50 protein-coding genes and 2 pseudogenes (1 of these 52 only partly in view) are annotated in these 56964 nt (G+C 65.2%); 25 read left to right on the plus strand and 27 right to left on the minus strand.

The window, feature by feature from the left end:
• The 3 genes from BLR75_RS12680 to BLR75_RS12690 all read right to left on the minus strand — a co-directional run.
• Positions 1-1039, minus strand: a 1039-nt coding sequence (locus BLR75_RS12680) for a biotin/lipoyl-containing protein (RefSeq protein ID WP_175469374.1), incomplete at its 3' end; no start/stop codon positions are given.
• 11 nt (positions 1040-1050) lie between these two features.
• Positions 1051-3696 carry a pyruvate dehydrogenase (acetyl-transferring), homodimeric type gene (gene aceE, locus BLR75_RS12685; RefSeq protein WP_090416069.1) on the minus strand — a complete coding sequence of 882 codons (2646 nt, stop codon included), beginning with the start codon at positions 3694-3696 and terminating at the stop codon, positions 1051-1053.
• Between the two features lie 127 nt (positions 3697-3823).
• Positions 3824-4438 (minus strand): TetR/AcrR family transcriptional regulator, encoded by a 615-nt coding sequence (locus BLR75_RS12690; RefSeq protein ID WP_245726142.1) that lies wholly within the window; start codon positions 4436-4438, stop codon positions 3824-3826.
• A 247-nt stretch (positions 4439-4685) separates the two neighbouring features.
• On the opposite strand from BLR75_RS12690, the gene BLR75_RS12695 reads away from it, so the two are divergent.
• The 6 genes from BLR75_RS12695 to BLR75_RS12720 all read left to right on the plus strand — a co-directional run bounded on the left by BLR75_RS12695 (position 4686) and on the right by BLR75_RS12720 (position 11282).
• Positions 4686-5552 carry a fumarylacetoacetate hydrolase family protein gene (locus BLR75_RS12695; protein WP_084309765.1) on the plus strand — a complete coding sequence of 289 codons (867 nt, stop codon included), beginning with the start codon at positions 4686-4688 and terminating at the stop codon, positions 5550-5552.
• Positions 5553-5751: 199 nt separating this feature from the next.
• Entirely contained in the window at positions 5752-6753 is a 1002-nt protein-coding gene (locus BLR75_RS12700) for a 2,4,5-trihydroxytoluene oxygenase (RefSeq protein WP_084309764.1), read from the plus strand.
• Between the two features lie 18 nt (positions 6754-6771).
• Entirely contained in the window at positions 6772-7383 is a 612-nt protein-coding gene (locus tag BLR75_RS12705) for a malonic semialdehyde reductase (protein WP_084309763.1), read from the plus strand.
• Positions 7384-7513: 130 nt separating this feature from the next.
• On the plus strand, positions 7514-8752 hold the full coding sequence (locus BLR75_RS12710; RefSeq protein WP_084309762.1) for an MFS transporter: 1239 nt from the start codon (positions 7514-7516) through the stop codon (positions 8750-8752).
• 81 nt (positions 8753-8833) lie between these two features.
• Positions 8834-10339 (plus strand): CoA-acylating methylmalonate-semialdehyde dehydrogenase, encoded by a 1506-nt coding sequence (locus BLR75_RS12715; protein ID WP_084309761.1) that lies wholly within the window; start codon positions 8834-8836, stop codon positions 10337-10339.
• Positions 10340-10427: 88 nt separating this feature from the next.
• Positions 10428-11282 carry a hypothetical protein gene (locus BLR75_RS12720; RefSeq protein ID WP_084309760.1) on the plus strand — a complete coding sequence of 285 codons (855 nt, stop codon included), beginning with the start codon at positions 10428-10430 and terminating at the stop codon, positions 11280-11282.
• A 7-nt stretch (positions 11283-11289) separates the two neighbouring features.
• On the opposite strand, the gene BLR75_RS12725 is transcribed toward BLR75_RS12720, so the two are convergent.
• From BLR75_RS12725 to BLR75_RS12755, 7 genes and pseudogenes are all read right to left on the minus strand, one after another.
• Positions 11290-12183 (minus strand): polysaccharide deacetylase family protein, encoded by an 894-nt coding sequence (locus tag BLR75_RS12725; protein WP_084309759.1) that lies wholly within the window; start codon positions 12181-12183, stop codon positions 11290-11292.
• A complete protein-coding gene (locus BLR75_RS12730; RefSeq protein ID WP_084309758.1) occupies positions 12183-13055 on the minus strand; it encodes a GNAT family N-acetyltransferase in 873 nt (290 codons plus the stop codon). The genes BLR75_RS12725 and BLR75_RS12730 overlap by 1 nt, the downstream gene beginning before the upstream one ends.
• Before the next feature lie 297 nt (positions 13056-13352).
• Positions 13353-14867, minus strand: a complete 1515-nt coding sequence (locus tag BLR75_RS12735; RefSeq protein WP_084309757.1) for a 3-hydroxyacyl-CoA dehydrogenase — start codon at positions 14865-14867, stop codon at positions 13353-13355.
• Between the two features lie 13 nt (positions 14868-14880).
• Positions 14881-16023, minus strand: coding sequence for an acyl-CoA dehydrogenase family protein (locus tag BLR75_RS12740; protein WP_084309756.1), 1143 nt, complete (start codon positions 16021-16023; stop codon positions 14881-14883).
• Between the two features lie 12 nt (positions 16024-16035).
• Positions 16036-17232, minus strand: a complete 1197-nt coding sequence (locus BLR75_RS12745) for an acyl-CoA dehydrogenase family protein (RefSeq protein ID WP_084309755.1) — start codon at positions 17230-17232, stop codon at positions 16036-16038.
• 41 nt (positions 17233-17273) lie between these two features.
• Positions 17274-18110 (minus strand): annotated as a pseudogene (locus BLR75_RS12750) (enoyl-CoA hydratase/isomerase family protein); the annotation flags it as partial.
• Positions 18107-18883 carry an enoyl-CoA hydratase gene (locus tag BLR75_RS12755; RefSeq protein WP_084309753.1) on the minus strand — a complete coding sequence of 259 codons (777 nt, stop codon included), beginning with the start codon at positions 18881-18883 and terminating at the stop codon, positions 18107-18109. The gene BLR75_RS12755 and the pseudogene BLR75_RS12750, both read right to left, overlap by 4 nt.
• Positions 18884-19055: 172 nt before the next feature.
• On the opposite strand from BLR75_RS12755, the gene BLR75_RS12760 reads away from it, so the two are divergent.
• The 5 genes from BLR75_RS12760 (at position 19056) to BLR75_RS12780 (ending at position 24055) form a co-directional block, all read left to right on the plus strand.
• The gene (locus tag BLR75_RS12760) at positions 19056-20714 is read left to right on the plus strand and encodes a cyclohexanecarboxylate-CoA ligase (protein ID WP_084309752.1); all 1659 of its coding nucleotides are present in this window, start codon (positions 19056-19058) and stop codon (positions 20712-20714) included.
• A gap of 31 nt (positions 20715-20745) precedes the next feature.
• Positions 20746-21513, plus strand: a complete 768-nt coding sequence (locus BLR75_RS12765; protein WP_084309751.1) for an SDR family NAD(P)-dependent oxidoreductase — start codon at positions 20746-20748, stop codon at positions 21511-21513.
• Between the two features lie 17 nt (positions 21514-21530).
• Positions 21531-22313, plus strand: coding sequence for a 2-ketocyclohexanecarboxyl-CoA hydrolase (gene badI / locus BLR75_RS12770; protein WP_084309750.1), 783 nt, complete (start codon positions 21531-21533; stop codon positions 22311-22313).
• Between the two features lie 54 nt (positions 22314-22367).
• On the plus strand, positions 22368-23507 hold the full coding sequence (gene aliB, locus BLR75_RS12775; protein ID WP_084309749.1) for a cyclohexanecarboxyl-CoA dehydrogenase: 1140 nt from the start codon (positions 22368-22370) through the stop codon (positions 23505-23507).
• Between the two features lie 68 nt (positions 23508-23575).
• The gene (locus tag BLR75_RS12780) at positions 23576-24055 is read left to right on the plus strand and encodes a MarR family winged helix-turn-helix transcriptional regulator (protein WP_084309748.1); all 480 of its coding nucleotides are present in this window, start codon (positions 23576-23578) and stop codon (positions 24053-24055) included.
• 106 nt (positions 24056-24161) lie between these two features.
• Here BLR75_RS12780 and BLR75_RS12785 read toward each other — a convergent pair whose 3' ends face one another.
• A complete protein-coding gene (locus tag BLR75_RS12785) occupies positions 24162-24695 on the minus strand; it encodes an REP-associated tyrosine transposase (RefSeq protein ID WP_084309747.1) in 534 nt (177 codons plus the stop codon).
• Between the two features lie 433 nt (positions 24696-25128).
• Between BLR75_RS12785 and BLR75_RS12790 the strand changes: the two genes are divergently transcribed.
• The 9 genes from BLR75_RS12790 to BLR75_RS12830 all read left to right on the plus strand — a co-directional run bounded on the left by BLR75_RS12790 (position 25129) and on the right by BLR75_RS12830 (position 32859).
• Positions 25129-26406 (plus strand): OprD family porin, encoded by a 1278-nt coding sequence (locus BLR75_RS12790; RefSeq protein WP_084309746.1) that lies wholly within the window; start codon positions 25129-25131, stop codon positions 26404-26406.
• A 46-nt stretch (positions 26407-26452) separates the two neighbouring features.
• Positions 26453-27157, plus strand: coding sequence for a nitroreductase (locus BLR75_RS12795; protein WP_084309745.1), 705 nt, complete (start codon positions 26453-26455; stop codon positions 27155-27157).
• Between the two features lie 5 nt (positions 27158-27162).
• On the plus strand, positions 27163-27771 hold the full coding sequence (locus BLR75_RS12800; RefSeq protein ID WP_084309744.1) for a TetR/AcrR family transcriptional regulator: 609 nt from the start codon (positions 27163-27165) through the stop codon (positions 27769-27771).
• A 363-nt stretch (positions 27772-28134) separates the two neighbouring features.
• Positions 28135-29286, plus strand: a complete 1152-nt coding sequence (locus tag BLR75_RS12805; protein WP_084309743.1) for an amine dehydrogenase large subunit — start codon at positions 28135-28137, stop codon at positions 29284-29286.
• 11 nt (positions 29287-29297) lie between these two features.
• The gene (locus tag BLR75_RS12810; protein WP_084309742.1) at positions 29298-29837 is read left to right on the plus strand and encodes a MauE/DoxX family redox-associated membrane protein; all 540 of its coding nucleotides are present in this window, start codon (positions 29298-29300) and stop codon (positions 29835-29837) included.
• 3 nt (positions 29838-29840) lie between these two features.
• A complete protein-coding gene (gene mauD, locus BLR75_RS12815) occupies positions 29841-30449 on the plus strand; it encodes a methylamine dehydrogenase accessory protein MauD (RefSeq protein WP_084309741.1) in 609 nt (202 codons plus the stop codon).
• Between the two features lie 15 nt (positions 30450-30464).
• A complete protein-coding gene (locus BLR75_RS12820; protein ID WP_084309740.1) occupies positions 30465-30986 on the plus strand; it encodes a methylamine dehydrogenase light chain in 522 nt (173 codons plus the stop codon).
• A gap of 16 nt (positions 30987-31002) precedes the next feature.
• Positions 31003-31527 carry a cytochrome c family protein gene (locus BLR75_RS12825; RefSeq protein WP_084309739.1) on the plus strand — a complete coding sequence of 175 codons (525 nt, stop codon included), beginning with the start codon at positions 31003-31005 and terminating at the stop codon, positions 31525-31527.
• Between the two features lie 109 nt (positions 31528-31636).
• A protein-coding gene (locus BLR75_RS12830; RefSeq protein WP_090416070.1) for an IS3 family transposase occupies positions 31637-32859 on the plus strand; the annotation gives its coding sequence in 2 pieces (ribosomal slippage) (positions 31637-31988 and positions 31988-32859; 1224 coding nt in all).
• 192 nt (positions 32860-33051) lie between these two features.
• Here the strand turns inward: BLR75_RS12830 and BLR75_RS26530 are convergent.
• The 3 genes from BLR75_RS26530 to BLR75_RS12840 are packed head-to-tail and all read right to left on the minus strand — an operon-like array spanning position 33052 to position 38054.
• On the minus strand, positions 33052-33444 hold the full coding sequence (locus BLR75_RS26530) for a hypothetical protein (protein ID WP_139207022.1): 393 nt from the start codon (positions 33442-33444) through the stop codon (positions 33052-33054).
• A gap of 10 nt (positions 33445-33454) precedes the next feature.
• Entirely contained in the window at positions 33455-34381 is a 927-nt protein-coding gene (locus BLR75_RS12835; RefSeq protein WP_084309738.1) for an RHS repeat domain-containing protein, read from the minus strand.
• 19 nt (positions 34382-34400) lie between these two features.
• Entirely contained in the window at positions 34401-38054 is a 3654-nt protein-coding gene (locus BLR75_RS12840) for an RHS repeat domain-containing protein (RefSeq protein ID WP_084309737.1), read from the minus strand.
• Positions 38055-38579: 525 nt separating this feature from the next.
• Between BLR75_RS12840 and BLR75_RS12845 the strand changes: the two genes are divergently transcribed.
• The 3 genes and pseudogenes from BLR75_RS12845 to BLR75_RS27350 all read left to right on the plus strand — a co-directional run bounded on the left by BLR75_RS12845 (position 38580) and on the right by BLR75_RS27350 (position 42125).
• Complete coding sequence (locus BLR75_RS12845) at positions 38580-39902, plus strand: alginate export family protein (RefSeq protein ID WP_084309736.1); 1323 nt, start codon at positions 38580-38582, stop codon at positions 39900-39902.
• A gap of 222 nt (positions 39903-40124) precedes the next feature.
• Positions 40125-41267: pseudogene (locus tag BLR75_RS27345) on the plus strand (methyl-accepting chemotaxis protein); the annotation flags it as partial.
• Positions 41268-41369: 102 nt separating this feature from the next.
• Positions 41370-42125 (plus strand): methyl-accepting chemotaxis protein, encoded by a 756-nt coding sequence (locus BLR75_RS27350; RefSeq protein ID WP_371858100.1) that lies wholly within the window; start codon positions 41370-41372, stop codon positions 42123-42125.
• 134 nt (positions 42126-42259) lie between these two features.
• Here the strand turns inward: BLR75_RS27350 and hpaC are convergent, their stop codons facing one another.
• Entirely contained in the window at positions 42260-42784 is a 525-nt protein-coding gene (hpaC, locus tag BLR75_RS12855; protein ID WP_084309734.1) for a 4-hydroxyphenylacetate 3-monooxygenase, reductase component, read from the minus strand.
• Between the two features lie 231 nt (positions 42785-43015).
• Here hpaC and BLR75_RS12860 point away from each other — a divergent pair, with 231 nt between their 5' ends.
• The gene (locus tag BLR75_RS12860; RefSeq protein ID WP_084309733.1) at positions 43016-43657 is read left to right on the plus strand and encodes a response regulator transcription factor; all 642 of its coding nucleotides are present in this window, start codon (positions 43016-43018) and stop codon (positions 43655-43657) included.
• Between the two features lie 233 nt (positions 43658-43890).
• Here the strand turns inward: BLR75_RS12860 and BLR75_RS12865 are convergent, their stop codons facing one another.
• The 8 genes from BLR75_RS12865 to BLR75_RS12900 form a co-directional block, all read right to left on the minus strand.
• Positions 43891-44844 carry a PDR/VanB family oxidoreductase gene (locus BLR75_RS12865; RefSeq protein ID WP_084309732.1) on the minus strand — a complete coding sequence of 318 codons (954 nt, stop codon included), beginning with the start codon at positions 44842-44844 and terminating at the stop codon, positions 43891-43893.
• A 148-nt stretch (positions 44845-44992) separates the two neighbouring features.
• Positions 44993-45733 (minus strand): SDR family NAD(P)-dependent oxidoreductase, encoded by a 741-nt coding sequence (locus BLR75_RS12870; protein ID WP_084309731.1) that lies wholly within the window; start codon positions 45731-45733, stop codon positions 44993-44995.
• 10 nt (positions 45734-45743) lie between these two features.
• Positions 45744-46244 carry an aromatic-ring-hydroxylating dioxygenase subunit beta gene (locus BLR75_RS12875; RefSeq protein WP_084309730.1) on the minus strand — a complete coding sequence of 167 codons (501 nt, stop codon included), beginning with the start codon at positions 46242-46244 and terminating at the stop codon, positions 45744-45746.
• Positions 46241-47509, minus strand: a complete 1269-nt coding sequence (locus tag BLR75_RS12880; protein WP_084309729.1) for an aromatic ring-hydroxylating oxygenase subunit alpha — start codon at positions 47507-47509, stop codon at positions 46241-46243. Before BLR75_RS12880 ends, BLR75_RS12875 begins: the two co-directional genes overlap by 4 nt.
• Positions 47510-47519: 10 nt before the next feature.
• Positions 47520-48668, minus strand: coding sequence for an amidase (locus BLR75_RS12885; RefSeq protein WP_084309728.1), 1149 nt, complete (start codon positions 48666-48668; stop codon positions 47520-47522).
• Positions 48665-49165 carry a nuclear transport factor 2 family protein gene (locus tag BLR75_RS12890; protein ID WP_084309727.1) on the minus strand — a complete coding sequence of 167 codons (501 nt, stop codon included), beginning with the start codon at positions 49163-49165 and terminating at the stop codon, positions 48665-48667. The genes BLR75_RS12885 and BLR75_RS12890 overlap by 4 nt, the downstream gene beginning before the upstream one ends.
• A 3-nt stretch (positions 49166-49168) precedes the next feature.
• Positions 49169-49540, minus strand: a complete 372-nt coding sequence (locus tag BLR75_RS12895; protein WP_084309726.1) for a hypothetical protein — start codon at positions 49538-49540, stop codon at positions 49169-49171.
• 23 nt (positions 49541-49563) lie between these two features.
• A complete protein-coding gene (locus BLR75_RS12900; RefSeq protein ID WP_084309725.1) occupies positions 49564-50715 on the minus strand; it encodes an acyl-CoA dehydrogenase family protein in 1152 nt (383 codons plus the stop codon).
• A gap of 214 nt (positions 50716-50929) precedes the next feature.
• Between BLR75_RS12900 and BLR75_RS12905 the strand changes: the two genes are divergently transcribed.
• The gene (locus tag BLR75_RS12905; RefSeq protein WP_084309724.1) at positions 50930-52399 is read left to right on the plus strand and encodes a PAS domain S-box protein; all 1470 of its coding nucleotides are present in this window, start codon (positions 50930-50932) and stop codon (positions 52397-52399) included.
• Positions 52400-52628: 229 nt separating this feature from the next.
• Here the strand turns inward: BLR75_RS12905 and BLR75_RS12910 are convergent, their stop codons facing one another.
• The 4 genes from BLR75_RS12910 to paaX all read right to left on the minus strand — a co-directional run.
• On the minus strand, positions 52629-54119 hold the full coding sequence (locus BLR75_RS12910) for an aldehyde dehydrogenase family protein (RefSeq protein WP_084309723.1): 1491 nt from the start codon (positions 54117-54119) through the stop codon (positions 52629-52631).
• A gap of 21 nt (positions 54120-54140) precedes the next feature.
• Complete coding sequence (locus BLR75_RS12915; protein ID WP_084309722.1) at positions 54141-54548, minus strand: c-type cytochrome; 408 nt, start codon at positions 54546-54548, stop codon at positions 54141-54143.
• A 673-nt stretch (positions 54549-55221) separates the two neighbouring features.
• Entirely contained in the window at positions 55222-56136 is a 915-nt protein-coding gene (feaR, locus tag BLR75_RS12920; protein WP_084309721.1) for a transcriptional regulator FeaR, read from the minus strand.
• Between the two features lie 118 nt (positions 56137-56254).
• Positions 56255-56964: the 3' portion of a phenylacetic acid degradation operon negative regulatory protein PaaX gene (gene paaX / locus BLR75_RS12925; protein WP_084309785.1), read on the minus strand. It continues 214 nt past the right edge of the window; 710 of the gene's 924 nt are visible here — the last part of the coding sequence; its start codon lies beyond the right edge, outside the window — the gene reads right to left on this strand; it ends in the stop codon at positions 56255-56257.

Raw genomic sequence — 56964 nt, forward strand, 5'->3', positions numbered from 1 at the left:
TCACGTGCGGCACGTTCAGCCAGCTGCGGTGCAGGTTGGCGGCGCCGACCTGCATCAGGCGGGTCATCGCCACTTCTTCCACTTCGCCGAACTTGCTGAAGTCGACTTCCGGAATCGGCGGGATGCCGGCACCGCCGGTCGCGCCGGCCGGCGCTTCCTTGGCCTTCTGCATCATCGCCTTGACGTAGACCTGCACGTCTTCCTTGAGGATGCGGCCCTTCGGACCGGTCCCCGGAACGACGGCCAGCTCGACGCCGAACTCGCGGGCCAGCATGCGCACGGCCGGGCCGGCATGCACCTTGGCGCCGTCGCGGCTCGGTGCGCCGACCGGCGGAGCGGCGGGCGCCTCCGGAGCAGCGGCTTGCGGCGCAGGCGCAGCGGCAGCCGGTGCCGGAGCGGGCGCCGCAGCCGGGGCTGCGGCAGGTTGTTCGGCGGCGGCCGGAGCAGCAGCGCCAGCCACCTTGAGCTTGAGGATCAGGTCGCCGGTGCCGACTTCGTCACCGACCTTGACCGTCACGCTTTCCACCACGCCGGCGGCCGGCGAGGGGATTTCCATGCTGGCCTTGTCCGACTCCAGGGTGATCAGCGACTGGTCGGCTTCCACCGTGTCGCCGGCCTGGACCATCACCTCGATGACGCTGGCCTTGCCGGCCGAGCCGATGTCCGGAACCTGGATGTCCTGCACGCTGGCCGCTGCCGCGGAAGCGGGTGCAGCAGCCTGCGGGGCCGGAGCGGCGGCCTGCGGCGCCGGTGCTGCAGCAGGTTCTTCAGTTTTGGCCGCAGGCGCTTCGGCGGCCGCGGCACCACCCTCGACTTCCAGCTCGAGAATCTCGTCGCCTTCCTTCAGGGTGTCGCCCAGCTTGACCTTGATGCTCTTCACCACCCCGGCCCTCGGGCTGGGGATTTCCATGCTGGCCTTGTCCGACTCCAGGGTCAGCAGGCTCTGGTCGGCCTCGACGCCGTCGCCGACCTTGACCAGCAGTTCGATGACTTCCCCTTCGCCGCTGCCGATGTCGGGTACGCGAATCAACTCACTCATCGTGCCTCTCCTCAGCAGTCCAGCGGGTTGCGTTTTTCAGGATCGATGCCGAGCTTGACGATGGCCTCGGCCACCACCTTCGGCTCGATCTCGCCACGGTCGGCCAGCGCTTCCAGCGCGGCCAGCACCACCCAGTTGCGGTCCACCTCGAAGAAGTGACGCAGCTTGCGGCGGGTGTCGCTGCGGCCGAAGCCGTCGGTGCCGAGGACCTTGTACTCCTTGCCCGGGACCCACTGGCGGATCTGCTCGGCGAAGAGCTTCATGTAGTCGGTGGAGGCGATCACCGGGCCCTTGCGGCCGGTGAGGCACTGCTCGACGTAGCTCTGCTTCGGCTTCTGCTCCGGATGCAGGCGGTTCCAGCGCTCGATGGCCAGGCCGTCGCGGCGCAGTTCGTTGAAGCTCGGCACGCTCCACACGTCGGCGCCGATGCCGAACTGCTCGCGGAGGATCTTCGCGGCTTCCTCGACTTCGCGCAGGATGGTGCCGGAACCCAGCAGCTGCACGTGGTGCGCGGCTTCCTTCCTGTCTTCCTTGAGCAGGTACATGCCCCTGATGATGCCTTCCTCGACGCCCTGCGGCATGGCCGGCTGCGGGTAGGCCTCGTTCATCACGGTGACGTAGTAGAAGACGTTCTGCCGCTCCTCGATCATCTGCCGCGCGCCTTCGCGGACGATCACCGCCAGCTCGTAGGCATAGGTCGGGTCATAGGTGCGGCAGTTGGGAATCACCGAGGCGAGGATATGGCTGTGCCCGTCCTCGTGCTGCAGGCCCTCGCCGTTCAGCGTGGTGCGCCCGGAAGTGCCGCCGACCAGGAAGCCGCGGGTCCGGCTGTCGCCGGCCGCCCAGGCGAGGTCGCCGACGCGCTGCAGGCCGAACATCGAGTAGAAGATGTAGAACGGCAGCATCGGCTGGTTGTGGTTGCTGTAGGAAGTGCCGGCGGCGATGAACGACGACATGGCGCCGGCCTCGTTGATGCCCTCTTCGAGAATCTGGCCCTTCTTGTCCTCGCGGTAGAACATCACCTGGTCCTTGTCGACGGGCTCGTACAGCTGGCCGACCGAGGAATAGATGCCGAGCTGGCGGAACATGCCCTCCATGCCGAAGGTGCGCGCCTCGTCGGGAATGATCGGCACGATGCGCGGGCCGAGCTCCTTGTCCTTGACCAGCTGCGAGAGGATGCGCACGAAGGCCATGGTGGTGGAAATCTCGCGGTCGCCGGTGCCGTCGAGGATCGCCTTGAGGGTTTCCAGCGGCGGAGTCGGCACGCTGAAGCTGTCCGGCCGCCGCTTCGGCATGAAGCCGCCCAGCGCATCGCGGCGCTCCTGCAGGTACTTGTATTCCGGGCTGTCCAGGTCCAGGCGGCAGTACGGCAGGCTTTCCAGCTGGTCGTCGCGCACCGGGATGTCGAAGCGGTCGCGGAACAGCCTGAGGCTCTCGATATCCACCTTCTTCACGTTGTGCGCGATGTTCTTCGCCTCGCCGGCGCCGGTGCCATAGCCCTTCACCGTCTTGGCCAGGATCACGGTGGGCTCGCCCTTGTGGTTCACCGCCCGGTGGTAGGCCGCATAGACCTTGTACGGGTCGTGGCCGCCACGGTTGAGCTTCCAGATTTCCTCGTCGGAGAGGTCCTTGACCATCTCCTTGAGTTCGGGGCTGTCGAAGAAATGCTCGCGGACGAAGGCGCCGTCGTTGGCCTTGTAGTTCTGGTATTCGCCGTCGACCACCTCGTCCATGCGCCGCTGCAGCAGGCCGGCGGTGTCCTTGGCGAACAGCGGGTCCCATAAGCGGCCCCAGATGACCTTGAGGACGCTCCAGCCGGCGCCACGGAACACGCCTTCCAGTTCCTGGATGATCTTGCCGTTGCCGCGTACCGGGCCGTCCAGGCGCTGCAGGTTGCAGTTGACCACGAAGATCAGGTTGTCCAGTTTCTCGCGGCCGGCCAGGGAAATGGCGCCCAACGCCTCCGGTTCGTCGCACTCGCCGTCGCCAAGGAAGCACCAGACCTTCTGCTTGCCGGCGGGGATGAAGCCGCGGCTTTCCAGGTACTTCATGAAGCGCGCCTGGTAGATGGCCTGGATCGGGCCGAGGCCCATGGACACGGTGGGGAACTGCCAGAAGTCCGGCATCAGCCACGGGTGCGGGTAGGAGGACAGGCCGTTGCCGTCCACCTCCTGGCGGAAGTTGTCCAGCTGCTCCTCGCTGATCCGCCCTTCGAGGAAGGCGCGGGCGTACACCCCCGGCGCGGTCGGACCCTGGATGAACAGCAGGTCGCCGCCATGCTCCTCGGTGGGTGCCTGGAAGAAGTAGTTGAAGCCGATGTCGTAGAGGGTCGCCGAGGAGGCGAAGGTGGAGATGTGCCCGCCCAGGTCCGGGTCCAGCCGGTTGGCGCGCATCACCATGGCCACCGCGTTCCAGCGGATCAGCGAACGGATGCGCCGCTCCATGAACAGGTCGCCCGGCATGCGCGCCTCGTGGGTCACCGGAATGGTGTTGCGGTAGGGCGTGGTGATCGCATAGGGCAGCTGGGTCCCGGTGCGGGTCGCCAGTTCGCCCATGCGCGTCAGCAGGTAGTGGGCGCGCTCCTCGCCTTCGTGTTCGAGAACGGACTCCAGCGAGTCCAGCCATTCTTGCGTTTCAGTGGGGTCGATGTCCTGCATTCTGCACTCCGGTGTCAGGGCCTGGAACTGCGGGGAGGCCGGCGCGAGAATCGCCGTCGGCCGCCATACAAAACGGTAACGAACCGCACCACAAATTGAAACGCCCGCCGATGCGCGATCGCTCCGGCTATTCCCTGGCGATGGACAAACCCTCCGTGAATACCTCGATCGCCTCGTCGATGAGCCGCTGTTTCTGCGCCCGGGTGGGCGACTCCAGCAGCCCCAGCAGACAGCGCAGCTGCAGGTCGCCGGTCAGCGCATCGAGGAAGATCACCGCCCGCGTGCGCGCATCCCCCGGGCGCACCAGCCCGGCGCCATCGGCCCAGGTGAAGTACTCGGCCAGGCAGCGGTAGGCCGCCCCCGGCGCCGCCTCGAAGAACGAGCGGGCGGCCTCCGGAGCGCGCGGCGCCTCGGCCACCACCAGCCGGTGCATGGCGATGGTGCGCGGTGCCAGGATCACCTCGAGGAAGGTCCCGGCGATCTCGCGCAGCGCGTCCTGCAAGGGCTTGCGCTTGAGGTCCATGTGCGTGAGCGGATTGACGATCTCCTCGCAGAGGCGCGCGATGATCGCCGCGAACAGCCCGTCCTTGTCGCCGAAATAGGCGTACAGGGTGCGCTTGGAGCCACCGATGCGCGCGATGATCGCGTCCACGCTGACCCCGGCGTAGCCCTCCTCCAGGAACATTTCCGTCGCCGCCGCGAGGATGCCCTCGCGCTTCTCGACCTGCCTCTGACTTTCCACCCGCTCGTTCAACGAACCTTCCCTCCCACGTCCAGCGAATCTGTCCGAACAACCGTACATAGCCTACCCGCGGCCTGCAGGGGGCTCCAGGCATGTAATGAAATCGAATCGAAGCCCGGCGGCATATTCGCAAAACTTCTTGGCTCCGAGTTGACAGAAGACATTGCGCATGGGAATCTCGACAAAACGGTACGGTACGTTACCGTTTACTGAAACCTTGAAAAAGAATAACAGCGAGGTACAGATCATGCGTTTCGTGCACTTTGCCGAAGGCTCCGCCAAGGGCCTTGCCGTGGAAACCGACGCCGGCCTGCGCGGCCTCAGCGAAAACCAGCCAGGCTATCCGGGCTCGCTGCAGCAACTGCTGGAAGCCGGCCCTGAAGCGCTGCAGCTGGCGCACCGCAAGCTCGGCGAAGCCCCTCTCCTGGATGCCTCCAGCATCCGCCATCTGCCACCCATCGAGCGCCCCGGCAAGATCGTCTGCGTCGGCCTGAACTATGCCGACCACACCAGGGAAAGCCCTTACGAGCAGCCCTCCTACCCCACCTTCTTCCCGCGCTTCGCCACCACCCTGATCGGTCACGGCGACGCCATCGTCCGTCCGCAGGCGTCCGAGCAGCTGGACTACGAAGGCGAACTGGCGGTGATCATCGGCAGCCGCGGCCGCCACATCCCGCGTGAACGCGCGCTGGAATATGTCGCCGGCTATTCCATCTTCAACGAAGCCTCGGTGCGCGATTACCAGTTCAAGTCGCCGCAATGGACCATCGGCAAGAACTTCGACGCCACCGGCGCCTTCGGCCCCACCTTCGTCAGCGCCGACGAGCTGCCCGCGGGCGCCAAGGGTCTCGGCCTGATCACCCGCCTCAACGGCAGGATCGAGCAGCAGGGCAACACCACCGACATGGTCTTCGATGTCGCCGAACTGATCGCCGTGCTCAGCGAAGCGGTGACCCTCGAACCGGGCGACGTGATCGTCACCGGCACCCCGGCCGGTATCGGCTGGGCCCGCCGCCCCATGCTGTTCATGCAGCCCGGCGACGTCTGCACCGTCGAGATCGAAGGGATCGGCACCCTGAGCAACCCGATCGCCGCCGAGACTCCGCCGGCCTGAGGCCGCGCCACAGTTCGCCCATAACCCGTTCGCCCTGAACCAGGCGGGATTCGCCCGGCCGGCCTAGCGCCGCGCCGGTGCTCCCGGCTGCCTGCGCCCGGACCGTTTCGCGGTCCGCGGACACGGCCGCCCGGAAAAAGGCCATCCCGCCGCCGAACGCCCCGAACCTGTCGCCGGCCACGGCCGAGGAGACGCAGCCATGCTGCACATCAAAGACATCAACCACGTGGTCTACCGGCATGCCGACCTCGACCGCCTCGAACGCTTCCTGCTCGACTTCGGCCTGGTCGTGGCCCACCGCAGCGAACAGCGCCTGTACCTGCGCGGCACCGGGCCGCTGCCCTACGTCTACATCGCCGAACGCGCCGACACCCCGGCCTTCGGCGCCATCGCCTTCGCCGTGGAAACCCTCGACGACCTGCAGGCTGCCGAGCGCCTGCCCGGCGCCTCGCCGATCCAGCCGCTGGAGCATCCCGGCGGCGGCCATTGCGTGGTCCTGCACGACCCATCCGGCCGGCGCATCGAGCTGGTCCACGGCATCCAGCCGGTCGAGCCGCTGCCCCACCGTTCGGCGCTGGTGCTCAACTCCGCGGTGGAAAAACGCCGCTTCGGCGAAGTTCAGCGACCCGGCAAGGGCGCGGCGCAAGTCATGCGCCTCGGCCACGTTGCCATCGGCGTCGCCGACATGACGGCGATGATCGACTGGTACCGCAGCGTGCTCGGCATGCTGCCGTCCGACCTGATCGTCGAGGGCGAGGAGCGCGACTGCCCGGCCGCCGCCTTCCTGCGCCTGGACCGCGGCGACCACTGGACCGACCACCACACCATCGCGCTGTTCCAGGCCGGCAAGGACGTGGTCCACCACGCCTCCTTCGAAGTGCAGGACTTCGACGCCCAGTGCCTCGGCCACGAATGGATGAACGAACAGGGCTGGACGCCTTTCTGGGGGGTCGGCCGGCATGTGCTCGGCAGCCAGATCTTCGACTACTGGCGCGACCCCTCCGGCAACCTCATCGAGCACTTCACCGATGGCGACCTGTTCAACCACGAATCGCCGATGAACTGCACCCAGGCCTGCGACTCCAGCCTCTACCAGTGGGGCCCGCCGATGTCGGTGGAGTTCTTCCTCGGCGGCAGCGACGAAGAAGAAAGCGTCGCCCCGCGTTCGCTCGCCGAGCGCCAGCGCCACAACCACCGCTGACCACAGGAGCCCAGCACCATGAAAGAAGCACTTTCCGAACCGGGACTCGACCTGCTGTTCCGCAACGCCCGCAGCCAGAACGGCTGGCTCGACCGGGACGTCAGCGACGACACCCTGCGCGCCATCTACGACCTGGTGCGCTGGGGCCCGACCAGCACCAACGGCTGCCCGGCGCGCATCGTCTTCCTGCGCAGCGCCGAGGCCAAGGCGCGCCTGCAGCCGGCGCTCGCCCCGGGCAACCTGGAGAAGACCCTGAGCGCGCCGGTGACCGCCATCATCGGCTACGACGCCGGCTTCCACGAGCAGTTGCCGCGCCTGTTCCCGCACAACCCCGGGATGCGCGACTGGTACGCCGCGCAGCCGCAGATGATCGAGACCGCGGCGCTGCGCAACGGCTCGCTGCAGGGCGGCTACCTCATCCTCGCCGCGCGCGCCCTGGGCCTGGACTGCGGGCCGATGTCCGGCTTCGACCACGCCATGGTCGACCGCGAATTCTTCGGCGCCGACGGCTGCTTCCCCGGCCAGCGGGTGAAGACCAACTTCCTCTGCAACCTCGGCTACGGCGACCCGGAAAAACTCTTCCCGCGCAGCCCGCGCCTGCCCTTCGAGGAGAGCTGCGTCCTGCTCTAGCGATCCCCGATCTGCCGGGCGCCAGCCGCGCCCAGCGCCGTACACAACAAGAACAAGGAGAAACCCATGCGGCACACCCACTCGATCCACCGATCCACGCACCGGCTGAACGGCTGACGGAGACGCGACCATGCACAACATCTCGAAATGGCACGTGCTCGTCGGCGGCTTCCTCGCCTATCTGTTCGATGCGATGGAAATCATCCTGCTGACCATCGCCCTGCCGGTGATCCGCCAGGACCTCGGCCTGAGCATCGGCGAAGCCGGCATGCTCGCCTCGGCGACGCTGCTCGGCATCGGCTTCAGCAGCATCACCACCGGCTGGTACTCCGACAACTTCGGCCGGCGCAAGGCGCTGCTGGCCTCGCTGATCAGCTTCGGCGCGCTGACCATGCTGGTTGCCTCCACCGGCAACTGGTACCTGCTGCTGTTGCTGCGCTTCCTCTCCGGCCTGGGTCTCGGCGGGGTGTGGGGCATCGTCTCGGCCTACATCGCCGAGACCTGGCCGCAACACCAGCGCGCCCGCGCCACCGGCTTCGTGCTCAGCTCCTTCCCGGTGGGCGCCGCCATCGCCGCGATGGCCGGCAAGGCGTTCCTGCCGGACTGGCAGATGCTGTTCCTCGCCGCGGGCATCTCGACGCTGATCCCGGTGCTCTACCTCTGGCTGTTCGTCCCCGAATCGCCGGAGTGGAAGGCGCAGAAGGACAGCGCCGCGAGCAGCGCGGAGGCTCCGGTCAAGGCTTCGGTACGGGAGATCTTCGCCCCCGACCTGCTGCGCCTGACCCTGCTCGGCACCGCCGCGGCGAGCTGCTCGGTGATCGGTTTCTGGGGCGCCAGCACCTGGCTGCCGACCTACCTGGTGCAGGAGCGCGGGCTGGAGATCGGCATGATGGCGCACTTCATGACCATCCTGAACATCGGCGCCTTCATCGGCATCAACGCCTTCGGCCTGTTCGCCGACCGCATCGGCAAGCGCAACGCCACCCTGCTGTCGCTGCTCGGCAGCGCGGTTATGCTGGCGGTCTACGCCCTCACCACGGACAACCAGGTGCTGTTCTGGCTGGGCCCGGTGTATGCGTTCTTCTACGCCTTCGCCAGCCTGTTCGCCTCCTACTTCAGCGCCCTCTACCCGGTGCGCGTGCGCACCATCGGCGCCGGCTTCTGCTTCAACTTCGGCCGCGGCCTGGCCGCCTTCGCCCCGCTGCTGCTGAGCGGCATCGCCACCAGCCACAGCCTGGGGCTCGGGCTGCTGGTGTGCGCCGGCTTCTTCGCCCTCGGCACGCTGATCATGTTCTTCATGCCCCAGGCCGAAGTGCCGCTCGCCGCCCCGGCGACAGCATTGAAGCCGGCTGGAAGCGCCGCCTCCTGACCATCCACCACTGACCTGCAGCCCCGCCAGCCCGGCACGCCCCCACGTGCCGGAACGGGACTGCTCATGCGGAGAAAAACCATGACCACCATCCTGCAGCACTACATCGACGGCCGTCGCAGCGAGGGCCGCAGCGGCCGCGTCGCCGACGTGCGCAACCCGGCCACCGGCCAGATCAGCGCCCAGGTGCCGCTGGCCAGCGTCGCCGAACTGAACGAAGCGGTGGCCGCCGCGAAGGCCGCCTTCCCGGCCTGGTCGGCGACCACCCCGCTGCGCCGCGCGCGGGTGCTCGGCCGCTTCAGGGAACTGCTGGAACAGAACGCCGAGAAGCTCGCGGCGATCATCACCGCCGAGCACGGCAAGGTGCACTCCGACGCCATGGGCGAAGTGGTGCGCGGCATCGAGGTGGTGGAGTTCGCCTGCGGCGGCCCGCACCTGCTCAAGGGCGAGGCCAGCGAGAACATCGGCAGCAACATCGACTCCCACGCGCTGCGCCAGGCCCTCGGCGTGGTCGCCGGGATCACCCCGTTCAACTTCCCGGCGATGGTCGCGCTGTGGATGTTCCCGGTGGCCCTGGCCTGCGGCAACACCTTCGTCCTCAAGCCGTCCGAGCGCGATCCGTCGGCGGCGTTGTTCCTCGCCGAACTGCTGGCCGAGGCCGGCCTGCCCGCCGGCGTGTTCAACGTGGTCAACGGCGACAAGGAAGCGGTGGACGCGATCCTCGCCCACCCGGACGTCCAGGCCGTCAGCTTCGTCGGCTCCACCCCGATCGCGCGCTACATCTACGCCACCGGCGCGGCCAACGGCAAGCGCGTGCAGGCCCTCGGCGGGGCGAAGAACCACATGGTGGTGATGCCCGACGCCGACCTCGACAAGGCCGCCGACGCACTGATGGGCGCGGCCTACGGCGCCGCCGGCGAACGCTGCATGGCGATCTCCATCGCCGTGGCGGTGGGCGACGCCACCGCCGACGCGCTGATCGAACGCCTGGCGCCGCGCGTGCGGGCGCTGAAGATCGGCCCGGGCACCGACCCGCAGGCGGAGATGGGGCCGCTGATCACCGGCGAGCACCGCGACCGTGTGCGCGGCTACGTCGACATCGGCGTCGAGGAAGGCGCCGCGCTGGTGGTCGACGGCCGCGAGTTCCGCATGCAGCAGCCGGGCTACGAGGACGGCTTCTACCTAGGCGGCAGCCTGTTCGACCACGTCACCCCGCAGATGCGCATCTACCAGGAGGAAATCTTCGGCCCGGTGCTCGGCGTGGTGCGGGTGCAGAGCTACCAGGAAGCGGTGGCGCTGATCAACGCCCACCAGTACGCCAACGGCACCGCCATCTTCACCCGCGACGGCGACTCGGCGCGCATGTTCGCCCACGAGATCCAGGTCGGCATGGTCGGCATCAACGTGCCGATCCCGGTGCCCATGGCCTTCCACAGCTTCGGCGGCTGGAAGAACTCGCTGTTCGGCGACCACCACATGCACGGCCCGGAAGGCGTGCGCTTCTACACCCGGCTGAAGACCGTCACCTCGCGCTGGATGAGCGGCATCCGCAACGGCGCCGACTTCGTCATGCCGACCATGAAGTGAACCCGCGGCGGGCCACCCGCCCGCCTTCCTCCTCGCTGCCCGCACGGCGATCCCGCGCGGGCGGCAACCGATTCGGAACCGCACCTCGATGAACGCAAAACAACTACAAGAACGCATTTGCAAGGTACTGACCGTATTCACCCTGACCGCTGCCGCAGCGGGCGCACAGGCCGCCGACTGGAGCGACACCTTCGTCGGCTTCCGCTACGGCGAGCACTTCACTGAACCGCCGGTGGACAAGAAGATCCAGAAGGAGATCTACCAGCTCGGCCATGCCAACGGTAACGAGTGGGGCATGAACTTCTTCAACCTCGACATCCTCAAGTCCGACAGCAACGACCCGAAGAAGGACAGCGACTCCGGCGCCATCGAGGCGTACATTGTCTATCGCCACCAGCTCTACCTGAGCAAGCTGTTCGACCGCTCGTTCCGCTACGGCCCGATCAAGGACATCGCCCTCAGCGGCGGCATCGAGCTGAACTACAAGAACACCGACTTCTCCACCCGCAAGCGCCAGTTGCTGCTCGGCCCGACGATCAAGTTCGACGTGCCCGGCTACCTCGACCTCAGCCTGTTCTACTCCATGGAGTGGAACCACTGCGGCCTGCCCGCCTGCCAGACCGAGAACATCGAGTTCGACCCGTACTACGTGATCCACCTGGCCTGGGGCTACCCCTTCCAGGCCGGCGAAGTGCCGCTGAAGTTCCACGGCTTCGCCAGCTACAAGACCGAGAAGGGCGAGGACTACTTCCGCCAGGACACCGGCGAGGAAAGCCTGGTGCGTGGCGCGCTGATGGTCGACGTCGGCAAGCTGGCGTTCGGCGAGAAGAACAAGTTCTGGGTCGGCCCGGGCTACGAGTGGTGGCACCACAAGTACGGCGCGGTGCACAAGCCGGGCGTCAACACCCGTGCGCCGACGCTGCATGTGGAATGGCATTTCTGACGGCCATTCAGGCCGGATCGATGCCCATCCAGTGCCGGGCGATCTCCTCGCGCCGGCACACCCACACTCCGTCGTGCGCCTGCACGTGATCGAGGAAGCGCGCCAGCGCCCGCGCCCGCGCGGGATGGCCGCTGATGCGCCCGTGCAGGCCGACGCTGAGCATCTTCGGCTGGCGGGCGCCCTCCTCCCATAGCTGGTCGAAGGCGTCCCTCAGCAGCTGGAAGAAGTCCTCGCCGGAAGCGAAGCCATGCGGCAGCAGGTAGCGGCAGTCGTTGTTCACCAGGGTGTAGGGGATGATCAGGTGCGCCGGCGGGTCGGGCAGCCAGTACGGCAGGTCGTCGTTGTAGGCGTCCGAGCTGTAGAGGAAGCCGCCCTCCTCGCGCAGCAGGCGCCGGGTGTTGCGGCTGACCCGCCCGGTGTACCAGCCGACCGGACGGCGGCCGCAGATGCGCTCGATCGCCTCGATGGTCAGGCGGATATGCCGGCGTTCCTCCTCCTCGGGAACCTCGCGGTAATCCAGCCAGCGATAGCCATGCCCGGCGACCTCGTGGCCGCCGTCGCGCAGCGCCGCGCCTATCGCCGGATTCAGTTCCAGCGCGCGGCCGACGGCAAAGGCGGTCAGCGGCAACCCGCGCTCGGCGAACAGATCGAGGATACGCCACACCCCGGCGCGAGAGCCGTATTCGTACATGCCTTCCACGCTCAGGTCGCGCTCGCCGCTGCGCGGCGGGCGGCCCGGCAGCTCGTGGAGATAGGCTTCGGATTGCGCATCGCCCTCGCCGATCGAGGACTCGGCGCCCTCCTCGACGTTCAGCACGAACTGCACCGCCACCCGCGCCTCGCCGGGCCAGTGCGGATGCGGTGGGCGGCCGGCGTAACCGGCCAGGTCGCGCTCGCCCATCAACCCAGCTCGAAGCTGGTGACGCCGAAGACGTGATGATGCGCCAGCTCCGGCGCCGGCCCGAGGTACATGCGCGCACAGCCGAACACTTCGGTCATGCCCTGGCGCCGCGCCAGTTCGACGGCGGCGGGATTGTTCTCCGGTGTATCGAGGAACAGCGGGCCGCCGGCGGCGTAGCCCGCCAGGTGCCAGTAGAGCGCGCTGGCCGCGGCGCTGTCGTCGGCGAACAGCGGGCCGATCTTGCAGCCTTCGCGGCAGCTGCGCACCACGCCGTAGCCGGCCAGTCGCCCGTCACGCCGGCAGGCCAGGGCGAGCGCCTCCGGCTGGGCGATCCAGCCTTTCAGGAAGGCAGGACGCGGGGCGGGGAAGCAGGTGCGGTCGTAGGCGAGGACGTCCTCGAAGGAGAAGTCGGTGAGCGGGACTATGTCCTCGACGTCCACCGGCGTGCTGCTCGGCCGCACCGGAATCTCGGCGCGGAAACGCAGGTCGCGGTGGGAAAACACGAAACCGCCCTTCGCGTAGTAGTCCTGCATCTCGAACACGCCATCCAGGCCGATGGTCGCCCCCGGTTGCAGACGTGCGATCAGCCGCTCCCGGCGCTCGTGCCAGAGGCGGTCGCCGAAGCCGCGCCCGCGATATTTCGGACGCACGATGAAGAAGCCCATGAAGCCGAACTCGCCCTCGTAGGACGTGATGGCGCCGCCGCCGATCATCTCGCCGTTGAACTCGGCGGCAATGAACGCCTCGGGATCGGCCGCCCAGAACAGCTCCGCATCGAGCAGCCCGGGATTCCAGCCCTCCCGCGCCGCCCAGCCGACGAGCTCGTCGAGCTCCGCGCGGTTCATGTTGCGTATCAGCAGTTCATTCGACATAGCGATGCCCTCCTCTGCCGCTGGTCAGGCACGACCGGGTTCGCTGCCGTGTCTTTCGGTATAGCGCCGGGGAGACGATCGATCCAGAGCGGCGCGACCGGCGTGGCGGATGAATGGAGACCGGATGTTGCATATGTCGTAGGAGCAACCGTCTCGGTATCTCAGCGCATTTTGTTCGCGAGCAAGCTCGCTCCTACAGGTCGAGGCCGGGTTTGACGATTGCAGGAGCGGGCCATGCCCGCGACACGCCGTGCCGAGCCAGGTCGCGGGCATGGCCCGCTCCTGCAGTGGCATCCGTCACTCCTCCGGTGCGGTCAGCGGCAGGCCGAGCTGATTGCGCCGCCGCAGCCACGGGCTCACCCGGTAGCGCGGCTCCTGGTACAGCTCGTGCATCCGCCGAAGAATCGCCTCGATCTTCACCGCACCATAGCGATCGCCGAACCCCAGCGGCCCATGTGGATAACCGAGGGCAAGCTGCACCGCGCGGTCCAGCGTCGCCGGATCGGCGATGCGCCTTTGGGCGATCTCGCAGCCGAGGTTGACGATGCCGGCGAGCACGCGCTGGGCAATGAAACCGGGAGAGTCGTGGATCACCTCCACCGGCACACCGTCCGCACCGAGGGCCTGCCGCGCCTGCGCCAGCACCTGCGGGTCCAGCGCCGGCTGACGCATCAGCACGCGGCGTTTGTCGAAGCCGGCGAAGGTTTCCAGCGCCAGGCTGCGCTCGGCCGGCAGTTGCAGGCGGGCGATGGCGCTGGTGGCGTCCTCGCCCAGCGGAGTGACCAGGCAGATCGCCTGCGAACCTGGCCGGTCACCGCTTTCCAGCGCAGCACCGGCCGCTTCCAGCACGCAAGCGACCTGCTCACGAACAGCCGGATCATCGCTGTCCAGCCAGAACGGCCGGTCGATAGCCACCTGTTCCGGCGCAGGCTCGCTCTCAAGCAAAGGCTTGCCGTCCACATACCGATAGAACCCCCGCCCACTCTTGCGCCCCAGCAACCCGGCAGCCACCCGTGCCGGCAGCAGGGCCGACGGGCTGTAGCGCGGCTCCTGATAGAACTGCTGGTAGATCGACTCCATCACCGTGTGGCCGACATCCAGTCCGACCAGATCGAACAGCTCGAACGGCCCCATGCGGAAGCCCAGGCTGTCGCGCAGGATGCGGTCGATCTGCTGCGGCGTGGCGATGCCCTCGGCAAGGATGCGCAGCGCCTCCGGGCCATAGGCACGGCCGGCGTGATTGACCAGGAAGCCGGGCAGATCCGGGGTGATCGCGGCGAAATGCCCGGCCTTTTCCGCCAGTGCGACCAACCGCTCGATCACCTGCGGATCGGTCAGCTCGCCGCGCACCACCTCGACGATCTTCATCAGCGGCACCGGGTTGAAGAAGTGGAACCCGGCCACCCGCTGCGGATGCCGGCAGGCGCTGGCGATCTGGCTGACCGAGAGTGACGAGGTGTTGCTCGCCAGCACCGCATCTTCGCCTGCCACTTCCTCCAACTGGCGGAACAGTGCCTGCTTGGCGGCAAGGTTCTCGACTATGGCCTCGATCAGCAGGTCGCAGCCGGCCAGCTCGCCAATGGTCTCGGCTGGGCGCATGCGCGCCACGGTCGCCTGCAAGTCTTCAGCACTCAACTTGCCCTTGGCGGCGGCGCGTTCCAGTTGCTCGCGATTGAACGCCAGCGCCTGTTCGATGGCTTCAGTGCGGCTGTCGTGCAGCAGCACCTCGCAGCCGGCGCTGGCGAACAGCTGGGCGATGCCCCGGCCCATGGCGCCGCCGCCGATGACGCCGATGCGCGTGAATCCACTCATGTGCATTTCCTCCTCAGGCGCTCTGCAGCAGGTCGGCGTAGGCGCGCAGGTGATGGTCGTCGTCGCCCAGCTGATGGCTCAGCATCACCAGGCGCTTGGCGTAGTGCGCGAGATTGTATTCCCAGGTCATGCCGATGCCGCCATGCAGCTGGATCGCCTGCTCGGCGACGAAGCGCGCCGCGCGGGTGACGATGAACTTGGCCGCGCTGAGGCGGCGGCTACGTTCGTCGCTATCCGGCTGGTCGGCGACGCAGGCGGCGAGGATAGCCATCGAGCTGGCCAGCTCCAGTTCGCCGCGCATGTCCGCCATGCGGTGCTGCAGCACCTGCAGCTTGCCGATGGGCGCGCCGAACTGCTGGCGGGTCTTCAGGTAATCGAGGGTGATGCGGAAGGCTTCCTGCATCGCGCCGACCGCCTCGGCGCACTGCGCGGCGATGGCGCGGCCCTGCTGGTAGCGCAGCGCGTTGAGTGCTTCTCCGGCCGCACCGAGCAATGCGTCATGGGGCACCACGACATTGTCGAGCCAGATATCGCAGCCGCGCGGGCCGTCGATGCACGGATAGTCGCGGCGGCGCACGCCAGCCAAAGCCGGATCGACCAGGAACAGGCTGATGCCCTGCTCGTCCAGCGCCTCGCCGGCACTGCGCGCGGAAACCAGCAGCAGCCCGGCGCTGTGTCCGCCGATCACCGAGCACTTGCGCCCGTTCAGGCGCCAGCCGCCGTCCACCGCTTCGGCGCGGGTCTGCACGTCGTGCAACTGGTAGTGGCTCTGGCTTTCCTCCAGCGCCACCGCCAGTTGCAGTTCGCCGCTGGCTACCGCCGGCAGCAGGCGTTCGCGCTGGCGGTCGTCGCCGAGCTGCTGCAGCAGGCCGGCGCCGTGGATCTGCGATTGCAGGAACGGCTCCAGGCACAGGCCGCGACCCAGCTCGTTCATCACCAGCATGCCGTCCACGCCGCTGCCGCCGAACCCGCCAAACGCTTCGGCGATCGGCACGCCGGTCAGGCCCAGTTCGCCGAGCTGTCGCCAGAACTCGTGGCTGAAACCGGCCTCGCTGCGGTAATGGCGTTCGCGCTGCTCGAAGCCGTACTGGTCGTGGACCAGGCGGGCCACGGTGTCCTGCAGCATCTGCTGCTCTTCAGTCAGGTTGAAGTCCATGGTCCGTACCCCTCACAGCTCGAGAATCATCTTGGCGATGATGTTCTTCTGGATTTCGTTGGAGCCGCCGTAGATGGACAGCTTGCGCAGGTTGAAGTACTGGCCGGCGGGCGCGGCGCTGTAGCCGGCGTGCAGCGGTTCGCCGGGGAAGTCGAAGTCCAGCTCCTCCTCCAGGAACGGCAGGGCGTGCACGCCGAGCACCTTGCGTTGCAGATGGCTGATGGCCTGGCGGATTTCCGAGCCCTTGATCTTCAGGATCGAGCTTTCCGCGCCCGGCACGCCGCCGGACTGCGCGGCGGCGAGGATGCGCAGGGTGCTCATCTCGACGGCCAGCAACTGCATTTCCACTTCCGCCAGTTGCAGGCGGAACAGCGGGTCGTCGAGCAGCGGACGGCCGTTGCGCAGCTCGACGGCAGCGACCCGCTTGAGCTGCGCCAGCGCCGCCTTGGACAGGCCGATCCCCGCCTGCCCGGTGCGCTCGTGGGTGAGCAGGTACTTGGCGCAGGTCCAGCCCCTGTTCTCCTCACCCACCAGGTTCTCCACCGGAACCCGCACATTGTCGAAGAACACCTCGTTGACCTCATGGTCGCCATCGAGGGTGATGATCGGGCGGACGCTGATACCGGGGGTGTCCATGTCGATCAGCAGGAAGCTGATGCCACGCTGCTGCTGCGCCTCGGGGTCGGTGCGCACCAGGCAGAAGATCCGGTTGGCGTGCTGGCCGAGGGTGGTCCAGGTCTTCTGGCCGTTGACGATGTAATGGTCGCCGTCGCGCACCGCACGGGTCTTCAGCGATGCCAGGTCGGAACCGGCGCCCGGCTCGGAATAGCCCTGGCACCACCAGTCCTCGCCGGAGAGGATGCGCGGCAGGTAGTAGGCCTTCTGCGCCTCGTTGCCGAATTTCATGATGACCGGCGCGACCATGTTGACGCCGAAGGAGATCAGCCGCGGCGCGCCGTGGGCGGCGCACTCTTCCTCGAAGATGTGCCGCTGCACCACGCTCCAGCCGGTGCCGCCATGCTCCACCGGCCAGTTCGCGGCATACCAGCCGCGCCCGGAAAGGATGCGCTGCCAGCGCTGGTGGTCGTCCTTCGACAGGTGCTTGCCGAGGCGCACCTTGGCGGCGATATCCGCCGGCACGGCGTCGGCGAGGAAGGCGCGCACTTCGTCGCGGAAGGCGAGTTCTTCGGGGGTGTAGTCGATATCCATGCTGGAAATCCTCAATCGGTAGTGCGGTCGGTGCGGCGCGCGCGGGCCGCCTCGCGTTCGGCGAAAAACTTCTTCACCAGCGCCTCGCGCTGCGGCGACTGCATGCATTCGAGAAACAGCGCGCGCTCGCGGCGCAGGCCGTCGGCCAGCGGCAGGCAGGCGGCCGCTTCGATGGCGGCGATGCAGCGCAGCGGGGCGAAGGCTTCCGGCTGTTCACGGCGGATGCGCTCGCGCCACTGGTCGAACAGGCCGGCATCGACCGGCGGAATCGCGATCTGCCCGGTGCGACGCGGCCCCGCCTCGCCGGCGAGCAGGCGCGCGGCGAAGGCCAGCCCGTCTTCCAGCGGATCGCCTTCGAACAGGCCATCGAGAATCCCGCAGCGCTGCGCCTCGGCGGCATCGATGGGCGCACCGCCGACGATCATTTCCAGCGCCTTCTCGACACCGGTCAGACGCGGCAGGCGCTGCGTGCCGCCGGCGCCAGGCAGCAGGCCGAGGCGCACTTCCGGCAGGCCGACCCGCGCATCGCGGCGGGCGATGCGGTAATGGCAGGCCAGCGCCACTTCCAGCCCGCCGCCCAGCGCCGAGCCGTGCAGCACCGCCAGCGAGGGCTTGCCGCAGCTCTCGATGGCCGAGGTCAGCTCCGGCAGGATCGGCGCCTGCGGCGGCTGGCCGAATTCACGGATATCCGCGCCGGCGATGAAGGTCTTGCCGGCGCAATACAGCAGCACCAGTTCGATCGCGGGGTCGCTCCCGGCGGCGGCGAACGCCTCCATCAGCCCGGCGCGCACGGCGTGGCCGAGGGCGTTGACCGGCGGGTTGTCGATGCGGATCAGGGCGACCCGTCCCTCGCGGGACAGCTGTACGGGTGAAGTCATCGGTGGGTCCACTCCGGCTTGCGCTTCTGGATGAAGGCCTGCATGCCTTCCTTCTGGTCGGCGCTGGCGAAGCTGGCGTGCAGCAGCCGCCGCTCGAAGCGCACGCCCTCGGCGAGGCTGGTCTCGAAGGCGCGGTTGACCGCCTCCTTGTTCAGCTTCACCGCCACCGCCGAATGGCCGGCGATCTGCGCCGCTACGCTCATGGCCTCATCCAGCAGGCTGGCCGCCGGCACCACGCGGCTGACCAGCCCGCAGCGCTCGGCCTCGTCGACCTCCATCAGGCGCCCGGTCAGGCACAGGTCCATGGCCTTGGCCTTGCCCACCGCGCGGGCCAGGCGCTGGGTGCCGCCGGCGCCCGGCAGCGTGCCGACCTTCACTTCCGGCTGGCCGAAGCGGGCGTTGTCGGCGGCGACGATCAGGTCGCACATCATCGCCAGCTCGCAGCCGCCACCCAGCGCCAGCCCGGCCACCGCGGCGATCACCGGCTTGCGGCAGCGCGTCACCTCCTCCCAGCTGGCGGTCACGAAATCCTCCAGATAGACGTCGGCGAAGCCCTTGAACTGCAGCTCGGAGATGTCCGCGCCGGCGGCGAAGGCCTTGTCGTTGCCGGTGATCACCAGCGCGCGGATGTCCGCGTCGCGTTCCAGATCGCGCAGGCCGCGGCCCAGTTCGTCCATCAGTTCGCCGTTCAGCGCGTTGTGTACCGCCGGGCGATTCAGACGGATCAGGCCGACCGGTCCATGCCGTTCGACGAGGATGCAGTTGTAGGTCATGACCTTTCCTCTTCTTGTAATTGGGTGCACCCGAAGGGCTTGCTCCGAAGATAGTCCCGCCACAACATAAAGACAACATGTTGACATATTAAAAATCGAAGGCGTATCTTCGGCCCCATCGTGAAAGACGCCTCACCCGTTACAAGAACAACAGATCACGAAGGGTCAACTCATGAAGATCAGCACCAACCTGCAGCCGCAGCGACGTTCGGCCATGCTTGCCTCCGGCGCATGGAATGACAGGATCATTACAGATTATCTGGATAACGCCCTGGCTGCCGGCGCCGACCGGACGGCACTGGTCGCCTACCGCGCCGGCAGCGACGAGCGCGTCGAGCTGAGCTACGCGGAACTCGACCGTCGCGTCACGCGGATGGCCTGCGGCCTGGCCGCGCTGGGGGTGGAAGCGGGCGAGGTGGTGTCCTGCCAGCTGCCCAACTGGTGGCAGATGGTGGCGCTGCACCTGGCCTGCGTGCGCATCGGCGCGGTGCTCAACCCGCTGATGCCGATCTTCCGCGAACGCGAGCTGCGCTTCATGCTGGCCCACGCCCAGAGCCGGGTGATGGTGATCCCGCACAGCTACCGCGGCTTCGACTACAGCGCCATGCTCGACGGCCTGCGCGGCGACCTGCCGGACCTGCGCCAGGTGCTGGTGATCGGCGGCGAAGACACCTTCGAACAGCTGCTGGTGCGCCGCGCCTGGGAAGAGGAAAGCGACGCCGCCGCGCTGTTCGCCGCGCGCCGACCGGGCGCCGACGACGTGGTGCAGCTGCTCTACACCTCCGGCACCACCGGCGAGCCGAAGGGCGTGCTGCACACCTCCAACACCCTGTTCGCCAACGTCCGTCCCTATGCCGAACGCCTGCACCTGGGCGGCGACGACGTGGTCTTCATGGCTTCGCCCATGGCGCACCAGACCGGCTTCCTCTATGGCCTGATGATGCCGATCTACCTGCAGTGCCGCGCGGTGCTGCAGGACGTCTGGGACCCGTGCTTCGCCGTGCGGGTCGCCAGGGCCGAGCGGCCGACCTTCACCATGGCCTCGACGCCCTTCCTCGCCGACCTGATCGAGATCGCCCCGCAGCATCCGGACGCGCTGTCGTCGCTGCGCACCTTCCTCGCCGCCGGCGCGCCGATCCCCAGCGCGCTGGTGGAACGGGCCGGATCGGTGGTGAACACGCGGATCGTCTCCGCCTGGGGCATGACCGAGAACGGCGCGGTGACCACCACCTTCCCCGAGGACCCGGCCGAGCGCGCGATCCACAGCGACGGCACGGCGCTGCCGCATATGCAGGTGCGGGTGGTGGACGACCACGGCCAGCCGCTGCCCGCCGGCGACGAAGGCCACCTGCAGGTGCGCGGCGCCAGCCTGTTCGTCGGCTACCTGAAGCGCCCCGAGCTGTACGGCGTCGATGCCGACGGCTGGTTCGAGACCGGCGACCTCGCGCGGATGGATGAGCAGGGCTACATCCGCATCACCGGGCGCACCAAGGACGTGGTGATCCGCGGCGGCGAGAACGTTCCGGTGGTCGAGGTGGAGAACCTCATCTACAAGCACCCGGCCGTGTCCGCCGTGGCCCTGGTCGGCTGCCCGGACGAACGCCTGGGCGAGCGCGTCTGCGCCTACGTCACCCTGCACGACGGCCAGCCGGCGCCGACGCTCGACGAGCTGACCGCCTTCCTCCTCGACCAGCGCCTGAGCAAGACCTACCTGCCGGAATACCTGGAAGTGCTCGACGTCCTGCCGCGCACGCCGTCCGGAAAGATCCAGAAATTCAAGCTGCGCGAACTCGCCCGGGACATCCGCCTGGGCGTGGCGAAACGCGCCTGACCGCCCCTACTCGATGCAAGAGGACAGCCCCATGAAAGGTCTCAGTGGAAAAACCGTAATCATCACCGGCGGCGGTGGCGGCATCGGCCGCGCCGTATGCCAGCGCTTCGCCGCCGAAGGCAGCCTGGTCGCCGTGCTCGACCGCGACAGCGCCGCCGCCCAGGCCACCGTCGACCTGATCCGCGAAGCCGGCGGCAAGGCCGTCGCCTACGCCGCGGACATCGCCGACTACGCCGCCATCGTCGACACCGTCGCGGCCATCGAGAAGGACCTCGGCGTGCCGACCGTGCTGGTCAACAACGCCGGTTTCGACCGCTTCATGCCGTTCCTCAAGACCGAGCCGGAAATGTGGCAGCAACTGATCGCCATCAACCTCACCGGCGCGCTGAACATGCACCACGTGGTGCTGCCGAAGATGGTCGCGGCCGGCGGCGGCCGGGTCATCAACATCGCCTCCGACGCCGCCCGCGTCGGCTCGTCCGGCGAAGCGGTGTACGCCGCGTGCAAGGCCGGCCTGCTCGGCCTGTCGAAGACCCTGGCGCGGGAGCTGGCGACCAGGAACGTCACCCTCAACGTGGTCTGCCCCGGCCCGACCGACACCGCCCTGCTGAAGAGCGTGGCCTCCACCTCGAACAACCCCGAGAAACTGCTGGAAGCCTTCACCGCCGCCGTGCCAATGCGCCGCCTCGGCCAGCCGGAAGACTACCCGGGGATCATCACCCTGCTCGCCAGCGACGACGCCAGCTTCATCACCGGACAGGTCATCAGCGTGTCCGGCGGCCTGACCATGGCCGGCTGATCAAAAGGAGAACCGACATGAACTACGAAGACATCCTCTACGCAGAAAACGACGGCGTAGCCACCATCACCATCAACCGCCCCGAGCGCTACAACGCCTTCCGCGGCCAGACCTGCCTGGAGCTGATCGACGCGTTCAACCGCGCGGGCTGGAACAAGGCCATCGGCGTGATCGTGCTCACCGGCGCCGGCGACAAGGCGTTCTGCACCGGCGGCGACCAGGGCGCCCATGAAGGCCAGTACGACGGCCGCGGCATCATCGGCCTGCCGGTGGAAGAGCTGCAGGGCCTGATCCGCGCCGTGCCCAAGCCGGTGATCGCCCGCGTCAACGGCTTCGCCATCGGCGGCGGCCACGTGCTGCACGTGGTCTGCGACCTCTCCATCGCCTCCGACAAGGCGGTCTTCGGCCAGGTCGGACCGAAAGTCGGCTCGGTCGACCCGGGCTTCGGCACCGCCTACCTGGCGCGGGTGATCGGCGAGAAGCGCGCCCGCGAGATCTGGTACATGTGCCGCAAGTACAACGCACAACAGGCGCTGGAATGGGGCCTGGTCAACGCCGTGGTGCCGCACGAGGAACTCGACGCCGAAGTGCAGAAGTGGTGCGACGAGATCCTCGAGAAGAGCCCCACCGCCCTCTCCATCGCCAAGCGCTCGTTCAACGCCGACAGCGAGAACATCGCCGGCATCGGCGGCCTCGGCATGCAGGCCCTGAGCCTGTACTACGACACCGAGGAGTCGAAGGAAGGCGCCGCCGCCTTCCGCGAGAAGCGCAAGCCGGACTTCCGCAAGTTCTACAAGTGACCGCCACGCCGGCAGCTTCAAGGCTGCCGGCCTGAACCTGGCCTGGAGAGAATCATGAACTTCGCCTTCACCGAACAACAGAACGCCATCCGCGAAACCGTCGCCCGCTTCAGCGCCGACGTGCTCGCTCCGGGCTACCGCCAGCGCGACCGCGACGGCCGCATCGAGCGATCCACCATCGCCCAGCTCGGCGAGATGGGCCTGCTCGGCGGCGAGCTGCCGGAGGAATTCGGCGGCAGCGGCCTGGACTGCGTCACCGCCGGGATCATCATCGAGGAGATTTCCCGCGGCGACTTCAACGTCGGCTACATCCCGCTGCTGGCCTCGCTCAACGGCCAGATCATCGCCCGCTACGCCGCGCCGGAACTGGCGCGCGAGTGGCTCGGCGAAATCACCGCCGGGCGCAAGGTGGTGTGCATCGCCCTGACCGAACCCCACGGCGGCTCGGACGCGGCCAGCCTGCGCCTGAAGGCCGAGCGCAAGGGTGACGTCTACGTCCTGAACGGCGAGAAGACCTCCATCTCCATGGCCGACCAGGCCGACGTCGCGGTGGTCTTCGCCCGCACCGGCACGCCGGAAGAGCGCGCCAGCGGCATCAGCGCCTTCCTCGTGCCGATGAACCTGCCCGGCATCAGCACCACTCGCTTCGACGACGCCGGCGAGCGCGCCATCGGCCGCGGCTCGATCTTCTTCGACAACGTGGAAGTGCCGGCCAGCCATCGTCTCGGCGAGGATGGCAAGGGCTTCAGGCAGGTGATGCAGGGCTTCGACTACAGCCGCGCGCTGATCGGCCTGCAGTGCCTGGCGCTGGCCCAGCAGTCGCTGGACGAAACCTGGCAGTGGCTCACCGAGCGCCAGGCCTTCGGCCAGAACCTGAACGCCTTCCAGGGCCTGACCCATCCGCTGGCCGAGCTGCAGACCTACGTCCACGCCGCGCGCCTGCAGTGCTACTACTCCCTGTGGCTGAAGGACAGCGGCCAGCCGCACAACGCCGAGGCGGCGATGAACAAGTGGTGGGCGCCGAAACTGGCCTTCGACGTGGTCAAGCAGTGCCTGCTGGCCCACGGTCACACCGGCTACGGCGAGGATTTGCCGTTCGCCCAGCGCCTGCGTGACGTGCTCGGCCTGCAAATCGGTGACGGGACGGCGCAGATCATGAAAAATATCATCGCCCGGGAACTTACCCCCCGGTAACGCCTTGCTCTGCCGACGGGCCAGGCGAATCCCATCGACACGGCCCGTCGGCTCGACAAGGAATCCCAATGAACAACGAAACCAGGGGAATCGCCAACCGGCTGTTCTTCCGGCTGTTCCAGACCGGCAACATCCTGCAGCGCCAGGTGCAGAACGAGATGGGCATCAGCACCGTGCAATGGGCCGTGCTCGGCGCCGTGTCCCGCGAGGGCTACGAACAGGGCGTGTCGTTCAACCAGCTCACCGAATACCTGGGCGTCAGCCGGCAGAGCCTGGACGGCGTGCTCAAGCGCATGGAGCGCGAAAACCACGTCGTGCGCATCCCCCATCCCGACGACGGCCGCGCCCGCCTGGTCCAGGTCACCCCCTCCGGCCGCGTCTACTGGGACAGCCTGCAGGACAGGATCACCGCCTTCTTCGAACAGGGCATGCAGGGCGTCAGCTTCGACGACGGCGCCAGCCTGCTGCACCTGCTGGCCAAGCTGCAGAAGTCGCTGAGCGAGATCTCGCTGGATGGGGAAGGTTCTGCCGAGCAGGACGATGCGTAGGCCAACCAACGGAGTCCAGAACCTGTAGGAGCCAGCTTGCTGGCGATTTCTATCGTTCCCACGCTCCTGCGTGGGAATGCATCCCGGGACGCTCCGCGTCCCCCTGCTACCAACCCCGAAAAACCTCGATCAACCCGTCCATCCCCGCATAATTCCTGGCACTCGAATACCTCCAGTGCTCCGGCTCACTCACATACCCGCGCTTGACCGGGTTGCGGTGGATGTAGTCGAGCTTCTCCCTCAACACCGCCTCGCTGAATACCAGCTCAGCATGCGTTCCTTCCTGCCAGAATTGGTGAACCCGGTCTGTCTTGTGAGCGCGCTTGGCGAACCGCAGCCGCTCCAGCAGGCGGGAAGCGTTCCTTGCCTGCAGCAGCTCGATCAGGCTCGTGGCGGTGAATGACTTGAAGCTGCTGACGCACTTCGCCAGATCAGGCGCCTGAGCGACGAAGTGCAGGTGGTTTTCCAGCACCACATAGCCGTACAGGAGCAGGCTCTGGTGCTCCTGCTGATGGCGCCAGCAATCGATCAGGATCTGTACGGCCTCAGGGCGGGTGAATACCGGCAGCCATTCGAGGACAGTGCAGGTGAGGAAGTGGGGTCTATCAGGTTGGGTGATGACGTAGCGGCTCCGACCCATTGCGTGCTCTCTCCGTGAGCTGTGAGGTAAGGACGCGGGAGCGTCCATGGATGCGTTCCCACGCGGGAGCGTGGGAACGATGGAGAGAGTACCCGGCTCGTTTCCTCGGGAATGGGAGCTGGGACGCAGGAGCGTCCACGGATGCGTTCCCACGCGGGAGCGTGGGAACGATTTCCGTCCTGTACTAACGTGCAAACAATGGAATGCACTTTACCTAACTCAAAACCATCCATTAGACATTGGTCGCGTTTACCTCCGTGCATTTGCACAATCACCCCGACGAACAACACCACCAATTTATGTAAACATATTGCCAATTAACACCTGTCAGCCCTAGGATCGACCCAAGGCCCGCCGGCATGTCCTGCATGCAATCCGGCGATGCGCCAAGCCGTTGTCCTACCGACCACAAGAACAATGACAGGTAAACGACATGCCGCTGTATCTCGCCTCACCGCGCAATACCCTGGGTCCGCTGCTCTTCGGCGGATGCCTGCTCGCCCCCGCCGCGCAGGCGGACTTCATCGATGACAGCCACATGGGCCTGGAACTGCGCAACTTCTACATGAACCGCGACTACCGTGATGCCGGCCTGCCGGATACGCCGCGCCATGACGGCGCCAGCGTGTCCAAGGCCGAGGAATGGGCGCAGGGCTTCATGCTGCGCTTCGAATCGGGCTACACCGAGGGCACCATCGGCGTCGGCGTGGATGCGCTGGGGCTGCTCGGGGTGAAGCTGGATTCCGGCGCCGGCACCAGCGGCACCGGGGCGCTGCGGCGCAATCCGCGGACGGGCGAGCCGGCCGACGAGTTTTCCTTCTTCGGCCCGACCCTCAAGCTGAAGGCCGCCGACAGCGTGCTGACCGTCGGCACCCACGCGCCGCTGCTGCCGGTCGCCTTCCGCAACGACACGCGCCTGTTGCCGCAGACCTTCGAGGGCGCGCAGATCGTGTCGAAGGACATCGACAAGCTGACCCTGACCGGCGGCCGCTTCACCGGCACGCGCCTGCGCGATTCGTCGGATTACGAGGACATGCGCATGTTCGCCGACGGCTCGCGCGGCGGCGTCGCCAGCGACCGCTTCGACTACGCCGGCGCCACCTACGCGCCGCTGTCGAACCTGACCGCCACCTACTTCTTCGCCGAACTGCAGGACAACTACCGCCAGCACTACGGCAACCTGATCCACAGCCTGCCGCTGGGCGGCGGCGTGGGGCTGAAGTCGGAGGTGCGCTACTTCGACAGCAGCGACGAGGGCCGCACCAACGTCGACAACCGCAACCTCGGCGCGATGTTCACCTTCTCGTACAGCGGCCACGCCCTCGGCTTCGCCTACCAGGACCAGAGCGGCGACACCGGACAGCCGTTCATCGCCGGCGGCACCGACCCTTGGACGCTGAACACCGTGACCTACCACCACTTCCTGCGGGCCAGGGAAGACTCCTGGCAGGTGCGCTACGACTACGACTTCGCCGCCGCCGGCATTCCCGGCCTGAGCCTGATGACCCGCTACGTGCAGGGGGACAATTTCGATATCGCCGGCCAGTCGGCGAAGGAATGGGAACGCGACACCGATCTCGCCTACGTCATCCAGAGCGGCCCGCTCAGCGGCGTGAGCCTGCGCTGGCGCAACCTGACCTATCGCGGCAGCCATACCACCGATCTGGACGAGAACCGGCTGATTGTCGGCTATACATTCAGGTTCTGGTAATTTCCCCGAGCGGCCATCGCCGCCCGCCCACCCAGGAGAACCGCCCATGCATGTCGACGCCGCCATCCGCTCCCGCAAGTCGGTCCGCCGTTTCCTGCCGCTGAGCATTCCCCGCTCGGCGGTCGAACACATCCTCGAACTGGCCGCGCGTGCTCCCAGCGGCAGCAATGTGCAGCCCTGGCACGTACATGTGCTGACCGGCGCGACCAAGCAGGCGCTGTGCGACGACATCATCCAGGCCGCGCAGGAGAAATCCGGACAGCACGAGGCCGAATACCGCTACTACCCGGACAACTGGTTCGATCCCTACCTGAGCCGCCGCCGCGCCATCGGCTTCGACCTCTACGAAACCCTCGGCATCGGCCGCGACGACCTGGAAGCCCGCGAGCGCCAGCACCTGCGCAACTTCCAGTTCTTCGACGCGCCGGTCGGCCTGCTGATCAGCCTCGACCGCCGGCTCAACATGGGCAGCTACATCGACCTCGGCATGTTCATCCAGAACGTCATGCTCGCCGCCCGCGGCCAGGGCCTGCACACCTGCGCCCAGGCGGCGTTCGCCTGGTACCACCAGATCGTGCGCCGCCACGTGCCGCTGAGCGACGACGACATCCTGGTCTGCGGCATCGCCCTGGGTTACGAGGACCGCAACGCGCCGGAGAATCACCTGGACAGCCCACGCGATCCGGTGGAATCCTTCAGTTCCTTCCTCGGCTTCGACGAACACGCCGGGAACAACGCAATCGCCTCGTGACCCGCATGCCTGACAAACCTCCGAAGAGCGGCGCCCTGACCGAACGGAACATCCGCCAGGCCGCCATCGCCCTGATCGCCCGCGACGGCTACGAGTCGATGAGCCTGCGCCAGCTCGCCGCCGAAGCGGGGGTCAATCCGGCGACGCTGTACCTCTACTACGAGGGCAAGAAGGAACTGCTGATGACCCTGGTGCTCGACTACCTGTGCGAGCTCCAGCAGGCCTGGCAGGAGTGCAAACCGAAGCGCGCCAGGCCGGACAACGTCCTGCGCGCCTTCGTCAGGTTCCACGTGCGCTACCACCTGGAACGCAAGGCCGAGGGCGTGCTCGGCAACATGGAACTGCGCAGCCTCGACGCCGACGAACGGGGAATCGTGCAGCAGGCGCGCCGCACCTACCTGCGCGAACTGCAGGACATCCTCGAAGCGGGCAACGCCAAGGGCCTGTTCCACTGCGACCACCCGAAGCTGCTCACGAGCATCCTGTTCAACATGCTCACCCACGTCGTCGCCTGGTACCGCAGCGACGGGGCGATGAGCATCGACGAGGTGGTCGAGCACTATTCGGAGCTGGTGCTGCGGATGGTCGGCTATACCCCGCCGTCTTCGCGGTGAGCTGGCCGGGCTCGCCCTACCAGCGGTAGCTACACCTGTAGGAGCGGGCCATGCCCGCGACATCGCAGCCGATCATGGGCATGGCCCCTACAAGCAAGCTCGCTCCTACAGGTCAACGCTGCGCCCGTAGGAGCGAGCTTGCTCGCGAACAAAATGCGCTGAGATACCAAGACAGTTGCTCCTACAGTCGACACCGGCATTCCTACCTCCCCCTGGGCACGCACCTGCAATCCCCTGGCACACCCAGACAACCGTTTGGCAGACAGAACAATTCCCCCACTCCCCGGCGCGGGCAGACTTGGCCTGCAGAACCCTGCCGATACCTCGCGCCCCAATTCCAATAAATCCAGGGAGTCCCACCTGATGCGAATAAACAGGATCCTCGCCAACACAACGCTGGCCCTGGGCGTGGCGCTGGCCAGCGTGCCCAGCGCCTTCGCCGACCTACCCGCCGACAAGGGTATCGGCCAGACCGTCCTCGCGTTCCCGCCCAGCCCGCACCGCGCCTACATGGTCGATGTGGAGTTCGAGAATTTCGTCACCGGCCGCGTGGTGGTGATCGATCCGGACCAGCGCAGGATGCTCGGCATGGTCAGCACCGGCTTCGCCGCGCCCTCGACCCTGAGCCGCGACCAGAAGCATCTCTACACCGCCGACCTGTTCTACTCCCGCGGCACCCGTGGCACCCGCACCGACGTGCTGACCGCCTGGGATACCTCGACCCTGTCGCCGTCCTGGGAAGTGCTGATCCCGACCAAGCGCGCCGAATCCCTGACCCAGCGCTACGGCCTGGCCACCAGCGCCGACGACCGCTTCGTCTATGTCTACAACTTCACCCCGTCGACCTCGGTCACCGTGGTCGATACCCGGAGCAAGAGCGTCGCCGGCGAGATCTCCATCCCCGGCTGCGTGCTGAACTACCCGGTGGGCAAGCGCGCGTTCGCCTCGCTGTGCGGCGACGGCGCCATCCAGGTGGTGCGCCTGGACGACAACGGCAAGGAAGTCTCCCGCAGCCAGAGCAAGTTCTTCGAGCCGAACCAGGTGAAGCTGGTCGAGCGTGCGGTGAACGTCGGCGATACCTATTACTTCGTCACCACCACCGGCACCATCCATCCGGTCGACCTGTCCGGCAGGGAGCCGAAGTTCCTGCCGACCTGGTCGCTGACCACCGCCGAGGAACAGAAAGCCGGCTGGGCGCCGGGCGGCTGGCAACTGCTGGCCGTGGCGCCGAAGCTGAACCGCATGTACGCGCTGATGCACGACGCCCACGAACCGATGAAGTGTGAAGACCCGAGCACGCTGGTGTGGGTCTACGACCTGAAGACCGGCGAGAAGATCGGCAGCATGGAATCCCAGGTGCCGATCTGGAGCCTGCAAGCCACCAGCGACGACAAGCCGCTGCTGCTCGGCGCCAACGTCGAAGGCGGTCTGGAAATCTTCGACCTGACCAGCGGCAAGCACACCGGCACCATGGAAAAGATGACCAAGACGCCGGTCCAGGTCCTCAGCCACTGAGAGGTGCGCGCATGTCCTTCGATCCGATCTTCGTCATAGCCAGCGCCATCCCGGTGGCGGTGATCCTGGCCAGCGCCGCGTCGCACAAGCTGCGCGCGCCGGCCCGCTTCGCCGACCAGTTGGAGGATTACCAGCTGCTGCCCCGGGCGCTGGTCAAGCCGGTCTCCCGCGGCCTGCCGCTGGTGGAGCTGGCGATCGCCTTCGCCCTGCTGGTGCCGGCCAGCCGGCCGCTCGCCGCGCTGCTCGCCGCTGCACTGCTGGCGCTGTACGCCGCCGCCATCGGCCTGAACCTGTGGCGCGGCCGTCGCGACATCGACTGCGGCTGCTCCGGCCCCGACCAGGCACAACCGCTGCGCCCGGTGCTGCTGGCGCGCAACGCCACGCTGGCCGGCCTGGCGCTGGTCGCCAGCCTGTCGCCGCAGGCCCGCGAACTCGGCCTGTTCGACGGCTTCGTGGTGATCGCCGCCAGCGCCACCGCCCTGCTCATCTACGCCGCCGCCGAAGGCCTGCTGGCCAACGGTCCCCGTCTGCTCAAACTCATTGGAAGGTGAACCATGGAAGCCCTGATCGTTTCCAACATCCTGCTCTGGGCGCTGCTGATCGCCCTCGCCTTTGCCGTCATGGGTCTGGTTCGCCAGATCGGCGTCCTGCACTCCCGCCTGGCCCCGGCCGGCGCGCTGATGGTCGACAAGGGCGTCGCCGTCAACGAGCCCGCGCCGCAGGTGACCGCCGCCGACCGCAACGGCCGCCCGGTGAACTTCGGCTACGCCGGCGAGAAGGCGCAGCTGCTGTTCTTCCTCTCGCCGACCTGCCCGATCTGCAAGTCGCTGCTGCCGGCGATCAAGTCGATTGCGAAGGACCAGGCCAACCGCCTGGAAGTCGTCTACGTCAGCGATGGCGACATGGACGCGCAGCAGGCGCTGATCCGCGAACACAAGCTGGAAGATGCGACCTACGTGGTCGGCCCGGAAGTCGGCATGACCTACCAGATCGGCAAGCTGCCCTACGCGGCGCTGATCGACCAGAACGGCATCCTACGCTCCAAGGGCCTGGTCAACTCGCGCGAACACCTGGACAGCCTGTTCGAGGCCGAGCACCTGGGCAGCGCCACGCTGCAGCAGTACCTGCACGGTCACTCGCACGCCCATCCGCACTCGCACTAACCAAGGGAGCCACCCATGAAATTCCTCGACAAGCTGTTCGAGCGCTCCACCCGCCACGTCGCCGACACCACCTCGCGGCGCAAGCTGCTCGGCCGCATCGGCTCCCTGATGGTGGCCGGCGCCGCCCTGCCGGTGCTGCTGCCGATCGACCGCACCAGCAAGGCCCTCGCCGCCGAAGCGCCGCAGGCCGGCGACCCGGGCGACCCGAACAGCTGCGACTACTGGCGCTACTGCTCCATCGACGGCTTCCTCTGCTCCTGCTGCGGCGGCAGCGTAACCTCCTGCCCACCGGGCACCGAGGCCTCGCAGGTCACCTGGATCGGCACCTGCCGCAACCCGGCGGACGGCAAGGACTACATCATTTCCTACAACGACTGCTGCGGTAAGCACAGCTGCGCCCAGTGCGCCTGCACCCGCAACGACAGCGAGGAACCGGCCTACCGTCCGTTCAACAACAACGACGTGAACTGGTGCCTGGCCGCCAAGTCGCACATCTACCACTGCACCGTGTCGATCATCCGCGGCGTCGCGGTCTGATCGGCTGGAGGCCGCCATGCGTACCCTGTTGATCGCCGGACTGCTCTGCGCCATGGCCGCCCCGCTGGCCCAAGCCCGCGCCATTCCGAACCCGGGGCAGAAACACGCCCCGGGCAACGAGGCGCCGCAGACGCCCATCGACCAGGCCGGCTACAGCACGCCGGTGAACTACCAGCTGCAATGCGCCGGCTGCCACCTGGGCGACGGCGAAGGCTCGGCCGCCAACGACACGCCGCGCATGAAGGACTTCGTCGGCAACTTCCTCAAGGTCGACGGCGGCCGCCAGTTCCTCGTGCGCGTGCCGGGCATGTCGCAGTCGGCGCTGAACGACGCGCAGCTGGCCGACCTGATCAACTGGATCATGCGCGAGGACGGCATGGCCGGCAAAAGCATGCCGGCGAACTACCAGCCGTACACCGAGCAGGAAGTCGCGGCGATCCGCGAGGACGCCATGCTCAACCTGCCGGCGACCCGCGCCGGGCTGATATCGCAGATGCGCGCCAAAGGCATCGCCATCGACGACGGTATCAGCCAGCCCTGACTCCTTTCCTTTGGTCTCTTGCAGCCCGCCTTTTGGCGGGCTTTTTTATTCGAGTTGTCCCATCCTGAATAAGGTTTACACCTTCACCCTTATTTTCAGGAGAGCCCGGATGGCAGAAGGTGTGCGGCGCAGTCAGCGTGATTACACGCTGGCCTTTAAACTGTCGGTAGTCGACCAAGTCGAAAAAGGCGAAATGAGTTACAAGGAAGCACAGGCCCGCTACGGCATCCAGGGTCGTTCGACGGTGCTGGTATGGCTGCGCAAGCACGGCCGTCAAGATTGGAGCCAAGGTGCTTCCATTCGCTCAACCCGGAGCCCCTCGATGTCCGAACCGCCCTTGCCGCTGACGCCCGAGCAGCGCATCAAAGAACTGGAGCAACAGCTTGAGGTGATGAGCCAGAAGGCCCAGTTCTTCGAGGCTGTGGTCGATGTGCTGAAGAATGACTACGGCGTTTCCATCATAAAAAAGCGTCCCGGCAAGTCCTCACGCAAAGGCAAGTCCAAGGGCTGAGCGTTAGCAGGGCTTGCCAGTTCATGGGCGTGAGTCGTCAGGCCTATTACCAGCGCAACCGTGCTGCGGATCGACGCAGCCAGCAGGATAGGCAGGTTACGCAGTTCGTGCGGCACGTGCGGATGCGCCAGCCACGGCTGGGCGCGCGGAAGCTGCATTTCCTCCTGCAAAACCAGGCAGATCCGAAGTTGCGGGTCGGGCGGGATTGCTTATTTCGTGTTCTGGGTGAACACCGCCTGCTGGTCGCACCCAAGCGGGCGTACCACAAGACCCCCCATAGCTTTCATCGTTTCTATCGTCACCCCAACCTGCTCAAGCCAGGACCGCAGCAGGTGCTGCCCAGCGCGCCGGAGCGTGTATGGGTAGCCGACATCACTTACCTGCCCAGCCAGAGCGGTCCGCTGTACCTGAGCCTGGTCACCGACGCCTATTCACGCAAAATTGTGGGTCATCACGTCCACGAAGGGCTGCACGCCGAATCGGTCGCCCGGGCGTTCAGTCTGGCGCTGCGGCAACGCAAAGCACGCCATGCCTTGGTACATCACTCGGATCGCGGCATCCAGTATTGCTCTGCGCATTACCAGCGCCTGCATGCGCAGCACAGCATTACCTGCTCGATGACCGATGGCTACGACTGCTACCAGAATGCCCTGGCCGAACGGGTCAACGGCATCCTGAAGAACGAGCTACTGAGCCAGCGCCCGCAGGACTTGGTGCAGGCACGTCGAATGGTGCGCGAGGCCGTGGATATCTATAACCGGGAACGCCCTCATCAAGCCCTGCAATACAAAACGCCCGATGCGGTGCATCGGGCGTTTTGAGGTCTGGAGCTTACCCTGAGAGGTGTAAACCTATTTCAGGACTAGACAAGTGTCAACGGCTTACGTAATTTAACTAAATGCGGAATCAATCCCAAATATCTATCAAGCTGGAACGCATATTGCCGCGAGACTGGCCCTCGCTTTTCTTCGACAATGAAAATCCAAAAGGCGACAAGCCATTCACCACCCCAATCAATTGACACCAATGCAATCGTCATCCGTTATCTTATAAATCCCATAAGCCCCATTAACAGAATAAAAAAAGCCATCCTCCCCCTTACGCAAGAACATTAGATAGCTTTTATCAACCGCACAACAATCCGGCTCCAGCTCGTAGACCCCCTCTCGATATACCACTTTAATATCCCCGCTAAATCCAGCATCTTTTAGATCGACTACAACTCGAATCAACGCATAATCAATTTCAACACCTGAAGCCTCAACTTTGGACAAAGCAAGTACCCGCCCTACCAAAGCCGCATCTGACCGTCGAACCTTTTCCACCAAACTATACTCTGCAACCTGATTAGCTTGAGCGTGAACCCCAACAATCCAAAATACACACACAAGAACAACTCTTTTCATATGCACGCTCTCACCTTCCTACTTTCTCAAAGTGTAGCGGCTCAGCCATTCGATGCCCTCCACCTACAACTTGCGCCCTAACTTTATTTTCATTCTCGACAGCATTACCTGTATCACCACCGATTATTCTCGGGACGGCATGACCAACCAACTCATGAACAAGTATATCTGCGGGATCATCTCGAAGAGAAAAACCATTCTCATCCTTAAGGGAAGGGTTTGCATTTCCTGAAATGAACACAACATTGCTTCCATCTTTAAACCCTGAGTAGGTTAATCCTCCACCCGCCTGCTCATCCACATCATATTTGATACCATTGGGGGCAAAATAATACGACCCAACCCCCAGAGAAATTCTCTTATCACTAGCTATAGCCTGAATCAGCCTAGATGAATAGTAATTTGACCCAGACCCACCAGAACCCTCCACAACCCTCAACTTATTATTCACATCAAACCGAAAGACAACGCTAGCCCTTGAATTAATCAACCCAGCCAAATAGAGATTATTTCTTGCATCAAGAGATATTACCTCTCTCCCATCAGGATCGACATTTCTATAAGAATTATCGTATGCATATGCAAATCTGTTAAAAGTTAACGGCTCAATAATATTAACCCCCTTCGGGTCAACTGATAGAAATCTCCCGAGTACTGGATCATAGTATCTAGATCCCGCATAGATCAAACCACTAGTCTGATTCTGAACATGCCCGGTAAATCCGATAGATCCGTATCCACGATATTCAGGGGTTTCTTGCCGCTCACCGTACGGACGATAGTGTTCGCGCCAGAGAATATTTCCCCATTCATCCGTGGCAGCTACAGGTGAGCCAAGCAGATCATTGTGGTAATAGGTAACGAATACTTCTGCGGAATGGGCCAGACTGCTGAACGACAACAGACTGAGACCAATCAGTTTCATCCATTTGTGCATGATCACTCTCCCTGTTCAATCAGAATCCGGTGCCTGTGCGCCCACCTATTGGGTATCGACGCTCTTTGCAGTTGGAAATCCCATTGCCATTACTGTCGACGAACTCGCACTGCATACGAGAGGCAATGCGTTCACCGGTCAGATAGATGTGCTCGACAAAACCGCCATCTGCTGGGAAGTCTTCCCGTAGCAAGCGACCATCCTGACCATAGAGGGAAAACTCCTGAACGCCGTTGGGAAACGCCGTTACGCTGCGATAGCCTCGCGGATCGTAGGTGTAACTTTCGGTAGGTTGGGAACAGTCCCACTGCGGATTGATGCAGAACTGCAGCATCTGACTGGCATTGTTGTAGGTGTAGCGCGAGCGCCCCTGGGTAACGTTGCCTCTATTGTTATAGGCAAGAGAGAAGTTGAGTGACCCACTGATTGCAGCCAATCGCCCCTGGTTGTCATAACTGTATTGGAGTTGGCGCCCCCCAATATTGTGGCTGGTGAGGTCACCTCGACTGTTGTAGGCAAAAGTGGCATTGCCCCAGACTCCATTAGCGCCGATCAATCGATCAAGCCCGTCGTAACTCATCGACTGGCTATATCTGCCATCCACCTCATCGGTAAGCTGAATCAAATTGCCGCTGGCATCGTATCCATAGGCCTGCGCCATGGGAACGAAGAGTTGTGGAAGCCCGCCAATCCGCCGGTCAGTAGGATGCAGGCGTTTCGAATCCTGACCGATGGTCAGGATACGTCCATTGGCAAGAGTTAATGAGTGCAGTGCTCCATTGGCATAGAAGTCAACCCCGGAAGCAAAATCACCCACCTGCTGCGGGCGACCGTAGACGTCGGGGTTGTAGAACACCTGCATCCCGCTGGGATAAGTAATAGTGTGGAGTTGATCGAGTGAGTTGTACCCGTAGCCAATGGTGAAACTGCGCTGAGAACCGGGCAGCGTCAGGGTCTCCTGAGTAATCTGGTCGTGCGCGTTGTAGCCAAAGTCCCAGGTTGGCCCCTGATAGGAGGTCTGCCGCAGCAATCTTCCACCGAGGTCGTAGGCATAGGTAAAGGTTTGCCCACCTGCGAAGTTCCTGGATATCTGCCGATTCATCGTATCGTAGGTGAAGCTGTCCATTGCTGCCGCACCAATCTTCTGACTGGTCCGATTGCCAACAGCGTCATAGCCATAGTTTGTCGTCAGGGTTTCAGGATTGTACTCACTAGCCAGGAATCCACGATTGTCATAGGTATAGGTTCTGGTTAGGCCGCCCTGTTCTAGAGTTGTAACTCTTCCCAAATTATCGCGACCAATCGTGGTAGTGATTCCTCCCGGCTGCTCAATTTTCTTCAGCAGGCGCTCATCTGGGTCACCATACGAGGCATAACTACGCTTCGTAGTGCTTCCATTCTCATCTATCAGCGTCTCGAGATTATTTGCCCCATACGAAGTACGCATAGAGTTATTGTCAGCATGACGCACCAGGGTACGCCGCCCCAATGGGTCATATTCGAATCTTTCTGCGTTGGCATTAGCTGCGTTGTAACTGGGCAAGGACAAAAACACCTTCTGACCATCTGCTTGGTAGATGGCGCTGGTCACGATAGACTTCGGCCCGCCCTGTTCTTCCTGATTTATCAATTGACCTAGCGAGTTATATTTACGCACTCGGGTATATCCAACTCGTTTGGCCGTCTCCGTAACCCCGCTCTGGCTAAAGCTATAGGTGATGTCATACCGAGTATAACCACTCTTCGGCAACTGAATTGCCGTAACGCGGTTCATCTTGTCATAGCCGTAGCTGGTAACGCGACCCAGCGGGTCAGTAATAGAGGCGAGAGTGCCTGTACCGTTCACGCCACGAGTTATAACTCCACCATCAGGAAGTTCAGTACGCCGAGGTATTCCGCGATAGTAGTTGTAATGACGGATAGTATGATTATTTGCATCGGTTTCGCTGGCAATGTCTCCACTTGATGTAAAGCTGAAATTCGTGATTACGCCATACACGTCCCTTTTCGACAATCGCCCAGTGCTAGTATATGAATTCTTGATTTGACCAGAAATCCCGGCAACGGATTTAGTATCGACCTTCCCTAGCATCCACAGACCACCAGGACGAGTGTAGGTATAACTGGTCGTCCGATTTTGCTGACCCGTCTCATCAACCTTTTTAGGCTGCCCATATTCGTCATAGGCGTAATTATTTGTGTAGGTAGCATTATCCTGAGTGATCAGGCGTTTAGTCAGAACCGCCACTCGTGTTTGGTTTTCGACCAACAGGTTGTAGCGACGCATCTCTTTCTGCGAGGAAATAACCTGCTTATCCCAAGTGTAAGTCTCAATGCGTAGCGGAGTGCCACAGGATCCCGAACTACGCGCCGCTATGGACTTGCGAACCAGACTGCCTACTTTCCACAGCCCCTGATCCACGCCAGAAGCGCCATTGGCGATGGTGTTAGTCCCGACATGCTCATAGGTTATGCACTGCAACGGCCCTTTCTCGATGGCTTTATCATTATTGGGAGAATATCCTTTGACATACTGATAGTCCCAAACAAGATTGGATGGCTGCACACCAGACAAACCCTCGAACTGCCTGCGCCTGATAACATTCAGATTTTCTTCTGCCTGAACGCCCATCTGCAGAAAGTCATACTCGTAACTTGTCTTTAGACCATTGGGACTAGTCATGGAAGTCATGGAGAAACGACCGGGAACTATCCCAGTCAAGGTACTGTAGTTATTGTATGCATATGACCACCTGGTATTATCCGGGTAAATCACTGTAGATAAATAATGGGGAATCGCACCAGCGGTCCAATTTGCAGAAACGTAGCCATAGTTGATCACACTATTATTGGCAGTGATGCTTTTCAACCTTACGGCCGGACCGGATTCATCATCATAGGCGAAGGTCACCGTACGGCTGTCCGAAGAGGTTATGCTTTTCAACAAATGGTATCTGGTGGTCGGGGCGTTATAGCTGAAATCCAGGTAGTTACCATCAGCGTCTTCAATTCGAGTAACAAAGTAGCTGAGATTTTGTTTATCCGGAGACACATTTCCCTTCAGGTTGAATATGTATTTTCGTCCATCCGGTGAATACACCAAAAGTCCACCCTGGTTATTGGTGTTCAAGCTTGTTGGCAGGCAGCGACCTATCCATCTTGATTTCGTAATGAATGCATAATCACTCCCATCGCCATTCACAAGCACGTGCTTTGAGCCATCAGGCAATTCCAGTATAGGATTGTTCTGCGATGAGACATCATTGATCCGGCAGCCGCTATTATTATTGACCTGATTTAGATAACTGTATTTACTTGAAACCCAGACACGTCCGAAATGCAGATCCCAACCAGTACCGAACGGCGTTCTTTCTGAATATCCATTGCTATAGGGCCCCTTGGTGTTGGTCACGCTCTGGTAATTGCGCAATAGCTCGATATCAAGGCCGCCATTTCCGGGGATCACCATATCCCTGACCAATATTTTCAATGCCCCTGTAAACGGATCAATACTGTCTACCTGATCAGTCCCAGCAAAGCTTCGATTGGAACTGTAACCAGGATCTTGATATGAACCCACCGCTGCACTATTGAAATCGTCAGCAGCGAATAGTCCGGATGATCCGAACGAAGAAACCGCCAGCAGTGCAAGAACTAGACGATTGTCAGTCATGAGGCCCCTCCCTTAATTTTCCGTATCGCACAGGTAAATCCTGCGATAGCGCGATCAGGGACGAGCCTAAAAAATAGTTCCGTAAGAAAAGACCAACAATAGAGTGGGATCTTTCTATTACTCGACTTAAAAGATCGCGCAGTATCAAGCGACGCCCACTACAAATTCGGAACTTGAATAACGCGAACCGAATATTTGGCAAAGTACGGTTCTTCAGAAGTTCCTGCGGAACGGTATTGCGTCGGGCGAATAACGCCCCAGCGTTATCCGCCGAGACCCACGTACGCATTCCGCTAGGCGGATGAAGGGTTCCGCTTCATTCGCCCTACGGGACACCCCGTGTTCCTCGACGCAGGAGCGTCGAAGGCGGCGTTCCCACGCAGGAGCGTGGGAACGAAGTAGTTCCCCTCATCCCCGCATCTGGCACGCACACGCAACGGCTTGGCAACCACGCACAAGTACCGGCGAAAACCCGCGCCTTAGTATCGAACGCACGAAACAGCTAACAAGAACGGATGCCTCACCATGAGCAAGTCGCCCCTGCTTCGCCTCTCCACCCTAGCTTTGCTGATCGGCGCCAGCCACGCCGGAGCCTATGAGCTCCATGCCGACGACGACACCCACCTGAACGCCAATCTGGAAGCGGTGTTCGGCATCTTCCACAGCCAGGAGAACTACGTTCCGAGCGGCACCCTGGGCGAGGGTTCGTCGTCCTGGCGCGAGGGCTATATCAAGTACGGCCTGAGCTTCGACCAGGGCCTCGGCGGCGCGGGTACCGCCTACGGCGCCTTCGGTTTGCTCAGCTCCGGCACCTGGGGAGATGGCGACGCCGCCGGCTTCAGCGACGGCTCCGAGCGCACCACCAAGATCGAGGATGCCTCCCTCGGCTGGCGTTCCGGCAACCTGTTCTCCGCACTGGGCGAAGACGGTGTGGACGTCTCCTTCGGCCGGCAGAACATCATGGTCGGCGACGGTTTCCTGATCAACGGCGACGCGCTGAACCTCGGCAATGGCATCGCCGATGGCGAGTTCAACCGTGGCGGCGGCTACTACCTGGCGGCGCGGAAGAACTTCGACGAAACCGCCGTGCTGCGCATCGGCGGCAAGGAAGGCTGGCGCAGCGACCTGATGTGGCTGAAGTCGGACAACCGCGCCCAGGCCAGGTCCGAGCTCTACGTCGGCACCCTGGAACACGTCGCCGAGGCCGCCACCGTCGGCCTGACCTACATCGACGTCACCGATGTCGACAAGGAATTCGCCTCGCCGATCCAGCTCGACCGCAAGGACATGAAGACCTACAGCCTGCGGGCGACCGGCAATGCCGGCGTGGAGAACCTGTTCCTCTCCGGCGAATACGCCCGCCAGGACAAGCGCGACGTCGACGACGAGAACGCCTGGTACCTGGAAGCCGGCTGGACCTTCAAGGACACGGCCTGGACGCCGAGCGTGAGCTACCGCTACAGCCGCTTCTCCGAAGCCTTCGACCCGCTGTTCTACGGCTTCAGCCGCGGCTACGGCACCTGGTTCCAGGGCGAGGTGGCGGGCAACTACGCCGGTCCGTTCAACAGCAACAGCGCCATCCAGCAACTCGCCTTCAAGGTCTCCCCGCTGGAGAACCTCAGCTTCGGCGCCCTGCTGTTCGACTTCAACACCCTCGACAAGGACCTCGGCAACACCGACGGCCGCGAGCTCGACCTGTACGCCGAGTGGGGCGCCACGCCGAACCTGATGGTCATGCCGCTGATCGGCCTCTACCAGCCGGACAGGAGCGCCGAACAGGGCGGCACCCAGCTCGGCAACGACGACACCAACCTGTACAGCCAGCTGGTCTTCGCCTTCATGTTCTGACCACGGTTGCGCATCCCTCCACGGGGCGGTCGCCGAAAGGCGCCGCCCCGTTCCCGTTTCTGCTTCAGGTGACTTCCCATGCCCGCCCCTACCCTGAATATCCAGAACAAGATCGTCCTGCTCGCCAGCCTGTGCCTGATCCTGGTGGTCAGCCTGCTGGTCGGCCTGTCGCTGTACCAGAACCAACGCAGCACGGAGCGCGTCAAGGACGCCAGCCGGCAGATGCTGGCCGACGCGGCCGAAACCAACCTGCAGGCCCAGAGCAAGGTCCAGGCGCTGCAACTGCAACGCCTGTTCCTGCGCACCTACGACTACGGCCAGGGAGTGAGCCACCAGTTGCTGAGCCTGCGCGCCCAGGCTGCTCGCGGCGAAATCGATGCGCGAACGCTGCGCCAGCGCCTCACCGACGAATTGCGCGATGCCATCGCCGCGAAGGCCGATCTGCTCGGCCTCTACCTGATCTTCGAACCACATGCGCTGGATGGCGCCGACCAGCAGTTCCGCGACCAGTCCGCCCTCGGCAGCAACGAGACCGGCCGCTTCACCCTCTACTGGGTGCGTGACGAAAGCGGCACGCCGACGCCGGTGATCGGTGACGAGAAGACTCTTTCCGACACATCCCCCGGCCCCAGCGGCAAGCCGTACAACGCCTTCTATACCTGCCCGCGCGACAGCCGCCAGGCGTGCGTGCTCGATCCCTATGTCGACGACGCTTCCGGCACGCGCCGGCTGGTCACCAGCATCGCCTTCCCGCTGCTGGAGGACGGCCGCGTCATCGCCGTGGTCGGCCTCGACATCAGCCTCGACAGCCTGCAGCAGAACGGACGCGCCAGCGCCGCCGGCCTCTACGACGGCAACGGCCGGATCAGCATCCTCAGTCCGGCTGGAGTGATCGCCGGCAACAGCCAGGACGCCGCCAGCGTCGGCAAGCACCTGCATGACGTGCTGCCCGCCAACGCCAATGCCCTGCTCGCCGCGCAACAGCGCAACCAGCCGTTCACCTTCAGCGATACCGAGCAGATCCAGGTGCTCGAACCGCTGCAGCCGATCGCCGGCGCCGCACCCTGGGGCGTGCTGCTCAGCGTGCCGCAGGCGACCCTGATGGCGCCCGCCGTCACCTTGCAGCGTTCGATGGATGACGAGCGCACCCGTGGCTCGATGATCGAGTTCGGTGTCGGCCTGGCGCTCAGCCTGCTCGGCATCGCCCTGGTCTGGCTCACCGCACGCGGCGTCACCCGCCCGCTGCTGCGCCTGGCCGGGATGGTCGAGGAAATCGCCGACGGCGACGGTGATCTCACCCGCCGCCTCGACTACGAGCGTCGCGACGAACTCGGCCGGGTGGCGCAGGGTTTCAACCGCTTCCTCGACAGGCTGCAACCGCTGATCGGCCAGCTGCAGGGCGCCGTCAGCGACACCCGCGCTACCGCCGACCAGTCGGCGCTGGTCGCCCGCGAGGCCAGCGATGGCATGCAGCAGCAGTTCCGCGAAATCGAACAGGTGGCCACCGCATTGCACGAGATGTCCGCCACTGCCCAGGACTCGGCGCGCAACGCCGCCCAGGCCGCCGAAGCCGCCCACCATGCCGACCAGGCCGCCCACGAAGGCCTCGGCGTGATCGCCCACGCCACCAGCGGCATCGACGAACTGGCCCGCGGCATGACCGCTGCGATGAGCCAGGTGCAGGACCTCGCGGAGCGTAGCGAGCAGATCGGCCAGGTGCTGGAGGTGATCTGCTCCATCGCCGAACAGACCAACCTGCTCGCCCTCAACGCCGCCATCGAAGCCGCCCGCGCCGGCGAACAGGGCCGCGGCTTCGCCGTGGTCGCCGACGAAGTGCGCGGACTGGCACGCCGCACGCAGAGCTCGGTGGAGGAAATCCGCCAGGTCATCGACAACCTGCAAGTCGGCACCCGCGAAGTCGCCCAGGCCATGCACGGCAGCCACGACCAGGCGCAGGAGAACGTCAGCCAGGTGCAGCAGGCGGTGCAAGCGCTGCAGCGCATCGCCACGTCGATCAACCTGATCAGCGAGATGAACCTGCAGATCGCCAGCGCCGCAGAGGAACAGAGCAGCGTCGCCGAAGAGATCAACCGCAACATCGAGGCGATCCGCGACGTGACCCATTCATTGTCGGGACAGGCGGAGCAGTCGGCACAGGTCAGCCACCGCCTGAACGAGATGGCGGATTACCAGCGGCAGTTGATTCAGCGGTTCAGGGTTTGACTGAGCGGTGATCGTTCCCACGCTCCTGCGTGGGAATGCAGCCCTTGACGCTCCCGCGTCGAAGGGGACGCGGAGCGCCCCAGGATGAGTTCCCACGCGGGAGCACGGGAACCATCGTGATGGTCATTCCGCCATCAGCGCGCGCAATGCGCCGGCGCGGCGGCACGGTCGACGCGGTGGAACAGGCGGTTGAAGTACACCAGGCTGTCGCCCTGCTCGCGCACGGCGACCTGGTCCAGCTCGACGAACATCACCGAATGCGAACCGACTTCCTTGCACTCGCTGATGCGTCCGCCCAGGGTCACCAGCGCATCACGCAGCACCGGACCTTCGGTGCAGGCGCTGTCCCACAGGTCCCAGGCGAAGCGCTCTTCCATCGGCACCCGGGTCATCCCGGCGAAGTGCCGCGCCAGCTCTTCCTGCTCGCCGCGCAGCACGTTGACGCAGAGGTATCCGTTGCTGCGGAACACGTCGTGGCTGGCGCTGTTGCGGTTGATGCAGACCAGCACGGTCGGCGGCGAATCGGTGACCGAGCACACCGCGCTGGCGGTGATGCCGCAGCGTCCGCCGGGACCGTTGCTGGTGATGATGTTCACCGCCGCCGGCAGTTGGGCCATGGCGTTGCGGAAGTCGATCTGGGTCTGGCTAAGGTCGGCCATCTCGGCACCCCTTTTCTCTCGTGGGACCGCGCAAACGGTCCGTGGTTGATGGTTCGAGAGTAAGCGTCGGGGCAAGCCGGATGTATTCAGACGAACCCTATGCTGGAAGAAGATCGCCGCTAGTCATCTAGGGGGTTTCTTTATCGTCAGCGAGGACTCCAGTGGGTATCCTCCCTGGCATGCCTTGCGTCCCTCAGGGGCGAAAAATAATTAGAAAGACGTGGTAGCCCAATGGAAACCCGAAAGCCCGTTGTATATATCGTCGACGACGACAAGGACCTGCGCACCTCGCTGGCCTGGCTGCTCGAATCGGTCAGCGTGCAGGCCCTGTGCTGCGCCGGCGCCGACGAATTCCTCGCCCAATACGACCCCTGCCAGCCCGCCTGCCTGGTGGTGGACGTGCGCATGCCGGAGACCAGCGGCTTCCAGCTGCAGGAAATCCTCAACGAGCGCGGCATCGCGCTGCCGACCATCTTCGTCTCGGCCCACGGCGACATCCCGATGTCGGTGAAGGCGATGAAGAACGGCGCCATCGATTTCGTCGAGAAACCCTACAACCCGCAGCAGATGCTGGAACGCATCCAGGCCGCGCTGAAGGACGCCGTGCAGGTGCATGCAGGGGCCACCCAGCGCCAGCAGCTGCAATGCAAGCTCGACCTGCTCACCAGCCGCGAACGCGAGGTGCTGGGCATGGTGATCGACGGCAAGGCGAGCAAGGTGATCGCCCGCGAGCTGAATATCAGTGTGAAGACCGTGGATGTGCACCGCACCAAGATCAAGGAAAAGATGGGCGTATCGAGCATCGCCATGCTGGTGCGCGAAGTGCTCGACCTGGGCGGGAAGGAAGCGGCGGCTAGGCATCGGCAATTGTAGGAGCGCGCCATGCGCGCGACCCGTTTCCTGTCGCGGGCATGGCCCGCTCCTACAGGTGATCGTTCCCACGCTCCTGCGTGGGAATGCCGCTCTCGACGCGCCCGCGTCGATGGGACGCGGGAGCGTCCCCGGATGCGTTACCACGCGGGAGCGTGGGAACGATGGGGCTTTCGTAGGATGGGTTGAGCGCAGCGATACCCATCGGCCCGGACGCGGGAGCGTCCGGGCATGCCTTATAGATCCAACACCAACCGCGCACTCCTCGCCCGCGAGACGCACGCGCAGATCTGCTTGTTGGAGGCCTTTTCCTTGTTCGACAGGCAGTTGTCGCGGTGGTCCGGTTCGCCTTCGATCACTTCGACGATGCAGGTGCCGCAGATGCCTTCGCGGCATTCGGTGTCGATGTCGCAGCCGTGGGCCTGCAGCACGTCGACCAGGCTGGAATCCGCCGGCACATGCAGGACCACGCCGGAGCTGGACAGCTCGACTTCGAACGAACCCGCCGGAGCGGAATTCGCCGCCGGGTCCGCCTGGAAATGCTCGAGGTGGATGTTGTCCTCTGGACGCGTGCGTGAAGCGACTTCCACCACCTTGTTCATGAACGGCGCCGGGCCGCAGGTGTAGACGTGGGCGGCAGTGCCGGCACGTTCCAAGCAGGCGGACAGCGCGCCATCCAGGTCGGCCGGTTCGACGCCGTAGTGGAACTCCACCTTGCCGGCGAACGCCTCGCTCTCCAGCAGACGGGCGAAGGCCGCGTGCTCCGGCGAGCGGGCGAAATAGTGCAGGCGATACGGCTGGCCGCTGGCGTTCAACTTGTAGGCCATGGAGAGCAGCGGCGTGACGCCGATGCCGGCGGCGAACAGCACGTGTTCGCTCGCCTGCGGGGCGATGCGGAACAGGTTGCGCGGTGCGCCCATCTCCAGTTCCATGCCCTCGCTCACCTGCTCGTGCAAGGCGCTGGAGCCGCCGCGCGAGGCGGCTTCCTTCTTCACCGCCACCAGGTAGGCGGCGCGGTCGTCCGGCGGGCTGCACAGCGAGTACTGGCGGGTCACGCCGGTGGGGCCGGTGACGTCGACATGGGCGCCCGGCTCGTAGGCGTCGAACGGCTGGCCGTCACTGCGCACGAGGCGGAAGGATCGGACATCCAGGGCTTCGTCGACGATCCTTTCGATTCTTACCTTCATCATTGCATCACCTTGCTAGGCATTGGTGCGGGCTCCGTGGCCCCCTACCCGGCCCCTGCGGAGAGCGGACGGGTTCGTCGGTTGGGTAATGGAGCGAAGGCTTGCCCTCACCCTAACCCTCTCCCGGGGGGAGAGGGTTAGGGTGAGGGGCTCAACGCATGAACAACCCGCCATTGATGTCCCAGCACGCGCCAGTCACCGAAGCGGCATTGTCGGAAGCCAGCAGCAACACCGTGTCGGCGATGTACTCGGGCGAGCCGAGGCTGCCGACCGGGATCATCTGCAGGATCTGCTCCAGCCGTTCCGGTGCAACGCTCTCGCGCACCACCGGCAGGTCCAGCGGACCGGGGGAGATGCTGTTGACCGTCACCCCACGCCCGGCCAGCTCGCGGGCGAATACCTTGGTCAGGGTCGCCACGCCGCCCTTCGCCGCCGCGTAGTGGGCGCCGGTGGCGGTGCCGCCGTTCTGCCCGGCCAGCGAGGCGATGTTGATGATCCGGCCGAAGCCGCGTTCGGCGAAGTGCGCGCCGAACACCTGGGAGGCGACGAAGGTGCCGCGCAGGTTGACCGCCATCGACTCGTCGAACTCTTCCGGGGTGATCTCCATCAGCGGCGCGACCTTCGACACCCCGGCGTTGTTCACCAGGATGTCGCAGCCGCCCCAGCGCTCCGCGAGCAGGTCGCGGGCGTGCAGGAAGTCGGCCTTTTCGCGCACGTCCAGTTCGATGGCGATGGCCGTTTCAGCGGAGGGATCGAGCAGGTCGGCGTTGTGCTGCACGGCGTCGAGCCGCACATCGGCCAGCGCCACGCGGTAGCCGGCAGCGTGCAGGCGGCGGGCGATGCATTCGCCCAACCCACGGGAAGCGCCGGTAATCAATGCGACTCGGGACATGGGAAACCCCTTACAGCAGGAAGCCGAGCGCGCCGAGCGCGTCGGTGGAGTTGATCAGGCGCACCACCTTCTGCTCCAGGCGGGCGACGCCGTTGCCGAAGCGGATGCGGTGGGTCAGGTCGGCCACGAACGGGGTGTGCACGCCGCGCTTGTAGGCGTAGAGGATCTGCGCGGAGCGCACTTCCAGCACATCGCCGGCGGCTTCCACCAGGCGGAAGCGCGAGACGCTGCGCACGGTCTTCGCCGCGTCCAGCGCCGAGGGTGAATGGCCGGAGGTCAGGCGTTCGATGCGCAGGCCGCGCATGCGCGCGTCGTCGTAGGCGTAGTTGAGGCTGGCGGCGAAGTCGGTGGTGTCCGGGTCGATCGGCACCACGTAGATGCCGTCCTCGCTCCACAGCGACGCCCACTCGGCGTATTCCTTGCGGTCCAGCAGCTCGGCCTCGCGCCAGATGAATTCGATGGCCTGGGCCAGCGGGCCGGACAGACCGTCCAGGGTGTCGAGAGTGCTCATTGGCTCATCATCCTTTTCCACATTTGATAGGCCTCGCGCATGCCGCCTTCGTCGGTGGCGTGGGAAACCCTGTCGCCGTTCTGGGCGATCACTTCGCGGTTCAGGCCGCGGTTGACCAGGATCGGTGCGTTCGGGCCGGCATGGGCGCCGCGCTGCACGCGATCCCAGGCCTCGGCGTCGTCCGGGCTGCCGAAGCCGAACGGGCCCTGGAAGTGCTCGTGGATGCGCATGCGCTCGCGGTTGGCGATTTCCGGGCCGCCGTCCATGCCGAGGGCGACGTGGCGGATTTCCGTCTCGGTGACGGAGATCGGCCGCAGCACGCGGAAGAACGACATCGACATGGCGACGTTGGGAAACAGGTTGAGGTTGAAGCCGGCGCCGTGCAGCGAACGCACGATGCGGCGCACCTGCTCGGGCGGCATGGTCTTCGACAGTTCCTCGGTGACGTGGGCGAAGCGCTCCTGCAGCTGCTCCGTGCCGTCGTCATGGTCGAGGTCGACGTGCTCGGGGACCATCACCATCACGCTGTGGCCGTTGCCCAGCGCGTGGGTCACGGCCTGCTCGTCGGTCATGAACGAGAGCATTTCCTCGGTTTCCTCATCCACCGAGGACATGAACGACTTGTGCACGATAGGGAAGTGGTAGCCGTCGGTGGTGTTCTCCAGCTGGATCTTCCAGTTGCCCTTGAAGGTGAACTTGTGTTCGCCCTGGGTCTTGATCGGATAGCCGGCGCCCTGCTTCATGAACAGGTCCATCCAGTGCCTGGCGCCGCCGAGGAAGTCTTCCAGCGGCTCGGCTTCGTCGTTGTAGGTGGCGAAGACCATGCCGGCGTAGCTCTCCACGCGCAGGCTGGTCAGCGGCAGCTCGGACTTGTCGAGGATGTCCTCGTAGCCGTCCGGATACGGCAACGCGCGCAGCTTGCCGTCCAGCGCGTAGGACCAGCTGTGGTACGGGCAGGTGAAGCCGGTGGCGTTGCCCTTGTGCTTCTCGCAAACCGTGGCGCCACGGTGGCGGCAGCGGTTTTCCAGGACGTTGATCTTGCCCTTCTTGTCGCGCACCACGATCACCGGGCGACGGCCGATGGTTGCGGTCTTGAAGTCGCCGGAATTGCGGACTTCGCTTTCGTGGGCGACCCACACCCAGGTGCGGTAGAAGATCTTTTCCAGCTCGACCTCGAACAGTGCGGGGTCGGTGTACAGCGAAACGTCGACGCGGTCGCTCCGGACCAGTTCGTCGGCGCTGCGCGATGTGGCGATAAGGTTCATGCGCTTCTCCTCAAGCCGTTTTCCTGTTGGCCGGCCGCTCCGCGACCAGTGCTTGTTCCAGTTGCGCGCCAAAGGCGCAGATACGTTCGTCGGCGCCCTTGCGGCCGACGATCTGCAGGCCGATCTTCAGCCCGCCGCATTCCAGTTCCACCGGCACCGACAGCGCCGGGTGGCCGCTGAGGTTGAATGGCCGCACCAGGGCGGTCATGCCCGCGACCATCCGCCCACCGGCGCGTGCTTCCCTGAGCAGCGGCGGCAGGCCCGGCAGGGTCGGCAGCAGCAGCACTTCGTAGTCTTCCAGGGCGGCATCCACCGCCTGGCTGAAGCGCTGGCGTACGACCTCCGCCTCGGCAAGCGCGGCAGCGTCGGTACGGCTGGCGGCCAGCAGGCGCTGCTCGACATCGGCGCCCAGCAGGCCCTTGCCGGTCAGGCTGCCGAGGGCCGCCCAGTTTTCGTGATCGATCACCGTCAGGCCGGCGGCGAAGGCTTCGTCGAAGCCCTCCAGACGCAGGCTGCCGCGGCGCCAGCCGGCGCGGTCGGCGGCAACGCCGATGCGCGACAGCAGGTTCGGTTCGGCGGCCACGTCGAGCAGCGCCACACGCGCTCCGGCACCGGGGGCGACGATGTCGCCGAAGTCCGGGCAGATCACCTGCATCGCGGCGATCAGATGGTCCATGCCCGCGGCGAACGGGCCGACGCAGTCCAGGCTGCTGGCGGCAGGATGCACGCCGGCGCAGCTGACGCGGCCGAAGGTCGGCTTCAGGCCGGCGATGCCGCAGCAGGCCGCCGGTACGCGCACCGAGCCACCGGTATCGGTGCCCAGGGCGATATCGGCGAGGCCGGCAGCGACCGCTACCGCCGAACCGCTGGACGAGCCACCCGGCACGCGCTCCGGCGCCTGCGGGTTACCCGGCGTGCCGGTCCAGTCGTTGATGCCGGTAACGCCGAACGCCAGTTCGTGAAGGTTGGTCTTGCCGACGATGCGCCAGCCGGCATCGAGCACCGCGTCGACCACGTCGGCGTTGCGCTCGGCTGGCGCGGCGTCGGCCAGCGCGCGGCTGCCGCAGCGGGTGGGATGACCGGCGATGTCGATGCTGTCCTTGACCGCGACGCGCAAACCGTCGCCGCCAAGCTGGAATTCGCTGACGAACACGCTCATGCAGGTTGCTCCTCGCGAGTCGCGCCGAGCGGCTGCTGGTACAGGCGCCGGGTGCGGAAATGGCTGATCTGCCAGGTGCCGGCGACGCAGCGGAAATCGATGTCCAGGCGCGTGCCGAACAGTTCGCTGTGGCCTTCGGCGTAGGTGGAAATCTGCTGCATCAGCCACTGCCCACGCGCGCCCTCGCCTTCCACGCGAATCGCTTCGCTGGCGAGGAAGTGCAGGTTCAGCGTGAAGTGCGGCGACGGCGGCAGCCAGGCGGCGACGAAGGCAGCCACCGCCGCGCGCCCCTGGTGGCGGCCGAAGGTCTGCGCGGTCTCGCGGCCGACGCCTTCCCAGACGGCGTCCTCGGCGAACAGCGCGGCCAGTTCGGCCTCGCTGGCGCGGGGGCTGCGCGGCACGTCGCAGAGGTCCATGTAGCGCGCCATCAGGCGGCGCACCTGGCTCTCCCCTTCGAGCACGGCCAGGCGGCGTTGCAGGTTCGCGAGATCGCTCATGGCTCAGGTCCGCGCGGCTTCGGGAATGGTCAGCGGACGGCCGATGCGCGCCTCGACCTTGGCGTACTTCCACAGGCTGTATTCGTTCACCGGCGTGGTGCGGAACAGGTTGCAGGCGTCGATCACGCTCTGGTGGCAGTCGACGTCGGCCATGATGTAGACGGTCCACGGCGAGGTGGTGGAGGCGCCGACCATCAGGCGGTCGTCATCCAGCGCGCCGAGCACGCTCACGCCGGGCAGCGCGCCGAGCGAGCCCATCATCTGGCTGAAGCCCTTCCACACGGCGAGGCCTTCGCCGGTGGGCAGGTCGAAGAAGTTCTGCGTGATGCCGATGCAGAACAGTACGCGCAGGGGTTCCTGGGTGGTCTGGGTCATGCTGGAGTCCTTGAAGAGTCGGGTTACAGGTAGCCGGGGATCGGCGGCACGCCGAGGAACACCGCGCCGGCGCCGTCGTACATGCCGTCGCTGAGGAAGGCGTGCTGGGTGACCACCATGGAATCGCGCAGGTAGCGCTGCAGCGGGTTGCCCAGGTAGATCGCCGAGGTGCCGGCAAGGCCGTAGGCGCGCTGCACGGCGGCGGCGCCGGCGCGGGAAACGTGCACGGCGGCCAGGCGCAGCAGGCTGACCTGATCGGGCGTCACCGGATTGCCGGCGAGGATGGATTCCCACACCTCTTCGGTGGCGTCGTAGAAGAAGCTGCGCGCGGCGCGCAGGTCGGCTTCCGCCTTGCCCACCTCGATGCGCACGTAGGCGCGGTCGGCCAGTTTGGGCGCGCCGGTGATGCCGCCGCCGGAGGCCATGCGCGTCACTTCATCGAGGGCGGCGCGGCCGAGGCCGAGGTTGACCACGGCGAGAACCTGGGCGGCGTAGGCGATGGTCGGGTAGCGGTAGAGAGGCTCGTCGATGGTCGCTTCGCCGCCGCGGATGAAGGTCCAGCGGTCTTCGACGAAGGCGCCTTCGAGACGCAGGTCATGGCTGCCGGTACCTTTCAGGCCGACCACGTCCCAGTTCTCGATGATTTCCACACGACTGGCCGGCAGCAGCGCGGTACGCGGGCGTCCACCCGGACCGGCGGCGCCGATGCCGACACCGAGCACGTCGGCGCCCTTACAGCCGCTGGCGAATTTCCAGGTGCCGGTGACCTTCCAGCCGCCTTCCACCTGCTCCGCCGGTTGCAGCGGGAACAGGCCGCCGGCGAACACCAGGTCGGGACCATGGGCATACAGTTCGGCCTGGCTTTCCTTCGGCAAAGCGGCGAGATAGGTGCTGGCGCTGCCGAAGCTGGCGACCCAGCCGGCGGAGCCATCGGCTTCCGAGATGCGTTCGATCAGGCGCAGGAATTCGGCCGGCGGTATCGCGTCGCCGCCGAAGCATTTCGGCGTGGCGGAGCGATAGATGCCGACCTCCTTGAAGCGCTCGATCATGTCGCGCGGGACGTGGGTGCGCAGGTCGAATTCCTGGCGGCGCCGACGCACCTCGTCGAGAACCTGCTCGAAGTCCGCGACGGTTCCGCAGGGTGCTTCTGGCGCGGCGACGGCTGGGTTCAGCATGGGCGTCATCTCCGTTGTTGTTCTGTTGTTCTTGGTCGGGGCCATGCCGCCTGGGCGGCGATTGAAGCCAGTGTATGGAGCGCAACCGAGGCCCAACTATTGGGGCGTGCAGCCCGGCGACTAAGGAAATCCCCTAGTCCCGCGCTGGTAACTTCCGAGCGTCGCCGGGCGGGCACTCGGGTATAACGGGCAGGTACACCGCGAGAGCCACGACATGCAGCCCGCCGAGAAAGACTTCCAGCAACTGATCGAAGCCATGCCGCTGTGCATCCTCCTGCACGACGCGCAGACCAAGGAGATCCTCTGGGCCAACCGCGCCGCCCTGCAGATGCTCGGCTTCACCCTGGAGGAACTGATCCCGCTGAAGGCGCCGGACATGACCAAGCACGCGCCGCAGTACCGCCGCTCGATCGGCCTGCGCTGGCTGGAACGCGCCGCGCGCACCGGCCAGCGCGCCATCGAGTGGTGCTACCGCTCCAAGCAGGGCGAGGAAATCCTCGCCGAGGCGGTCGCCACCCTGGTGCACCTGGCTGAACGCGACGTGCTGATGGTGCAGTTCCGCGACATCTCCCGCGAGGAACAGGTCAAGCGCGACCTGCGGCGCTTCGAGAGCCGCCTGCACACCTTCATGCAGGACCTTGCCGAGGGCGTCGCGGTGCTCGGCCCGGAAGGCGATATCCGCTTCCTCAGCGAATCCGCCGCGCGCCTGCTGGAAGGCGACGAACAGGCGCTGCTCGGCGAGAACTTCCTCGCCTGGTGCGACGACGAATCCCGCGACCGGCTGGTCCGCCGCCTGCAACTGGACCCGCCGGACCGCACGCCCTACAGCGTGCATTACCACCTGCGGCGTCGCGACGGCGAATGGCGCTGGCACCACGCGACCTGCCGCTATATCGAGATCGAGGACGACCTGGTCGGCCACCTGCTGCTGTTCCGCGACGTCACCGAACAGGTCCGCGCCGAGGAAGCGCGCCGGCAGAGCGAACGCAAGCTGGAATACCTGGCGCGCTACAACGCCATGGGCGAGATGGCCGTGGCCATCGCCCACGAACTGAGCCAGCCGCTGGCGGCGACGCGCAACTTCATCGAGGGCACCTCCATCCGCCTCGGCCAGCAGGGCGAGATCGATCCCTCGGTGGCCTGGGGCCTGGACAGCGCGGTACGGCAGATCGAACACGCCTCGGAGATCATCAAGAGCGTGCGCGAATACGTGGTGAAGCTGGAGCAGGCCGAGCAGGTCGTCGACCTCAACGACCTGCTGCAGGAGACGCGCTACTTCATCAGCCTCAAGGCGCAGGACGCCGGCGTGCGCCTGGAAGTGGAACCGGGCGCCGAACCGCTGCCAGTGAGCTGCGAGAAGGTGCTGGTCGGACAGGTGATTCTCAACCTGGCATTCAACGCCATCGAGGAAATGGCCGACCTCTCCGCCGAGCGCCGCGTGCTGCGCATCCATACCCGCGCTGTGGGTGATCGCGTGCAACTCTGCGTGGAGGATCGCGGACGAGGCATCGATGCGGGAGCACGGGAGAAGCTGTTCGACGGGTTCTTCAGCTCCAAGGTCAGCGGCAACGGCATCGGGTTGGCGCTGTGCAGGAACATCATTGGCCGGCATCGCGGGGATATCTGGGCTGAGAACGTCGAGCCGTGCGGGGCGATGTTCTGTTTTTCGTTGCCGAGAGCCTGATGAAGTGGGCACCGCGCTTTTGTAGGGTGCATAACGCGCCAGCGTTATCCACCGACCTGCGCTAACGGCGGATGAAGCGTTCCGCTTCATTCGCCCTACATCCACCACCCACACCAAGCACGCAAACCCTGTGTAGGAGCGGGCCATGCCCGCGACCCGTCACGATGTCACGCACAAAAAAAAAGCAGGCCAACCGGCCTGCCGAGAGGTGGAACGCGAACTTGCTCTGTCAGTGCGCGATGCACACCGACTTGACCTCGGTATAGGCCTCGACCACAGCACGGCCGAACTCACGCCCCATGCCGGACTGCTTGACCCCGCCGAACGGCATGCTCGGGTCGAGCAGCACGTGGGCGTTGACCCATACGGTGCCGGACTCGATGCGTGGCACCAGGTTCATCGCCTTGGTCAGGTCGTTGGTCCACAGGCTGGCGCCCAGGCCGTATTCGCTGTCGTTGGCCATCTCGATGGCCTCATCCTCGTCGCTGAACGGCAGTACGCCGAGCACCGGGCCGAAGACTTCGTCGCGGGCGATGGCCATCTTCTGGGTCACGTCGGCGAGGATGGTCGGCTGGACGTAGAAGCCATCGCCCTCGCCCGCCGCGCCGCCACAGACCACGCGCGCGCCTTCGCGGCGGGCGGTTTCGATGTGCTTGAGCACGCTCTGCTGCTGCTTGCGCGAGACCAGCGGATTGACCTGCGCGCTGGCGTCCATCCCGGCGCCCAGGCTCATGCCGCTCACGGCGGCGCCGAGCTTCTCGACGAACTCGGCGTAACGCGATTCATGCACGTAGAAGCGCGAGGCGGCGGCGCAGACCTGGCCGTTGTTCAGCAGACCGCCGAGCAGCGCGCCCTGTACGGCCTTGTCGATATCCGCATCGGCCAGCACGATCATCGGGTTCTTGCCGCCCAGTTCCAGGGCGAAGCGGGTCATGTTCTGCATGGCGGCGATGCCGACGCTGCGGCCCACCGCGGTTGAGCCGGTGAACGAGACCTTGCTGATCAGCGGGTGCGAGGCCAGGCCGCCACCCACGGTGGCGCCGCCACCGGTGACCAGGTTGAACACGCCGGCCGGCACGCCAGCCTCGAAGGCCAGTTCGGCGAGGCGCAGGGCGGTCAGCGGGGTTTCGCTGGCGGGCTTGATCACCACGGTGCAGCCGGTGGCCAGCGCCGGCATCAGTTTCCAGATGGCGATCATCATCGGGAAGTTCCACGGCACGATGCCGGCCACCACGCCAACCGGCTCGCGGCGGGTGTAGGCGGTGAAGCGGGCGCCCGGCGGCAGCGGGATGGACACGTCCATGGTGGTGCCTTCGATCTTCGTCGCCCAGCCGGCCATGTAGCGCATGAACTCGACGGTGGCGCCGACGTCCAGCATGCGCGACAGGTTGATCGACTTGCCCTGGCTGAGGGTTTCCAGCTGGGCCAGTTCCTCGCCGTTCTGCTCCACCAGGTCGGCGAAGCGCAGCAGGATGCGTTCGCGGTCGGCCGGACGCAGGTCGGACCACACGCGCGACTTGAATGCCGCATGGGCCGAACGCACGGCGCGGTCGAGCAGTTCGCTGTCGATGTCGGCGACCCGGGCGATGACTTCGCCGGTGGCCGGGTTGAGTACGTCGGAAGTCGGACCATCGGTGACGACCCAGGCGCCATCGATGAAACAGCCATGGCGGCGGCTGAGGAATTCGCTTACCTGGGGCAGGATTTCGGTAGTGCTCATGTTCACTCCTGGCAAAAGGGTTCAGTGCTGCCGGCTGAGCCAGCAGGTCACGGCGCGGCGCTCGGCTGCGTCGGCGAGACCGGCGAAGGGCATGTAGGTGCCGGGAACCGCGGACTGCGGCTGGGCGATGAAGGCATCGAGGCTGTCGCGGGACCAGGCCGCGCCCCTGGTCTTCATCGCTTCGGAATAGCTGAAGCCGGCCAGCGAGCCGGACATGCGGCCGACCACGCCGTGCAGGTTGGGGCCCATCATTCCCGGGCCTTCCTTGCTGGCGGCGTGGCACATGGAGCAGTCGCGGGCGAAGACGGTCTGGCCCTGCTCGGCTTCGGCGGCCGGGCAGGTGGCGGTCGCGGCGACGGCGGTCTGCGTGGCGGCCAGCGCCAGCAGCAGTGCGCCGGCGGCGGCCTTGAGGGTTTCGTGGAAGGACATCGGGGTTCCACCTCGGATGATCTGGCCGGCGGGGAAGCACGCCGGCGCGCGCGAGGGATTCGCGCTGGTCGAGGGGGATTGTTACTGGTGCACGGGGGGCGGGATTTTTTCTGTGTGCCAGTTGTGTTGTTGGGGGTGCCAGGAAGGCGAGTTGTCTGGTGGGCGTAGGGCGAATGAAGCGGAACGCTTCATTCGCCGTCAGCGGAGGTTGGCGGATAACGCTGGCGCGTTATGCGCCCTACGGGACTGGATTCCACGCGAACGCGGGGATCCAACAAACCTGTAGGAGCAACTGTCTTTACGCCATGGCCAACCGCTGATGTAGGGCGCATGAGGCGGAACGCTTCATCCGCCGATAAGGCCACGCCGATGGGATGGCGGATAGCGCTGGTGCGTTATGCCCTACGTGGCTGCTCATGGCCCGTTTGACGCCATACCTGTAGGAGCCAGCTTGCTGGCGATCCAGGTTTTCCCTAAGCGTCGGCGTGGAAGGAGAACACGGCAATCGCCAGCAAGCTGGCTCCTACAGGTTCTGTGCGTGCTTCAGGGGCGACGCGACTCCATGTAGGAGCAGGCCATGCCCGCGAAATCTTCGCCGTACCGATGGTCGCGGGCATGGCCCGCTTGTACGGAAAAGACATGGCCATGTCCCTTGCGGCGGGTTGCACCCGCCCTACTGGGTGTAGCGCTTGCGATACTCGCCCGGCGAAACGCCAAACCGCGACTTGAACGCCGTGGAGAAGTAGCTGGAATCCGAGAACCCCCAGGCATACCCCAGCGCCGACAGCTTCTGCTCGAAGTGCGCGTTGCGCAGGGACTCGGCGCAGAAGTCCAGGCGGCGGTTCTTGATGTACTGGGCGACGACCGTGCCCTTCTTCGAGAACATCCGGTACAGGCCGCGCACGGAGACGCCGACCTCGCGGGCGATCAGTTCCGGGCAGAGTTCCTCGGCGCTGATGTGCTCGTCGATGAAGGCCACCGCCTTGCGGAACAGCCGCTCATGGCTGTCGCACTCGCTTTCCTGGGCGCTGATCGCCGGGCGCAGCAGGCTGACCAGGGCGTCGAGGGTGGCCTCGCTTTCCTGCATACCGAGGCCGTCGTGGCGGCTGACTTCACGGACCAGATTGTTCGCCAGCAGGGCGATCGGCGCGCTGCCGGGGATGCGCGTGGCGCAGCTGACGCTGTTGAGCCGCGCACGCTCGAACACCTGGCGCGGCACGATCAGCGAGACCTGACGGGCGTCTTCCAGGTAGGTCATGCTGCTCGGCTGGCTGGCGTCGATCAGGGTGATGTCGCCCGCGGCCAGTTCCACGCGGTTGTCGCCCTGCTCCAGGCGCGAACGGCCATCGAGCTGGAACACCGCGTAGTAGTTGTTGCTGGCGCCGGCCGCCACTTCCGTGCGGGTCCGGTAGAGATTGATGTGGGCCAGTTCGACCTGGCTCAGCTTGATGGCGCCGCCCTGGAACTCCCTGAGTTCGCTGCGGAATTCCGGCCCCAGGGTGCGCGCGGCGAAGCGCCCGCAGGCCTGGTTGATCCGGCCGAGCCATGCCTCGAAGGCATCGCCCCTGATCTGGTGTGAGGTACTCATGACAGCAAGGCCTCGCGTTCATTGTTGTTATCAGCGTCCGCTTCGTTGAGCGGATCGTCATCGGCCGGCCACTTACCCTGCGGCAGGTGCGCAGGGTAAGGCACTTTTCAGGCCAATATCACTTCAATCCGCCGAAACGACGGTAGAAGCTTTCGCCCACGTCCGGCAGCGGGCCGTCGGCGGTTTCCAGGTTGTCGTTCAGCCACTCTTCCGCCCTGGCGAAGATCAGCCGGTAGATATTGCGACACAGCTGTCTCGCCGCGCGACCTTCCCAGTCGCCGGGCAGCAGTTCGTCCGGCAGCTGCGGATCGCGCAGGAGCAGCCGGCGGTATTCGTGGATCAGCAGGGTGCGGGCGAGGAAACAGTCCGACGGCTGCAGGTTGTCCTGCTCGCGCAGCACCTGCCAGAGCGGGCGGAACAGGCGGATGAACTCGCTGTAGTGGCTCGCCAGCTCGTCGATGTTCCAGCTTTCGCGCACCTGCAGGCGCATGGCGCGGGAAGCCAGCACGTCCTGGGCGTGGGTCTCGAAGACGATGCTGTCGTCCAGCGCTTCCAGGTCCTGCAGGGTGGTCACCAGGTCGGCGCGGTCGCAGCGCGGGCAGGCCAGCACGGTCGGGGCGATGGCGCCGAAGCCCTGCCATTCCAGTTCCTCGCGCACCTGCTTGCGCTTGTCCGCGGCCAACTGGGAGAGCATCACCAGGGTCCAGGAACCGTCCCAGGCCGGCAGGCTGGAGCTGTAGACCCGCTTGAAGGCCTTCTCGAAGCGCCGCCGGCCGGTGCCGGTCAGGCTGTAGTAGCTGCGCCGGCCGACCTTCTCGGCGGTCAGCC

The organism is Pseudomonas jinjuensis (assembly GCF_900103845.1).
In the GTDB taxonomy this organism is placed as follows: Bacteria; Pseudomonadota; Gammaproteobacteria; order Pseudomonadales; family Pseudomonadaceae; genus Pseudomonas; species Pseudomonas jinjuensis.

Bases quoted from the DNA above. Each gene is read 5' to 3' on its own strand.
- BLR75_RS12860 (WP_084309733.1), top strand. From the start codon at position 43,016: ATGGAAACCCGAAAGCCCGTTGTATATATCGTCGACGACGACAAGGAC.
- BLR75_RS12900 (WP_084309725.1), bottom strand. From the start codon at position 50,715: ATGCTGAACCCAGCCGTCGCCGCGCCAGAAGCACCCTGCGGAACCGTC.
- BLR75_RS12915 (WP_084309722.1), bottom strand. From the start codon at position 54,548: ATGTCCTTCCACGAAACCCTCAAGGCCGCCGCCGGCGCACTGCTGCTG.
- BLR75_RS12820 (WP_084309740.1), top strand. From the start codon at position 30,465: ATGAAATTCCTCGACAAGCTGTTCGAGCGCTCCACCCGCCACGTCGCC.
- BLR75_RS12865 (WP_084309732.1), bottom strand. From the start codon at position 44,844: ATGATGAAGGTAAGAATCGAAAGGATCGTCGACGAAGCCCTGGATGTC.
- BLR75_RS12700 (WP_084309764.1), top strand. From the start codon at position 5,752: ATGCTGCACATCAAAGACATCAACCACGTGGTCTACCGGCATGCCGAC.
- BLR75_RS12780 (WP_084309748.1), top strand. From the start codon at position 23,576: ATGAACAACGAAACCAGGGGAATCGCCAACCGGCTGTTCTTCCGGCTG.
- BLR75_RS12875 (WP_084309730.1), bottom strand. From the start codon at position 46,244: ATGAGCACTCTCGACACCCTGGACGGTCTGTCCGGCCCGCTGGCCCAG.
- feaR (WP_084309721.1), bottom strand. From the start codon at position 56,136: ATGAGTACCTCACACCAGATCAGGGGCGATGCCTTCGAGGCATGGCTC.
- BLR75_RS12840 (WP_084309737.1), bottom strand. From the start codon at position 38,054: ATGACTGACAATCGTCTAGTTCTTGCACTGCTGGCGGTTTCTTCGTTC.
- BLR75_RS12715 (WP_084309761.1), top strand. From the start codon at position 8,834: ATGACCACCATCCTGCAGCACTACATCGACGGCCGTCGCAGCGAGGGC.
- BLR75_RS12760 (WP_084309752.1), top strand. From the start codon at position 19,056: ATGAAGATCAGCACCAACCTGCAGCCGCAGCGACGTTCGGCCATGCTT.
- BLR75_RS12695 (WP_084309765.1), top strand. From the start codon at position 4,686: ATGCGTTTCGTGCACTTTGCCGAAGGCTCCGCCAAGGGCCTTGCCGTG.
- BLR75_RS12705 (WP_084309763.1), top strand. From the start codon at position 6,772: ATGAAAGAAGCACTTTCCGAACCGGGACTCGACCTGCTGTTCCGCAAC.
- BLR75_RS12895 (WP_084309726.1), bottom strand. From the start codon at position 49,540: ATGACCCAGACCACCCAGGAACCCCTGCGCGTACTGTTCTGCATCGGC.
- BLR75_RS12890 (WP_084309727.1), bottom strand. From the start codon at position 49,165: ATGAGCGATCTCGCGAACCTGCAACGCCGCCTGGCCGTGCTCGAAGGG.
- BLR75_RS12785 (WP_084309747.1), bottom strand. From the start codon at position 24,695: ATGGGTCGGAGCCGCTACGTCATCACCCAACCTGATAGACCCCACTTC.
- BLR75_RS12800 (WP_084309744.1), top strand. From the start codon at position 27,163: ATGCCTGACAAACCTCCGAAGAGCGGCGCCCTGACCGAACGGAACATC.
- BLR75_RS12755 (WP_084309753.1), bottom strand. From the start codon at position 18,883: ATGACCTACAACTGCATCCTCGTCGAACGGCATGGACCGGTCGGCCTG.
- BLR75_RS12835 (WP_084309738.1), bottom strand. From the start codon at position 34,381: ATGCACAAATGGATGAAACTGATTGGTCTCAGTCTGTTGTCGTTCAGC.
- BLR75_RS12795 (WP_084309745.1), top strand. From the start codon at position 26,453: ATGCATGTCGACGCCGCCATCCGCTCCCGCAAGTCGGTCCGCCGTTTC.
- BLR75_RS12765 (WP_084309751.1), top strand. From the start codon at position 20,746: ATGAAAGGTCTCAGTGGAAAAACCGTAATCATCACCGGCGGCGGTGGC.
- hpaC (WP_084309734.1), bottom strand. From the start codon at position 42,784: ATGGCCGACCTTAGCCAGACCCAGATCGACTTCCGCAACGCCATGGCC.
- BLR75_RS12745 (WP_084309755.1), bottom strand. From the start codon at position 17,232: ATGGATATCGACTACACCCCCGAAGAACTCGCCTTCCGCGACGAAGTG.
- BLR75_RS12805 (WP_084309743.1), top strand. From the start codon at position 28,135: ATGCGAATAAACAGGATCCTCGCCAACACAACGCTGGCCCTGGGCGTG.
- BLR75_RS12825 (WP_084309739.1), top strand. From the start codon at position 31,003: ATGCGTACCCTGTTGATCGCCGGACTGCTCTGCGCCATGGCCGCCCCG.
- BLR75_RS27350 (WP_371858100.1), top strand. From the start codon at position 41,370: ATGCAGCAGCAGTTCCGCGAAATCGAACAGGTGGCCACCGCATTGCAC.
- BLR75_RS12910 (WP_084309723.1), bottom strand. From the start codon at position 54,119: ATGAGCACTACCGAAATCCTGCCCCAGGTAAGCGAATTCCTCAGCCGC.
- mauD (WP_084309741.1), top strand. From the start codon at position 29,841: ATGGAAGCCCTGATCGTTTCCAACATCCTGCTCTGGGCGCTGCTGATC.
- BLR75_RS12720 (WP_084309760.1), top strand. From the start codon at position 10,428: ATGAACGCAAAACAACTACAAGAACGCATTTGCAAGGTACTGACCGTA.
- BLR75_RS12810 (WP_084309742.1), top strand. From the start codon at position 29,298: ATGTCCTTCGATCCGATCTTCGTCATAGCCAGCGCCATCCCGGTGGCG.
- BLR75_RS12725 (WP_084309759.1), bottom strand. From the start codon at position 12,183: ATGGGCGAGCGCGACCTGGCCGGTTACGCCGGCCGCCCACCGCATCCG.
- BLR75_RS12880 (WP_084309729.1), bottom strand. From the start codon at position 47,509: ATGAACCTTATCGCCACATCGCGCAGCGCCGACGAACTGGTCCGGAGC.
- BLR75_RS12870 (WP_084309731.1), bottom strand. From the start codon at position 45,733: ATGTCCCGAGTCGCATTGATTACCGGCGCTTCCCGTGGGTTGGGCGAA.
- badI (WP_084309750.1), top strand. From the start codon at position 21,531: ATGAACTACGAAGACATCCTCTACGCAGAAAACGACGGCGTAGCCACC.
- BLR75_RS12735 (WP_084309757.1), bottom strand. From the start codon at position 14,867: ATGAGTGGATTCACGCGCATCGGCGTCATCGGCGGCGGCGCCATGGGC.
- BLR75_RS12710 (WP_084309762.1), top strand. From the start codon at position 7,514: ATGCACAACATCTCGAAATGGCACGTGCTCGTCGGCGGCTTCCTCGCC.
- BLR75_RS12905 (WP_084309724.1), top strand. From the start codon at position 50,930: ATGCAGCCCGCCGAGAAAGACTTCCAGCAACTGATCGAAGCCATGCCG.
- BLR75_RS12790 (WP_084309746.1), top strand. From the start codon at position 25,129: ATGCCGCTGTATCTCGCCTCACCGCGCAATACCCTGGGTCCGCTGCTC.
- aceE (WP_090416069.1), bottom strand. From the start codon at position 3,696: ATGCAGGACATCGACCCCACTGAAACGCAAGAATGGCTGGACTCGCTG.
- aliB (WP_084309749.1), top strand. From the start codon at position 22,368: ATGAACTTCGCCTTCACCGAACAACAGAACGCCATCCGCGAAACCGTC.
- BLR75_RS12730 (WP_084309758.1), bottom strand. From the start codon at position 13,055: ATGTCGAATGAACTGCTGATACGCAACATGAACCGCGCGGAGCTCGAC.
- BLR75_RS12740 (WP_084309756.1), bottom strand. From the start codon at position 16,023: ATGGACTTCAACCTGACTGAAGAGCAGCAGATGCTGCAGGACACCGTG.
- BLR75_RS12845 (WP_084309736.1), top strand. From the start codon at position 38,580: ATGAGCAAGTCGCCCCTGCTTCGCCTCTCCACCCTAGCTTTGCTGATC.
- BLR75_RS12885 (WP_084309728.1), bottom strand. From the start codon at position 48,668: ATGAGCGTGTTCGTCAGCGAATTCCAGCTTGGCGGCGACGGTTTGCGC.
- BLR75_RS26530 (WP_139207022.1), bottom strand. From the start codon at position 33,444: ATGAAAAGAGTTGTTCTTGTGTGTGTATTTTGGATTGTTGGGGTTCAC.